The organism is Massilia sp. UYP32 (assembly GCF_050434365.1).
Taxonomy (GTDB): domain Bacteria; phylum Pseudomonadota; class Gammaproteobacteria; order Burkholderiales; family Burkholderiaceae_D; genus Telluria; species Telluria timonae.
The window spans coordinates 230,687-286,638 of the sequence record NZ_JBNDIK010000002.1 but is presented as its reverse complement, the minus strand read 5'-3'; the positions used below and the strand labels follow the sequence as shown (position 1 = coordinate 286,638).

At 68.0% G+C, this 55,952-nt stretch carries 54 protein-coding genes (2 of these 54 running past the window's edge); 33 read left to right on the top strand and 21 right to left on the bottom strand.

What is annotated here, in order from left to right; translation table 11 throughout:
* The 3 genes from ABIB42_RS02730 to ABIB42_RS02720 form a co-directional block, all read left to right on the top strand.
* Positions 1-1,410, top strand: partial view of a catecholate siderophore receptor Fiu gene (locus tag ABIB42_RS02730; RefSeq protein ID WP_429247861.1) — the 3' portion only. Its footprint begins 882 nt before the window's first position; the window shows 1,410 of its 2,292 coding nt (coding positions 883-2,292); its start codon lies beyond the left edge, outside the window; it ends in the stop codon at positions 1,408-1,410.
* A 99-nt stretch (positions 1,411-1,509) separates the two neighbouring features.
* Positions 1,510-1,824, top strand: a complete 315-nt coding sequence (locus ABIB42_RS02725; RefSeq protein ID WP_429247860.1) for a hypothetical protein — start codon at positions 1,510-1,512, stop codon at positions 1,822-1,824.
* 33 nt (positions 1,825-1,857) lie between these two features.
* Positions 1,858-2,691, top strand: a complete 834-nt coding sequence (locus ABIB42_RS02720; protein WP_429247859.1) for a metallophosphoesterase — start codon at positions 1,858-1,860, stop codon at positions 2,689-2,691.
* Here the strand turns inward: ABIB42_RS02720 and ABIB42_RS02715 are convergent, their stop codons facing one another.
* Positions 2,692-4,965: a penicillin-binding protein 1A gene (locus ABIB42_RS02715; RefSeq protein WP_429247858.1), complete on the bottom strand. Its 2,274-nt coding sequence runs from the start codon at positions 4,963-4,965 to the stop codon at positions 2,692-2,694.
* A 219-nt stretch (positions 4,966-5,184) separates the two neighbouring features.
* On the opposite strand from ABIB42_RS02715, the gene ABIB42_RS02710 reads away from it, so the two are divergent.
* The gene (locus tag ABIB42_RS02710; RefSeq protein ID WP_429247857.1) at positions 5,185-6,231 is read left to right on the top strand and encodes an SDR family oxidoreductase; all 1,047 of its coding nucleotides are present in this window, start codon (positions 5,185-5,187) and stop codon (positions 6,229-6,231) included.
* 62 nt (positions 6,232-6,293) lie between these two features.
* Entirely contained in the window at positions 6,294-7,109 is an 816-nt protein-coding gene (locus ABIB42_RS02705) for a transporter (protein ID WP_429247856.1), read from the top strand.
* A gap of 33 nt (positions 7,110-7,142) precedes the next feature.
* On the opposite strand, the gene ABIB42_RS02700 is transcribed toward ABIB42_RS02705, so the two are convergent.
* The 3 genes from ABIB42_RS02700 to fnr are packed head-to-tail and all read right to left on the bottom strand — an operon-like array spanning position 7,143 to position 9,677.
* The gene (locus tag ABIB42_RS02700) at positions 7,143-8,081 is read right to left on the bottom strand and encodes a DMT family transporter (protein WP_429247855.1); all 939 of its coding nucleotides are present in this window, start codon (positions 8,079-8,081) and stop codon (positions 7,143-7,145) included.
* Between the two features lie 58 nt (positions 8,082-8,139).
* Positions 8,140-8,910, bottom strand: coding sequence for a helix-turn-helix domain-containing protein (locus tag ABIB42_RS02695; protein ID WP_429247854.1), 771 nt, complete (start codon positions 8,908-8,910; stop codon positions 8,140-8,142).
* Between the two features lie 5 nt (positions 8,911-8,915).
* Positions 8,916-9,677, bottom strand: a complete 762-nt coding sequence (gene fnr / locus ABIB42_RS02690; protein ID WP_005667237.1) for a fumarate/nitrate reduction transcriptional regulator Fnr — start codon at positions 9,675-9,677, stop codon at positions 8,916-8,918.
* A gap of 227 nt (positions 9,678-9,904) precedes the next feature.
* On the opposite strand from fnr, the gene ABIB42_RS02685 reads away from it, so the two are divergent.
* From ABIB42_RS02685 to ABIB42_RS02595, 19 genes are all read left to right on the top strand, one after another.
* Entirely contained in the window at positions 9,905-11,401 is a 1,497-nt protein-coding gene (locus ABIB42_RS02685) for a cytochrome ubiquinol oxidase subunit I (protein ID WP_273028548.1), read from the top strand.
* A 4-nt stretch (positions 11,402-11,405) separates the two neighbouring features.
* Positions 11,406-12,413, top strand: a complete 1,008-nt coding sequence (cydB, locus tag ABIB42_RS02680; RefSeq protein WP_312487226.1) for a cytochrome d ubiquinol oxidase subunit II — start codon at positions 11,406-11,408, stop codon at positions 12,411-12,413.
* Entirely contained in the window at positions 12,413-12,541 is a 129-nt protein-coding gene (locus ABIB42_RS02675) for a DUF2474 domain-containing protein (protein WP_005667240.1), read from the top strand. The genes cydB and ABIB42_RS02675 overlap by 1 nt, the downstream gene beginning before the upstream one ends.
* Positions 12,542-12,615: 74 nt before the next feature.
* On the top strand, positions 12,616-13,299 hold the full coding sequence (locus ABIB42_RS02670) for a TorD/DmsD family molecular chaperone (RefSeq protein WP_005667242.1): 684 nt from the start codon (positions 12,616-12,618) through the stop codon (positions 13,297-13,299).
* The gene (locus tag ABIB42_RS02665; RefSeq protein ID WP_005667244.1) at positions 13,286-13,504 is read left to right on the top strand and encodes a formate dehydrogenase region TAT target; all 219 of its coding nucleotides are present in this window, start codon (positions 13,286-13,288) and stop codon (positions 13,502-13,504) included. The genes ABIB42_RS02670 and ABIB42_RS02665 overlap by 14 nt, the downstream gene beginning before the upstream one ends.
* Positions 13,505-13,521: 17 nt before the next feature.
* The gene (locus tag ABIB42_RS02660; RefSeq protein WP_005667245.1) at positions 13,522-16,341 is read left to right on the top strand and encodes a formate dehydrogenase subunit alpha; all 2,820 of its coding nucleotides are present in this window, start codon (positions 13,522-13,524) and stop codon (positions 16,339-16,341) included.
* Between the two features lie 21 nt (positions 16,342-16,362).
* A complete protein-coding gene (gene fdh3B, locus ABIB42_RS02655) occupies positions 16,363-17,046 on the top strand; it encodes a formate dehydrogenase FDH3 subunit beta (RefSeq protein WP_429247853.1) in 684 nt (227 codons plus the stop codon).
* Positions 17,043-17,261, top strand: coding sequence for a hypothetical protein (locus ABIB42_RS02650; protein ID WP_005667249.1), 219 nt, complete (start codon positions 17,043-17,045; stop codon positions 17,259-17,261). Before fdh3B ends, ABIB42_RS02650 begins: the two co-directional genes overlap by 4 nt.
* Positions 17,262-17,270: 9 nt before the next feature.
* Complete coding sequence (locus ABIB42_RS02645; RefSeq protein WP_429247852.1) at positions 17,271-18,374, top strand: formate dehydrogenase subunit gamma; 1,104 nt, start codon at positions 17,271-17,273, stop codon at positions 18,372-18,374.
* Between the two features lie 10 nt (positions 18,375-18,384).
* Complete coding sequence (locus ABIB42_RS02640) at positions 18,385-18,825, top strand: hypothetical protein (protein ID WP_184238683.1); 441 nt, start codon at positions 18,385-18,387, stop codon at positions 18,823-18,825.
* Positions 18,822-19,376, top strand: a complete 555-nt coding sequence (locus ABIB42_RS02635) for a hypothetical protein (RefSeq protein ID WP_429247851.1) — start codon at positions 18,822-18,824, stop codon at positions 19,374-19,376. The genes ABIB42_RS02640 and ABIB42_RS02635 overlap by 4 nt, the downstream gene beginning before the upstream one ends.
* The gene (locus ABIB42_RS02630) at positions 19,373-19,816 is read left to right on the top strand and encodes a DUF3305 domain-containing protein (protein WP_273028544.1); all 444 of its coding nucleotides are present in this window, start codon (positions 19,373-19,375) and stop codon (positions 19,814-19,816) included. The genes ABIB42_RS02635 and ABIB42_RS02630 overlap by 4 nt, the downstream gene beginning before the upstream one ends.
* Entirely contained in the window at positions 19,813-20,295 is a 483-nt protein-coding gene (locus ABIB42_RS02625; protein WP_177185538.1) for a DUF3306 domain-containing protein, read from the top strand. The genes ABIB42_RS02630 and ABIB42_RS02625 overlap by 4 nt, the downstream gene beginning before the upstream one ends.
* Entirely contained in the window at positions 20,292-21,992 is a 1,701-nt protein-coding gene (locus ABIB42_RS02620; protein WP_429247850.1) for a 4Fe-4S binding protein, read from the top strand. The genes ABIB42_RS02625 and ABIB42_RS02620 overlap by 4 nt, the downstream gene beginning before the upstream one ends.
* A gap of 103 nt (positions 21,993-22,095) precedes the next feature.
* Entirely contained in the window at positions 22,096-23,775 is a 1,680-nt protein-coding gene (locus ABIB42_RS02615; RefSeq protein WP_429247849.1) for an AMP-binding protein, read from the top strand.
* 29 nt (positions 23,776-23,804) lie between these two features.
* The gene (locus tag ABIB42_RS02610) at positions 23,805-24,296 is read left to right on the top strand and encodes a VOC family protein (protein WP_005667264.1); all 492 of its coding nucleotides are present in this window, start codon (positions 23,805-23,807) and stop codon (positions 24,294-24,296) included.
* 87 nt (positions 24,297-24,383) lie between these two features.
* Positions 24,384-24,902, top strand: coding sequence for an SET domain-containing protein (locus ABIB42_RS02605; RefSeq protein WP_005667266.1), 519 nt, complete (start codon positions 24,384-24,386; stop codon positions 24,900-24,902).
* Positions 24,903-24,950: 48 nt separating this feature from the next.
* Positions 24,951-26,147, top strand: coding sequence for a nicotinate phosphoribosyltransferase (pncB, locus tag ABIB42_RS02600; RefSeq protein WP_429247848.1), 1,197 nt, complete (start codon positions 24,951-24,953; stop codon positions 26,145-26,147).
* Positions 26,148-26,259: 112 nt separating this feature from the next.
* On the top strand, positions 26,260-26,682 hold the full coding sequence (locus tag ABIB42_RS02595) for a DUF4019 domain-containing protein (protein ID WP_005667268.1): 423 nt from the start codon (positions 26,260-26,262) through the stop codon (positions 26,680-26,682).
* Here the strand turns inward: ABIB42_RS02595 and ABIB42_RS02590 are convergent.
* From ABIB42_RS02590 to ABIB42_RS02565, 6 genes are all read right to left on the bottom strand, one after another.
* On the bottom strand, positions 26,663-27,718 hold the full coding sequence (locus ABIB42_RS02590; RefSeq protein ID WP_429247847.1) for an L-dopachrome tautomerase-related protein: 1,056 nt from the start codon (positions 27,716-27,718) through the stop codon (positions 26,663-26,665). The genes ABIB42_RS02595 and ABIB42_RS02590 overlap by 20 nt on opposite strands.
* A 21-nt stretch (positions 27,719-27,739) precedes the next feature.
* Entirely contained in the window at positions 27,740-28,930 is a 1,191-nt protein-coding gene (locus ABIB42_RS02585; protein WP_429247846.1) for a DNA topoisomerase IB, read from the bottom strand.
* Positions 28,931-29,056: 126 nt separating this feature from the next.
* Entirely contained in the window at positions 29,057-30,703 is a 1,647-nt protein-coding gene (locus tag ABIB42_RS02580) for a Na+/H+ antiporter (RefSeq protein WP_219864407.1), read from the bottom strand.
* Positions 30,704-30,810: 107 nt separating this feature from the next.
* Positions 30,811-32,679: a putative bifunctional diguanylate cyclase/phosphodiesterase gene (locus ABIB42_RS02575; RefSeq protein WP_429247845.1), complete on the bottom strand. Its 1,869-nt coding sequence runs from the start codon at positions 32,677-32,679 to the stop codon at positions 30,811-30,813.
* Positions 32,680-32,858: 179 nt separating this feature from the next.
* On the bottom strand, positions 32,859-35,108 hold the full coding sequence (locus ABIB42_RS02570) for a hybrid sensor histidine kinase/response regulator (protein ID WP_429247844.1): 2,250 nt from the start codon (positions 35,106-35,108) through the stop codon (positions 32,859-32,861).
* On the bottom strand, positions 35,105-36,268 hold the full coding sequence (locus ABIB42_RS02565; RefSeq protein ID WP_429247843.1) for a pyridoxal phosphate-dependent aminotransferase: 1,164 nt from the start codon (positions 36,266-36,268) through the stop codon (positions 35,105-35,107). Before ABIB42_RS02565 ends, ABIB42_RS02570 begins: the two co-directional genes overlap by 4 nt.
* Positions 36,269-36,455: 187 nt before the next feature.
* On the opposite strand from ABIB42_RS02565, the gene ABIB42_RS02560 reads away from it, so the two are divergent.
* The 5 genes from ABIB42_RS02560 to ABIB42_RS02540 all read left to right on the top strand — a co-directional run bounded on the left by ABIB42_RS02560 (position 36,456) and on the right by ABIB42_RS02540 (position 42,354).
* On the top strand, positions 36,456-38,837 hold the full coding sequence (locus tag ABIB42_RS02560; protein WP_429247842.1) for a bifunctional salicylyl-CoA 5-hydroxylase/oxidoreductase: 2,382 nt from the start codon (positions 36,456-36,458) through the stop codon (positions 38,835-38,837).
* A 24-nt stretch (positions 38,838-38,861) separates the two neighbouring features.
* Positions 38,862-39,716 (top strand): enoyl-CoA hydratase family protein, encoded by an 855-nt coding sequence (locus ABIB42_RS02555; RefSeq protein ID WP_005667276.1) that lies wholly within the window; start codon positions 38,862-38,864, stop codon positions 39,714-39,716.
* Complete coding sequence (locus ABIB42_RS02550; protein ID WP_005667277.1) at positions 39,716-40,858, top strand: acyl-CoA dehydrogenase family protein; 1,143 nt, start codon at positions 39,716-39,718, stop codon at positions 40,856-40,858. Before ABIB42_RS02555 ends, ABIB42_RS02550 begins: the two co-directional genes overlap by 1 nt.
* A gap of 19 nt (positions 40,859-40,877) precedes the next feature.
* The gene (locus ABIB42_RS02545; protein WP_429247841.1) at positions 40,878-41,270 is read left to right on the top strand and encodes a RidA family protein; all 393 of its coding nucleotides are present in this window, start codon (positions 40,878-40,880) and stop codon (positions 41,268-41,270) included.
* Positions 41,271-41,487: 217 nt separating this feature from the next.
* Complete coding sequence (locus ABIB42_RS02540) at positions 41,488-42,354, top strand: hypothetical protein (RefSeq protein ID WP_005667279.1); 867 nt, start codon at positions 41,488-41,490, stop codon at positions 42,352-42,354.
* A gap of 384 nt (positions 42,355-42,738) precedes the next feature.
* On the opposite strand, the gene ABIB42_RS02535 is transcribed toward ABIB42_RS02540, so the two are convergent.
* Both ABIB42_RS02535 and ABIB42_RS02530 read right to left on the bottom strand, forming a co-directional pair.
* Complete coding sequence (locus ABIB42_RS02535) at positions 42,739-42,888, bottom strand: hypothetical protein (protein WP_157225571.1); 150 nt, start codon at positions 42,886-42,888, stop codon at positions 42,739-42,741.
* A 117-nt stretch (positions 42,889-43,005) separates the two neighbouring features.
* A complete protein-coding gene (locus tag ABIB42_RS02530; RefSeq protein WP_005667286.1) occupies positions 43,006-43,812 on the bottom strand; it encodes an APH(3')-I family aminoglycoside O-phosphotransferase in 807 nt (268 codons plus the stop codon).
* A 93-nt stretch (positions 43,813-43,905) separates the two neighbouring features.
* Here ABIB42_RS02530 and ABIB42_RS02525 point away from each other — a divergent pair, with 93 nt between their 5' ends.
* On the top strand, positions 43,906-44,244 hold the full coding sequence (locus ABIB42_RS02525) for a hypothetical protein (protein ID WP_005667288.1): 339 nt from the start codon (positions 43,906-43,908) through the stop codon (positions 44,242-44,244).
* Between the two features lie 76 nt (positions 44,245-44,320).
* Here ABIB42_RS02525 and ABIB42_RS02520 read toward each other — a convergent pair whose 3' ends face one another.
* Positions 44,321-46,564, bottom strand: coding sequence for a molybdopterin cofactor-binding domain-containing protein (locus tag ABIB42_RS02520; protein WP_429247840.1), 2,244 nt, complete (start codon positions 46,562-46,564; stop codon positions 44,321-44,323).
* Positions 46,561-47,040, bottom strand: coding sequence for a (2Fe-2S)-binding protein (locus ABIB42_RS02515; protein ID WP_005667291.1), 480 nt, complete (start codon positions 47,038-47,040; stop codon positions 46,561-46,563). The genes ABIB42_RS02520 and ABIB42_RS02515 overlap by 4 nt, the downstream gene beginning before the upstream one ends.
* Before the next feature lie 169 nt (positions 47,041-47,209).
* Between ABIB42_RS02515 and ABIB42_RS02510 the strand changes: the two genes are divergently transcribed.
* Positions 47,210-49,198 carry a diguanylate cyclase domain-containing protein gene (locus tag ABIB42_RS02510; protein ID WP_429247839.1) on the top strand — a complete coding sequence of 663 codons (1,989 nt, stop codon included), beginning with the start codon at positions 47,210-47,212 and terminating at the stop codon, positions 49,196-49,198.
* Positions 49,199-49,207: 9 nt separating this feature from the next.
* On the opposite strand, the gene ABIB42_RS02505 is transcribed toward ABIB42_RS02510, so the two are convergent.
* The 7 genes from ABIB42_RS02505 to ABIB42_RS02475 all read right to left on the bottom strand — a co-directional run bounded on the left by ABIB42_RS02505 (position 49,208) and on the right by ABIB42_RS02475 (position 55,049).
* Positions 49,208-50,545 (bottom strand): erythromycin esterase family protein, encoded by a 1,338-nt coding sequence (locus tag ABIB42_RS02505; RefSeq protein ID WP_005667294.1) that lies wholly within the window; start codon positions 50,543-50,545, stop codon positions 49,208-49,210.
* Position 50,546: 1 nt separating this feature from the next.
* Positions 50,547-51,878 carry an SRPBCC family protein gene (locus ABIB42_RS02500; protein WP_071362380.1) on the bottom strand — a complete coding sequence of 444 codons (1,332 nt, stop codon included), beginning with the start codon at positions 51,876-51,878 and terminating at the stop codon, positions 50,547-50,549.
* On the bottom strand, positions 51,875-52,609 hold the full coding sequence (locus tag ABIB42_RS02495; RefSeq protein ID WP_370662488.1) for a phosphoribosyltransferase: 735 nt from the start codon (positions 52,607-52,609) through the stop codon (positions 51,875-51,877). The genes ABIB42_RS02500 and ABIB42_RS02495 overlap by 4 nt, the downstream gene beginning before the upstream one ends.
* A gap of 89 nt (positions 52,610-52,698) precedes the next feature.
* Positions 52,699-53,541: an S-formylglutathione hydrolase gene (fghA, locus tag ABIB42_RS02490; RefSeq protein ID WP_005667301.1), complete on the bottom strand. Its 843-nt coding sequence runs from the start codon at positions 53,539-53,541 to the stop codon at positions 52,699-52,701.
* Positions 53,542-53,603: 62 nt separating this feature from the next.
* Positions 53,604-54,194: a chromate transporter gene (locus tag ABIB42_RS02485; protein WP_005667302.1), complete on the bottom strand. Its 591-nt coding sequence runs from the start codon at positions 54,192-54,194 to the stop codon at positions 53,604-53,606.
* Entirely contained in the window at positions 54,191-54,817 is a 627-nt protein-coding gene (locus ABIB42_RS02480; RefSeq protein WP_312161434.1) for a chromate transporter, read from the bottom strand. The genes ABIB42_RS02485 and ABIB42_RS02480 overlap by 4 nt, the downstream gene beginning before the upstream one ends.
* Before the next feature lie 61 nt (positions 54,818-54,878).
* The gene (locus tag ABIB42_RS02475; RefSeq protein WP_005667305.1) at positions 54,879-55,049 is read right to left on the bottom strand and encodes a hypothetical protein; all 171 of its coding nucleotides are present in this window, start codon (positions 55,047-55,049) and stop codon (positions 54,879-54,881) included.
* 190 nt (positions 55,050-55,239) lie between these two features.
* On the opposite strand from ABIB42_RS02475, the gene ABIB42_RS02470 reads away from it, so the two are divergent.
* Both ABIB42_RS02470 and ABIB42_RS02465 read left to right on the top strand, forming a co-directional pair.
* Positions 55,240-55,458 carry a hypothetical protein gene (locus ABIB42_RS02470; RefSeq protein WP_184238722.1) on the top strand — a complete coding sequence of 73 codons (219 nt, stop codon included), beginning with the start codon at positions 55,240-55,242 and terminating at the stop codon, positions 55,456-55,458.
* A gap of 137 nt (positions 55,459-55,595) precedes the next feature.
* A protein-coding gene (locus ABIB42_RS02465; RefSeq protein WP_429247838.1) for an IS1595 family transposase crosses the window boundary here: on the top strand, positions 55,596-55,952 show its start. The gene runs 612 nt beyond the window's last position; 357 of the gene's 969 nt are visible here — the first part of the coding sequence; it begins with the start codon at positions 55,596-55,598; its stop codon lies beyond the right edge, outside the window.

The following is a 55,952-nucleotide window of genomic DNA, read 5'->3' as shown; positions in this document are numbered from 1 at the left end:
GCCAAACCCTGGGTCGCCGACGCCCCGAAGGTCGACCCCAAGAACTTCTACGGCTCGGTCGATGATTACGACGACGTGAAGGCCGACATGGCCACCGTGCGCATCGAGCACGACTTCTCGCCGACCATGAAGCTGCAGAACACGAGCCGCTACGGCAAGACCAGCCAGGACTACCTGCTCACCGCCTTCCTCACCAGCGCCGCCAACCTCGCCACGCCGGTCGAGGCCGACCCGAGTACCTGGACCCTGGCGCGCAGCATCCGCACCGGCAAGGACCAGGAAAACAAGATCCTCACCAACGTCACGACGCTGACCAGCCAGTTCGACACCGGCGCCGTGTCGCACACCCTGGTGACGGGCCTCGAAATCACCAGCGAACGCCAGACCACCTGGGGCTTGACGGGCCTGGGCACGCTGCCGCCCGCGAACATCTACCATCCCGACCCGAACCAGGCGCCGACCACGCCGGTCGACGTGCGCCGCACCGGCGCCTACAACGAGGGCGAGGTCGACACCCAGAGCGTGTACGTGTTCGACACCGTCAAGGTCGGCGAACGCTGGATCTTCAATGGCGGCGTGCGCCTCGACCACTTCCGCGGAGATTATTCGGTGGTGGCATTGACCAATAACGTGCTGACTTCGACCCGCTTCAAGGTCGGCGATAACCTGGTCAACGGCAAGCTGTCGGCGCTGTACAAGCCGACCGCCAACAGTAGCGTATATGCGATGGTGGCCAGTTCCAAGCAGCCGCCGGGCGGCAGCTTCACCGTGTCGGGCAACGCCAACAGCGCCCAGAATCCGATCTACGATCCGCAAAAGACGGTCACCACCGAAGTAGGCGGCAAGCTCGACCTGCTGAAATCCAAGCTGTCGCTGTCGGCCGCGCTGTTTCGCACCGAGGTCGAGAACGAGGTCGAGCAGGATCCGGTCGACCAGCAGTGGTACCAGACCGGCGAGAAGCGGGTGCAGGGTGTGGAGCTGGGCGCGACCGGCGAACTGGCGCCGCACTGGCTGCTCAGCGCCGGCTACCTGTACATGGACACCAGCGTGGAGCGCGGCCGCAACGTCACCGCCGCCGGCGAGAACAGCCTGACCTATACGCCGAAGCAATCGTTCACCGCCTGGACCTCGTATGACCTGCCATGGGGCCTGCGCATCGGCGGCGGCGCGCGTTTTTCCGACAAGCTGGCGCGCGGCACCGACGGCGCGATCGGCACCCCGCTGTACACCGAATCGTACTGGGTGTTCGACGCCATGGTCGGCTACAAGGTCAGCAAGCACGTCGACCTGCGCCTGAACGTGTACAACATCGGCGACGAAAAGTATGTCGCGGCCATCAACAAGAGCGGTTACCGCTATACGCCGGGGACTCCGCGCTCGGCCAGCCTGACGGCGAACGTGCGCTTCTGATCGGCTAGCGGACCATGGGGCGGGCCAGCGGTGCGGGTCAGCCGTGCGTCAGCGCCGGCCCGCTTCTGCTATGTTGAGCCCACCTTCATGGGGGACGACATGGAACGATTCCTGATCATCTATCGCGGCGCATCGGAGCCGGGCGAGCGCCAGGAAGATCGCTGGCGCGCCTGGTTCGGCGCCCTGGGCCCGGCCTTGCTCGATCCGGGCAGCCTGACGCAGGACAGCGTCGAGATCCCGAGCCGCCTGATCGGCCCCAAGCTGTCCGGCAGCTCGCTGTCGGGCTACTCGGTGATCGAGGCGGCGGATTTCAATGCCGTCGTGCGCATGGTCCAGGATTGCCCGGTCTTCGACGAGCGCGGCTCGGTCGAGATCGCGCGCCTGGGGGCGGGGTTCGGCGCAAGCCCAGGCTGAAGAAGGGCGGCGCCTGCGGTATACTCGGCGCCCATGCGCATCCAGCTTTTCTCCGACCTGCACCTCGAACGCTATCCCGGCTTCCAGCCGCTCATCCTGCCGGACACCGACGTCGTGGTGCTGGCCGGCGACATCGGCTCCTACCAGGCCGGCTCGCGCCTCGAGACCGAGGATTTCGGACTCGAGCGCTTCTCTCCCGCGTTGCCGGCGCTGGCGGGCAAGCGGGTGCTGTTCATTCCCGGCAACCACGAATTCGATTCGCTCGACCACGACGCCACCCATGCGCGGCTGCGCGCCACCTGCGAGCGGCTCGGCATCGTCTGGCTCGACCGCGAGATCGTCGTCATCGATCACGTGCGCTTCATCGGCACCACCTTGTGGAGCGACTTCGACGCCCTGGCGCTGCGCGACACCGACCTCACCAAACAGATGCAGCAGCGTAACAAGGCGTTCCGCGCGGCGAACTACTACCTGAGCAAGAACACGACCCTCAAGAATGGCGAGCAGGTGCTGGCCGAAGGCATCCGCGCCATGTCGCTCGACTGCCAGGCCTGGCTGCGCGCGGCGCTGGCCACGCCGTTCGAGGGCAAGACGGCGGTGGTCACCCATTTCGCCCCGAGCCTGATGAGCGCCGACCCGCGCTATGGCCTCACGCCCGGCACAGCGGGCTTCTGCAACGCGCTCGACGACCTGTTCAAGCACGCGCAGCTGTGGATGCACGGCCACCTGCACTGCCTGAACGACTACGTGGTCGAGGGGCGCGATGGCCCCCTGTCCTGGTCATGCCGGGTGGTGGCCAATCCGCTCGGCTACCTGAGCAAGGGCGAGCAGGAGGCTTTTCGTCCCGAGCTGCTGATCGAGATCTGATCAGCGCGGCGGCTCTTCGCCGCTGGAAGAGAGCGTGCCGATCAGCGTCTCGAAGCCGTCGGCCGCCTCCGGCACCTGTTCCTGTTCCGCATACTCGGCATACACCCAGTCGCCGCCGGCGCGCGCCACGCCTTCCGGCGGCAGCGGCTCGTGCTGCGGCGTCCTGGCCAGCGCGACGCGCATGAAGTCGACCCACATCGGCAGCGCCAGGGTCGAGCCGAACTCGCGGCCGCCGAGCGAGCGCGGTTCGTCGTAACCCATCCAGGCCACCGCCGCCACCTGGCCGCCGTAGCCGGCGAACCAGCCATCGACCGCATTGCTGGTGGTGCCGGTCTTGCCGGCCAGGTCGGCCCTTTGCAGCTGGCGCGAGGCCGCCGCCGCGGTGCCGACGCGGGTGACGTCGCGCAGCATGCTGTCGACGATGAAGGCGTTGCGCTCGTCCAGCACCCGGGCGCTTTCCTGTCTCGGCTGCGGCGCCGCATGCTCGAACACGACCCTGCCGTCGCCATCCTGGATGCGCGCGATCAGCCACGGTTCCACGCGGTAGCCGCCGTTGGCCAGCACCGCGTAGGCGCCGGCCATCTGCAGCGGCGTGACGGCGCCGGTGCCCAGGCCGAGCGTCAGGTTGCGCGGCTGGCGCGCGGGGTCGAAGCCGAAGCGCGCCAGGTGCGCGCGGGCGTAGTCGACGTCCAGCGCGCGCAGCATGCGCACGGTGGGCACATTGCGCGAGCGCGACAGCGCATGGCGCACCGTGACCGGGCCCTCGAACACATTGTCGTCGTTGCGCGGCGACCAGTTGGCATAGGCCTTCTCGGCGCTGAAGTCGAGCGGCTCGTCGAGGATCTGCGTGCCGGGGAAGAAGCCGCGTTCCAGGCCGGCGGAATAGACGAAGGGCTTGATGCTCGATCCCGGCTGGCGCCAGGCCTGGGTCACGTGGTTGAACTTGTGGATTGAGTGATCGAAGCCGCCGACCAGCGCGCGGTAGGCGCCGGTCCCGGTGTCGAGCGCGACGAAGGCGGCGGCAACCTCGGGCAGCTGGGCGATCGATGGAGAGCCGTCGGTGGCCCTGGCCAGCCGGATGACGGCGCCGGGCGCCAGTTTCATCGCGGCCTTGGCCTTGCTCGACAGGGCGCCGGCGGCGAAGGCCAGGCCCGGGCCGGTGACCTCAACAGCGTCGCCGTTGGCGAGCAGGGCGCGCACACGCCTTGGCGTTGCGGCGACGACGACCGCCGGCGCCAGGCCGGCAACAAACGGACGTTTCTGCAGGGCGGCGGCAATCGCGTCCTTTCTTTCTTCGGCGCCGGCCGGCAGCGCGATACGCGCCTCCGGGCCGCGGTAGCCGTGGCGGCGGTCGTAGGCGAGCACGTTGCGGCGCACCGATTCGTGGGCCGCATCCTGTTCGGCGGCCACGATGGTGGTGGTGACCGTGATGCCGCGTTCGTAGGCCGCCTGGCCGAAGCGGGCATGGACCGCCTGGCGCGCGATCTCGGCGACCCAGGCGGCGCGCGGATTCAGGGTGGCGCCATCGCTGCGCACCTGCAGGCGTTCGGCCAGGGCGCGCCGGTACTGGGGCTCGGTGATCAGCGCCAGTTCGCGCATGCGCTTGAGGACGACCTGCTGGCGCTTGCGGGCCGCCTGCGGATTCGACACCGGATTGCTGCTGGACGGGTTCTGCGGCAGGCCGGCCAGCATCGCGATCTCGGCCAGGGTCAGGTCCGGCAGCGGTTTGCCGAAGTACGTGCGCGCCGCGCTGGCGAAGCCGTAGGCGCGCTGGCCGAGATAGATCTGGTTCAGGTAGACCTCGAGGATCTGGTCCTTGGAGAGCGCCTTCTCGATTTTATAAGCCAGGGCAACCTCGGTCAGCTTGCGCGGCAGCGTCTTGTCGCGCGACAGGAAGAAGTTGCGCGCGACCTGCATCGTGATGGTGGACGCGCCCTGGCTGCCGAAGTCGGCGAGATTGGCCTTGGCCGCGCCGAGCGCGCGGATCCAGTCGACGCCGCCGTGCTCGTAGAAGCGGGTGTCCTCGATCGCCAGCACGGCCGATTTGAGCAGCGCCGGCATCTTGGCCACCGAGACGAACTCGCGCCGCTCGGCGCCGAATTCGCCGATCAGCACCTTGTCGGCGGTGTAGACGCGCAGCGGGATCTTCGGCCGGTAGTCGGTGACGGCCTGGATGTCGGGGACGTCCGGCAGGATCGAGGCGCCGGCCACGTGCGGGGCGGTCGCGAGCAGCAGGGCGGAAAGCAGGATGACGAGGGAGCGACGTGGTTTCATGGCGGTTTTCGTGGACGGTTGGTCGAACGCGGCCGATCTTACTGTCGCGCGGCGCCCGGGTCATGCGAAAAGGCCGAGGTAGCGCGACACGCCCCTGCGCAGGGCGGCTGGCGCTACCTTGGACATGCCTTCGGCGAGGGGCGCATTCGTGGCACGGGACGACGCTGGACGCACGGAACGGGTATCCTTGCGCCAGTCAGTTTTCATGAGGAGAGATGGATGAGCACCAGGTATAGCGCATTGGTCGTCGGCGCCAGCGGCATCATCGGCAATGCGGTCGTACGCGAGCTGCACGGACGGCCGGAATGGCAGGTGCGGGCCTTGCCCCGCACTTTCGTGGACGGCGTCGAGAGCATCAAGGTCGACCTGACCGACGCCCAGGCCACCGCTCGCGCCCTGGAAGCGGCGCGCGACACGACCCACGTGTTCTACGCCGCGCTCAAGGGCGGGACCGACCTGCTCGACGAGGAGCGGATCAACGGCGGCATGCTGCGCAACCTGCTCGACGGCCTGACGTCGGTCGGCGCCCCGCTGCAGCGCGTGGTGCATTATCAGGGCGCCAAGGTGTATGGCGTGCACCTCGGCGATGCCCAGGCGCCGTTCTACGAGGACGACCCGCGCCACATGACGCCCAACTTCTATTACGCCCAGGAAGACCTGCTGCGCGAGCGCGCCGCCGCCGGCGAGGTCGAATGGTCGATCCTGCGGCCCGACGTGGTGGTGGGCGACATCGCCGGCAATCCGATGAATATCGCGATGGTGATGGGCATGTTCGCCGCGCTCAGCAAGGACGCCGGCGCGCCGCTGCGCTTCCCGGGGACGGACAAGGTGTACTCGGGCGTGCTGGCCCAGACCACCGATGCCGACTGGATGGCGCGCGCCAGCGTATGGGCCGCGCTCGATCCGGCGGCGCGCGGCGAAGCCTTCAACCTGGTCAACGAGCCGTTCCGCTGGGAGCGCGTATGGCGCCAGGTCGCGGCGGCCTTCGACATGGAGGTGGGGCCGCCGCAGCCGTTCTCGCTGGCGAGGCAAATGCCGTTGAAGGCGGCGGCGTGGGAGCGCATCGTGCAGCGCCATGGCCTGCAGTCGATGCCTTACGAGAAGCAGGTCGGCTGGTGGTTCGGCGACTTCGTGTTCAATACCGAGTTCGACATGGTGTCGGACATGGGCAAGATCCGGCGCGCCGGTTTCACCGAAGCGGTGGAGCCCGGCGCGACGATCGTCAGCGCCATCGAGCGGCTGCGCGCCGCCCGCTGGCTGCCTTGAAGCGGCAACTGGCGCCGGCTCGACCTTCGCATAACCATGTCCAACCTCGTTTATCCGACCGCATGATGTTTCCATCAACCCTTACGCGCCCGCGCCGCCAGGCGGCGTTCCTGGTGCTGGCCTGCAGCGCCCAGTTCGCCCACGCCGACGACGGCGATGTCATCAATCCCGACCGCCCCAACGTCGCCAATTCCAGCCAGGTGGTCGGTGATGGCCGCCTGCAGCTCGAGATCGGCGTCAACTGGGATCGCCAGCGCAACGACGACCTGCACCTGCGCACCTTGAGCACGCCGGCGCTGCTGCGCATCGGCCTGGGCGACACGACGGAACTGCGCATCGAGACCGATGGCCGCAGCATCGAGCACGAGCTCGATCCGGCTAGTCGCGCGCGCACCACGACTGCGGGCTGGAACGCCGTGTCGATCGGATTCAAGTGGCATCTTGCCGACGGCGAGGGCGTACATCCGGCCCTGGGGCTGATCGGCTCAGCGGCGCTGCCAAGCGGCAGCTCGGCGCTGCGGGTCAAGGGTGTGCTGCCGCAGCTGGTGCTGGCGGCCGAGTGGGATCTGCCGAAAGGCTGGTCATTGGCCGTGACGCCGGGCGCCGGGGCCGATGTCGACGATGACGGCGCGCGCTACCACTACGGCATCCTGGCGGCGTCGCTGGGCAAGAAATTCACTGAACGCGTCCAGGGATTCCTTGAAGTGGCGGCGCCGCAGATCGCGTCCGCATCGCATGGCGGCGACCGGATGCAGGTCGACGCCGGCGTAAGCTGGCGCCTGAACAGGAACTGCCAGGTCGATGCGATGGTGGTGCATGGGTTGAATCGACAGACGCCCGACCTGAGCCTGGCGTTCGGGCTGTCGGTGCGGCGCTGAGGTCGCCGCAGTTTCAACGCTGCGCCGACAGGATCAGTGCGCGCCCCGGTGCGCCGACGCGCACGAGACCACGCCCGCGACCAGCAACGCCAGGGCGGCGGTCTCGAACCCGCTCGGCCAGCGCGCCTCCCACAAGAAGCCGTACAAGGCCGCGAAGATGGTCTCGAACACGATCATCTGGCCCATCAGGCTCAGGGGCAGCGCGCGGCTGGCATGGTTCCACAGGGCGTTGCCGACCACCGAGCACAGGATGGCGACCGTGGTGACCAGGGCGCCGAACTGCATCCAGGCCGGCAGCGTGTGCGCGCCCGGCGCCAGCACGAAGGCCGGCACCGCCAGCGCCAGGGCCATCAGCCCGGTGACCACGCCCACCAGCAGGTTCCATTCATGCGGCGAGATCCCCTCGATGCGCGCCAGCCAGCGGCTGTTGTGCACCGCGAAGAGGGTCCATGACACCAGCGCGCCGAAGGCGCATGCCAGTCCGGCGGCCGAGCCGGGGCCGGACGCCGACAGCGACTCCCAGCCGATGCAGGCCAGGCCGGCGCCGCTCAGCAGCAGCGACGGCAGCAGGCGGCGCAGCGGCACCGCTTGCCGGTCGCGCGAACCGACCAGGGTGACCGCGATCGGCAGCAGCCCGATCACGATCGAGGCCATGGCCACGCCACCCGACTGGACTGCGTTGGCGAGGAACAGGTAGTAGACGATGTTGCCGGTGAGGCTGAGCCAGATCAGGCTGCGCCAGGCCGGCCAGCCGAGATGGCGGCGCAGCCGTCCCCAGGCCGGGTAGATGAGGAGGGCGGCGACCAGGCCATAGGCCAGGTAGCGCCCGGCCGAGAGCTGGATCGGCAGGAATCCGGGCGCCAGTTCCGGCGCCAGGAAGACCAGGCCCCAGAGCGCGCCGGCGGCGATGCCCGCGCCGATGCCGAGCAGGGTGGAGCGGGACAGCCCGCCCGCGCCAGTAGCGATGTACATGATGAATCTCCTTTGAAGAGATTCTCGGATCCGGACGTGGGTCCGGTCTTGGCCGGGACTACCGCGGTGTTGGCGGTTTCTCCTGACCCGCACGCCGGCAGGCGCCGGGCGTGGTGTCGAGTACCCGACGCATCGCCCGCGTCAGGCTGGCCTGGTCCGAAAAGCCGCAGGCGAGGGCGATGTCGGCCACGCTGCGCGCGCTGTGCGTCAACAGGCTGCGGGCGCAATCCAGGCGGCAGCGCAGCAGCCAGGCATGCGGCGTGCTGTCCAGCTCTTCGCGAAACAGCGCGTGCAGGCGGCTGACGCTCAGGTTGGCGGCGCGCGCCATCGACTCGGTGCTCCAGGCCAGGCCGGGCGCGGCCTCGACGCGCGCCAGCAGGGCGGCCAGGCGCGAGGTGGCGCGCGGCGCGTCCAGGCTCAGGGTGTCGAGCAGCAGCGGCACCCAGCCCTGCACCAGCGAGCGGGGCGGGGCGCCGGGCGGCACAGAGTCACGTGCCATCAGTCCCATGAACTCGACCAGCTTGCGCGCCGCGGGGCCAAGCGTGACGAAGGGCCGTTCCAGCAGGCGCTGCCACGGGCCACTGCCGAAGGCGGCGCCGTCGACGTCGACGATCAGGGAGCCGTTGGCGCCCGGGCTCGACTGCGCATGCCAGGCGCCGGGCGCCACCAGCGCGCCATGCAGGGGATCGAGCCGGCCGCGCCGCTCTTCGATGTCGAGCACGACTTCACCGTGCACCGGGAGCACCAGCTGGGCGAAGTCATGGCGGTCGCCCCAGTGCACGCGGTCGTAGCTGCGCAGGTGCAGGTCGCACGCGGGCTGGGGCGTCATGGGCTTTACGCCATCGGGCTGCAGGCGTCGGTCCCGGCCGCCAGCGCCTTCAGCTTGACCGGATCGAGCAGGGTGACTTCGCGCTTGTCGACCTCGAGCCAGCCCTGCTTCTTGAAACGCGACAGCAGGCGGCTGATGCTTTCGATGGTCAGGCCCAGGTAGTTGCCGATGTCTTCGCGCGACATGCGCAGCTGGAAGCGGTTGGCCGCATAGCCGCGCGCGGCGTAGCGCGCCGACAGGTTGACCAGGAATACGGCGAAGCGCTGCTCGGCGCGCATATTGCCGAGCAGGAGCATGACGTTCTGCTCGCGCGTGATTTCCTGGCTCATGATGCGGTGGAAGTGGCGCAGCAGCGTCGGCACTTCGCCGAACAGGTCTTCCAGGCGCGCGAACGGGATCTCGCACACTTCCGAGTCTTCCAGCGCCACCGCATCGCAATGGTGGGTGCCGCTGATCGCGTCCATGCCCAGCAGCTCGCCGGCCATCTGGAAGCCGGTGATCTGGGCCTCGCCGGCGGCGTTCACCTGGTAGGTCTTGAAGTGGCCGAAGCGCACCGCGTACAGGTTGCGGAACGACTCGCCCACGCCGTACAGGCGCTCGTCGCGCTCCAGGCGGCGACGGCGGCCGATGATCTTGTCCAGGCGGTCGATCTCGGCGTCTTCCAGGCCCATCGGCAGACACAGCTGGTGCATGCTGCACTGGGCGCAGGACTTGAGCGCGTGGATGTTCAGGGGCGGCTCTGCTTGCCGGGACAGGGGCTGGCTCATGAGGGATGGTCGCTTTGTTCGGTACACCGCAAATTATAGACCCCTTGGCTGAGCATTCCGGCCGGCAAGCTCGAAATTTGCACCAAATTGGGAAGTTTTCATGAACTTTTGTTGCGAACCGGTCGGCATGTGTTCAAAAACCACTCAACAATGATAAAAATGATATGGCCAATCGTGCGAGGCCGATGTCGTGATCTACTTGGCGCCATCGATACGGGGGAGTTTGCATGCTTGGTCTTACAGCCCTGGAACTGGCGCGCATCCAGTTTGCCTTCACGATTTCCTTCCACATCATCTTCCCCGCGATCACAATCGGCATGGCCAGCTACCTGGCCGTGCTCGAGGCGTGCTGGCTCAAGACCGGGCGCCAGGTCTACGTCGACCTGTACCACTTCTGGCTCAAGATCTTCGCCGTCGCCTTCGGCATGGGCGTGGTGTCGGGCATCGTGATGGCCTACCAGATCGGCACCAACTGGAGCTACCTGTCCGAATTCGCCGGCAGCGTCATGGGCCCGCTGCTCACCTACGAGGTGCTGACCGCCTTCTTCCTGGAGGCCGGCTTCCTGGGCGTGATGCTGTTCGGCTGGAACCGGGTCGGGCCGCAGCTGCACTTCCTGGCCACCTGCATGGTGGCCATCGGCACCCTGATCTCGTCGACCTGGATCCTGGGCGCCAACAGCTGGATGCAGACGCCGCAGGGCTACGCCATCGAGGGCGGGCGCATGATCCCGGTCGACTGGCTGGCCATCATCTTCAATCCCTCCTTTCCCTACCGCCTGATGCACATGGTGGTGGCGGCCTACCTGGCCACGGCGCTGATCGTCGGCGCCTCGGCCGCCTGGCACCTGCTGCGCGGACGCGACAACAAGAACGTGCGCAAGATGCTGTCGATGGCGATGTGGATGATCCTGCTGGTGGCGCCGATCCAGGCGGTGATCGGCGACTTCCATGGCCTCAATACGCTCAAGCACCAGCCGGCCAAGCTGGCGGCGATGGAGGGGCACTGGGAGAACACGCCGGGCGAGGCGGTGCCGCTGATCCTGTTCGGCATCCCCGACATGGAGCGCGAAGAGACGCGTTACGCGGTCGAGATCCCCTACCTGGGCAGCATCATCCTCACCCATACGCTGAGCGGCCAGTTTCCGGGACTGAAGGAGTTCCCGCGCGAAGACCGCCCCAATTCCCTGATCGTGTTCTGGAGTTTCCGGGTCATGGTCGGCCTGGGCCTGTTGATGATCGCCCTCGGGGCCTGGAGCCTGTGGCTCAGGCGGGGAGGGCGGATCTACGGCAAGCGCCTGTTCCTGCGCTTCGCCTTGCTGATGGGGCCGGCCGGCCTGATCGCCATCCTGGCCGGCTGGATCACGACCGAGGTCGGCCGCCAGCCGTGGGTGATCTACGGCGTGCTGCGCACCGCCGATGCGGTCTCGCCGCACAGCGTCACCACGATGGGCGTGACGCTGGCGATGTTCGTCGTGGCCTACGTCTTCGTGTTCGGCGCCGGCACCGTCTACCTGCTGCGCCTGATCAACAAGGGGCCGCAGCACTTCGCCCTGAACAAGCCGCCCGAGGGCGGGCCGGGCGAAGGGCGCACGCCGATGCGGCCGCTGTCGGCGGCCAACGTCGACAACGACGACAGCATCGAAGGCAATATCGACGACAATCCCGTCCAAGGCGCTGACCGCGGCGCCGACCGCGACGGCGGCAACCCACCGGCGCGGAGCTGACACCATGGGCATCGACACATCCGTCATCTGGATCCTGATCATCTTTTTCGCCGTCTTCATGTACGTGCTGCTGGACGGCTTCGACCTGGGCATCGGCATGCTGTTCCCGTTCACGCCGAAGAAGCGCGACCGCGACACCATGATGAATTCGGTCGCGCCGGTGTGGGACGGCAACGAGACCTGGCTGGTGCTGGGCGGGGAGGGGCTGCTGGCGGCCTTCCCGGTGGCCTACGCGATCATCCTGTCCGGGCTCTACCTGCCGCTGATCTTCATGCTCATCGGCCTGGTGTTTCGCGGCGTGGCCTTCGAATTCCGCTTTAAGGCCAAGGAGCACGAGCGCCACCTGTGGGACAAGGCCTTCATCGGCGGCTCGGTGGCGGCGGCCTTCTTCCAGGGCGTGACCCTGGGCGGCTTTTTGGACGGCATCACGGTCTCGGGGCGCAGCTTCGCCGGCGGGCCGCTCGACTGGGTCGCGCCGTTCCCGCTGCTGGCCGGCATCGGCGTGATGATCGCCTACACCTTGCTGGGCGCCACCTGGCTGGTGATGAAGACCGAGGGCGAGCTGCAGGCGCGCATGATCCAGGTCGCGCGGCCCTTCGCCTGGCTGCTGCTGGGGGCCATCGTCGCGGTCAGCATCTGGACCCCGCTGCGCTTCGCGGCGGTGGCCGAGCGCTGGTTCACCTTCCCCAATATCGCCTTCCTGGCGCCGGTGCCGATCCTGGTCGTGCTGTGCATGGCGCTGCTGCTGCGCTCACTGGCCCGGCAGCCGTTCCGCCAGCCCTTCGTGCTGGCGCTGGCGCTGATCTTCCTCGGCTACAGCGGCATGGCGATCAGCATCTGGCCGCACGTGGTGCCGCCCGCGATCACGATCTGGGAAGCCGCCTCGCCGCCGCAGAGCCAGGGTTTCGCCCTGGTCGGCACGCTGTTCATCCTGCCCATCATCCTGATGTACACGGGGTGGTCGTACTGGGTATTCCGTGGCAAGGTCAAGCATGACGCGGGGTATCACTGATGGCGGCGCGCCGCGAATGGCTGCGCCGGCTGGGGTGGATGGCGCTGCTGTGGCTCGGTGGTGTCGTCACCCTGTCGCTCGTCGCATTTCTCATAAGAATCGTCATGCATGCCGCCGGAATGCGCTAGGCGCAACTGTGCGCGCTCAATGTGAATCGGCGTCTACACTGGCGATACAAATTGAACAACTGGAGTGATCGACAGTGTCATCTACAAGTGCGAGCACGTCCGTCAACACCGCCTTCGTCGCGGTCTCTGCGCCTGCCATGTCGCCCAGCGGCGAAGACCAGGCCAGGGCCGACCTCTACGCCTTGCTCTCGCGCCTGCTGCTGGCGGCGCCCGACGCGGCGCTGCTGGAAGCGCTTGCGTCCAGCGATCCTATTTTGGCCGAAGGCGGCGATCCGGCGCTGGAGCGTGCGTGGGAACACCTGACCGTGGCGTCCGGCGTGATGGACGCCCAGGTGGTGCACGATGAATTCAGCGCGCTGTTCGTCAGCATCGGCACGCCGCCGGTCGATCCGTATGGCTCGCGCTACCTGGCCGGCTACATGAACGACACGCCGCTGGCGCTGCTGCGCGACGACCTGGCGCGGCTTGGCCTGGCGCGCATGCGGGGCCGGGGCGAGTTCGAGGACCACCTGGGCGCGCTGTGCGAGACCATGCGCGTGCTGGTCGCCGGCGCCCCCGGCATCCGGCGCCAGCCGCTGGCGGTGCAGCGCCGGTTCTTCGAGGCCCACATCGGCGGCTGGTGCATGCGCGCGCTGGACGACATCGCCAATGCCGAGGACGCCAACTATTACCGCCTGGTCGCGCGCTTCGCGCAGGCCTTCCTGGCAATCGAGGCCGAAAGCTTCGCAGTAGGAGAGGAAACCGATGAGCAAGCATGATCGACAGACGCCGGGCCAGCCCGACCCGGCGCGGCGCGGCTTCCTGAAGGCCGCTCCACTGGGCGCGCTGGTGGTGGCCGCTGCCGCCGCCCCGGCGAGCGCGGCGCCTGAGGCCGCACCGGCCGCGCCGGACCCCAAGGTCAAGCGCGGCTACCACGAGACGGATCACATCCGCCGCTACTACGCCACCGCCGCCTACTGGTAGGCAAGCAGAGGAATCCCATGTCACTGGTCAAGTCTACGCGCGACAGCGCCCTGAAACGGCGCCGCTTCCTGGTCGGGGCCGGCGTTGCCGCCGGCGCCGGCGCCCTGGCGCGCCACCTGCCGCTGAACGTGATCGAGCCGGCCCAGGCCGACCCGGTGCCGAACACCCCGGTGCCCACCGAAGTAAAACGCACCGTGTGCAGTCACTGCTCGGTCGGCTGTTCGGTGGACGCGGTGGTCGCCAACGGCGTCTGGGTGCGGCAGGAGGCCGCCTTCGATTCGCCCATCAATATGGGCGCCCACTGCGCCAAGGGCGCATCGGTGCGCGAGCACGCCTTCGGCGAGCACCGCCTGCGCTATCCGATGAAGCTGGTGAACGGCAAATACCAGCGCATCTCCTGGGACCAGGCGATCGACGAGATCGGCGACAAGCTGCTGCACTTGCGCAAGGAAGCCGGCCCGGATGCGCTGATGCTGATCGGCAGCTCCAAGCACAATAACGAGCAAGCCTATTTGCTGCGCAAGTTCATGTCGTTCTGGGGCTCGAACAACTGCGACCACCAGGCCCGCATCTGTCACTCGACCACCGTCGCCGGCGTGGCCCAGACCTTCGGCTACGGGGCGATGACGAACTCGTTCAATGACCTGCACTACAGCAAGGCGGTGCTGTTCATCGGCTCCAACCCGGCCGAGGCCCACCCGATCTCGATGCTGCACTTCCTGCACGCCAAGGAGCTGGGCGCCAAGATGATCGTCATCGATCCGCGCTTCACCCGCACGGCGCGCTTTGCCGACCACTACGTGCGCGTGCGGCCGGGCACCGACATCCCGCTGGTGTGGGGCATCCTGTGGCACATCTTCAATAACGGCTGGGAAGACAAGAAATTCATCGAAGAGCGCACCTGGGGCATGGACGACGTGCGCGCCGAAGTCATGAAGTGGACGCCCGACAAGGTGTCGGACGTGACCGGCGTGCCGGAATCGGCGGTGCGCCTGGCGGCCGAGATGCTGGCGACCAACCGTCCCTCGTCCGTGGTCTGGTGCATGGGCATCACCCAGCACCACGTCGGCACCGCCAATGTGCGCGCGCTGTCGATCCTGCAGCTGGTGCTGGGAAATATCGGCATTCCCGGCGGCGGCGCCAACATCTACCGCGGCCACGATAACGTGCAGGGCGCGACCGACGTCGGCCCCAACGGCGATTCGCTGCCCGGCTACTACGGCCTGGCCGAAGGCGCCTGGAAGCACTTCGCCAACGTCTGGGGCGTCGACTACGAATGGATCAAGTCGCGCTTCGGCTCCAAGGAACTGATGGAAAAGCCCGGCATCACGGTGTCGCGCTGGTTCGATGCGGTCAACGAAGAAAACCAGTTCATCGACCAGCCGAGCAATCTGCGCGCCGTGTTCTACTGGGGCCACGCGCCGAACAGCCAGACCCGCCTGCCGGACATGAAGGCGGCGATGCAAAAGCTCGACATGATGGTGGTGATCGATCCCTATCCGAGCATGACGGCGGCGATGCATGGCCGCACCGACGGCGTCTATCTGCTGCCGGCCGCCTCGCAGTTCGAGACCCAGGGTTCGTGCACGGCCTCGAACCGCTCGATCCAGTGGCGCGAGCGGGTCATCCAGCCGCTGTTCGAATGCAAGACCGACCACGAGATCATGTACCTGTTCGCGCGAAAACTCGGCTTCGCCGAGGAACTGTGCAAGAACATCAAGGTGGTGCACAACGAGCCGGTGGTCGAGGATATCCTGCGCGAGATCAACCGCTCGTGTTGGACCATCGGCTACACGGGCTGCTCGCCCGAGCGGCTCAAGCTGCACATGGAAAACAAGCACACGTTCAACCCGACCACCCTGCGCGCCGATTCCGGCCCGTGCAAGGGCGACTACTACGGCTTGCCGTGGCCATGCTGGGGCACGCCGGAGATGAAGCATCCGGGCACGCCGATCCTGTATGACCTGAGCAAGAGCGTGGCCGAGGGCGGACTGCCGTTCCGCGCCAACTGGGGCGTCGAGCACAATGGATCGAGCCTGCTGGCGGCCGACGGCTCGACCAACAAGAACAGCGAGCTGGACTTCGGCTACCCCGAGTTCGACCACGTGTTCCTGAAAAAACTGGGCTGGTGGGCCGAGCTGACCCCGGCCGAGCAGGCCATGGCCGAGGGCAAGAACTGGAAGACCGACCTGTCGGGCGGCATCATCCGGGTCGTCATCGCCCACGGCTGCGCGCCGTACGGCAATGCGCGGGCGCGCTGCAACGTCTGGAACTTCCCCGATCCGGTGCCGGTCCACCGCGAACCGCTGGCTTCGCCACGGCGCGACCTGGTGGCCAAGTACCCAACCTACGACGACAAGGCCAATCACTGGCGCCTGCCGACGCTGTATAAATCGGTGCAGGCGGTCGACTATTCGAAAGACTTCCCGCTGATCATGACCTCGGGCCGCCTGGTCGAGTACGAGGGCGGCGGCGAGGAAACCCGGTCCAACCCGTGGCTGGCCGAGCTGCAGCAAAACATGTTCGTCGAGATCAACCCGCGCGACGCGGTCCAGATCGGCGCCAAGCTGGGCGAATACGTGTGGCTCGAGACCCCGACCGGCGCGCGCCTGAAGATGATGGCGATGGTCACCGAGCGGGTGCCGGTGGGCCTGGTGTGGGCGCCGTTCCACTTCGGCGGCTGGTGGATGGGCGAGGACCTGGAACGGCACTATCCCGAGCATGGGGCGCCGATCGTGCGCGGCGAAGCCATCAACACCGGCTGGACCTACGGCTATGACGCCGTGACCATGATGCAGGAAACCAAGGTATCGCTGTGCCGCGTGGTGCGCGCCTGACGAGCCGACAGGAGATTGACTATGCCAGCAAGAATGAAGTTTATCTGCGACACGGAGCGCTGCATCGACTGCAACGGCTGCGTGACCGCCTGCAAGAACGAGCACGAACTGGCCTGGGGCATCAACCGGCGCCGCGTGGTGACGATCAACGACGGCATCCCGGGCGAGCGCTCGGTGTCGGTCGCCTGCATGCACTGCACCGACGCGCCGTGCCTGGCCGTATGCCCGACCAACTGCATCTACCACACCGAGGACGGCATCGTCCTGCACAGCAAGGACCAGTGCATCGGCTGCGGCTACTGCTATTACGCCTGCCCGTTCGGCGCGCCGCAATTCCCCGAGACCGGCCTGTTCAACCACCGCGGCAAGATGGACAAGTGCACGTTCTGCGCCGGCGGCCCGGAACCGGACACCTCGGAAGCCGAGTTCAAGAAATACGGCCGCAACCGCATCGCCGAAGGCAAGCTGCCGGCCTGCGCCGAGCAGTGCGGCACCAAGGCGCTGCTCGGCGGCGACGCCAATATCATCGCCGACATCTATCGCCAGCGGGTCGAGACGCGCGGCTACGGCCCGCAGTTGTGGGGCTGGAAGATCGCCTACGGCAGGCCGAAACGCGGTGGCCAGTACAAGGCCGAGGGCGACTCGCCGCGCGTCAACCAGGACCTGCGCGATTCGCAGAACCACGCGGGGAGGTTCCCGACATGAAGCTCCTCAAAGCATGCGCGCTGATCCTGCCGGCCGTGCTGCTGGCCGGCTGCCTCGAAGTGGACCAGCACCCGCCATGGCTCAAGGGCGAGTACGCCGGCAAGCCGGACGACCGTCATTACCAGCGCCGCTTCCACAACGACCGGCTGGCCTGGTGGGCCACGGTCGAGAACCGCAACGGCAAGCAGAACGAATACAACCGGGCCAATCCCTGAGGAGACGACATGCGAGCGAATACCAAGGCGCCCCGCGCCGCTCCATTCCTTGCGTTGCGCGCCATGCTGCTCCTGGTGGCGACGCTGGGGCTTTCCAGCAGCTGGGCCGGCGTCAAGAACGAGCGCGCCACGCCGGCCTATGCCGAAGAACAGACCATGCTGCAGATCGAGGCCGATTCGGTGGTGCCCGACCCCGGCCTGCTGCAATCCGAATCGGGCCGCGTGCACATGGACCGCCACTACCTGGGCCAGTACGGCAGCGAGGAGGGCAACGTCATCGTCCAGCGCGGCGGCAACACCTGGCGCCACCTGCGCAACGGGCCGCTGGCGACCATCGCCGGCTTCATCCTGCTGGCGGTGCCGCTGGCGATCTTCGTGTTCTACCGGACCATCGGCCCGGCCAACCAGGTGGCCGAGGCCGGCCGCAAGATGCAGCGCTTCAACCGCTGGGAGCGCCAGGTGCACTGGGCCACGGCCTTCAGTTTCATCGCCCTCGGCATCACCGGCATCATCATCATGTACGGCAAGAAGATCATGCTGCCGTGGATGGGGCACGACCTGTTCTCCTGGGTGGCGATCATCTCGAAATACCTGCACAACTTCGTCGGGCCGCTGTTCATCCTGTGCTCGATCCTGATGTTCTTCACCTTCCTGAAGCGCAACTTCTACAACCGCGCCGACTGGCAATGGGTCAAGCAGGGCGGGGGACTGATCAGCCACAAGCACGTTCCGGCCGGCTTCTTCAATGCGGGCGAAAAGACCTGGTTCTGGGGCGGGGTGGCGTTGCTGGGCCTGGTCATGTCGGTCACCGGCCTGGTGCTCGACTTCGCCGTCGGCCAGACCCGCTACGTGATGCAGGTGGCCAACGTCCTGCATGTGGGTGCGGCGGCGATGTACATGGCGGCCGCGATGGGCCACGCCTATATCGGCACCTGGGGCACGCCCGGCGCCTATGAGGCGATGCGCTACGGCACGGTGGACGAGAACTGGGCCAAGGCCCACCACCAGCTGTGGTACGAGCAGATGAAGACGGGCGTGCCGCCCGGCATGGACAAGGACGGCAAGATGGTGCCGGGCCCGCACGGCCAGCCCCGACCCGGCCCGGCGCACTGAGGACATAGCGATGAAACGACGCACTGCATCGACGATCGGCGCCATGGCCCTGGCGACCGTCTTGCTCCCCGCCTGCGACCGCGGCCAGGCGCCCGCCGCCAATGGCGTGATCCAGACCAAATACCCCGGACAGGTGTCGTCCGGCGGCATGACCAGCGGCCAGCTCATGGCGCGCACGGCGCGGCCGGAAACCGACGCCACCTATGCCGGCGGCACGCCGGGCATCGCCGGCGGTTCGGGCGGCAATACCAGCGGCGCCGAGACCGGCGGCGAGACCCGGGAAACCGGCCAGGGACCGTCCAGCGGCGTCACCCAGCCGTCCAGCGCCGGACGTCCAGGCAGCGAGCTGCCGTCGGGCGAGAACCGCCCCGTCGCGCCGGCGCCGGGAAGCACCGAAGCCCCGGCGGCCAACAATGCGGCGCCGCAGGGACAATCAGGAGGAACGCGATGACGATCAGGCGATTGCAATGCGTGCTGGCGCTGGCGCTGGCGTCCGGCCTGGCCGGCGCATCGTGGGCGGCCCTGCCGCCGCCATCGCCGGCCCAGGCCCAGGCCGCGGCGGCGAAAAAGGCCGAGGCCGACGCCAGGGCGGCCAAGGAAAAGGAAGCGTTGGACGCGTCGATGGACCGGATCAGCGGCCAGTGGCGCCAGCGCGCCGCGCAGGAGGGCTGGACCATCAAGCCGCCGCCGCCCGTGAGCGGGCCGACGGGTGTCGCCGCCTCCGATCCGACCCCGCCGGGCGCCGGCGTGCCGTCGCCGGCCCCGGCCGGCGGCGCTCCGGGAACGGCGGGCGCGGCGCCCGCCACCGGCGCCGCGCCGCTCAGCGCGCGCGCCCTGCATGCGGCCAACGTGCCGGTCAAGAGCGAGAAGCTGGGCACGGCGCGTCCGAGCGAGGACGTCAAGCAGGGCCCGACCCGCGCCGAGCCGGCCGGCGCGGCGCCGACGGTGAACAAGAAAGGCGTCCCTGAAAACGCCCCCGAACAAATGAAGGCGGAACGATGAAAATGGGAGGCATGCCGGTCGCCATCATCATGCAGCGGCGCGCGGTGCGGCACCGCTGGGGCGATATGGACAGCTGGGCCGCAGTGGGCGTGGTGCCGGACCGCGGCGAGCTGCCGCGCCTGTCGGTGCTGAGCGAAAGCGCCGAGCGCGACTACTACCTGGTCTCCGGCCTCGAACTCGAGCTGTACACCGACGAGCACGAGGGCTATTACGAGAACGTCATGGCGCCGGAATCGAAGGTGTTCGTGCTGTGGCGCATGGAAGACGGCCGCGCGATGCCGGCGCGCGCCTCGGTCAGCTACGTCGAGGGCACGCGCATGTTCGATTCGGGCGAGTCGGCCGACGGCGTGACCATGCCGGCCGAGATCTACAGCTGGGTCGCGGGCTACCTGCGCGAGCATTTCACGCCGCGCCCGCGCAAGGGAAGGCAGCACGGATGAGCGCTGACGCCGTGGCCGAGGAAGGATTCCTGCGCCGCTGGTCGCGCCTGAAGGCGGCGCCCGAGCCGGTGCAGGAAGTCGCGCCGGCGCCGCTACCTGCCGCCGCGCCGCCGCCACCGGTGCAGGAGGATCAGCGGGCGCTGCCGACCCTGGACGACGTGGCCCGGCTGACGCCGGAATCCGATTACTCGGCCTTCGTCGCCAAGGGCGTCGACAAGGCCGTGCAGCGCATGGCGCTCAAAAAACTGTTCGCCGATCCGAACTTCGCGGTGATGGATGGCCTGGACATCTATATCGCCGACTACAACAAGGCCGCGCCGCTCACCGACGCCATGCTGGCTTCGCTCAGGCACGCTCCCGGCGTGCTGAATCGCCTGCTGGGCGAGGACGAGGACAAGCAGGGCGAGGCGCAGGCACGGCGCGACGACGACCCGGCAGCCGACGGCCAGCCGGGCACGCCAACACAAGGGACCACATGAACATCCGATTCAACGACGGGGCGGCTTCCGACCCTGTCCAGGACGGCCGCGACGCGGCCGCCCGCGTAGCCGCGCTGCAGGCCGCGCGCGACTTTCCCGACTTCGAGGCGGCCGTTACGGTCGACTACCGCTCGCACGGGCGCACGCTGGTGGTTGGCAGCGCGTGTGACGCGCTGCCGCTGGCCGACCGGCTGTCCGGCGCGCTGGCGGTCACCGTGCTGCTGCTGGACGAGCCGGACGCCTCGGACCGCCCGCAGCCGCGCTTGTATCCGGTGCACAGGGCGCAGACGGTGGCGGTAGCCGGCTGGCTGGGCGCCTTCGAGGCGCGCTGGCGCGCGGCCGGCCAGCCGGTGGGCGAGGGCCGGTTCGACCTGGTGCTCGACCTGTGCCCGGCGCGCCTGATCGCCAGCCACCAGCGCCCGCACGGCTACTACGCGCCCGGCGATGGCGAGGCGGCGCGCATGGAGGCGGTCGAGGCCCTGGAAGGCATGGTCGGCGACTTCGAGAAGCCGAAGTACTTCAGCTACAAGGAGCGCATCTGCGCCCACGGCCGCAACGGCATCCACGCCTGCAGCGCCTGCGTCGACATCTGCTCGGCGAAGGCGATCGTGAGCGACGGCGACCGGGTCAAGGTCAATCCTTACCTGTGCGCCGGCTGCGGCGCCTGCGGCACCGTGTGCCCGACCGGCGCCATGAGCTACGCCTATCCGCCGGCGCCGTCCACCGGCAAGCGCATCCAGGCCGCCTTGCGCGCCTTCCGCGAGGCGGGGGGCGCGCAGCCGGTGCTGCTGCTGCACGATGCGCAGGGGCTGGACGTCATCGAACGCCTTGGCGACAGTGTTCCGGGCCGCATCCTGCCGTTCTCGCTGCACTACGTCGCATCGACCGGCATCGACGTCTGGCTGGCGGCGCTGGCCTACGGCGCGGCCGGCGTCGCCGTGCTGACCACGGGCGAGGAAGCCCCGCAATACGTGCAGGCGCTGGGCGAGCAGATGCGCATCGCCCAGGCCGTGCTCGATGGCCTGGGGTATGCCGGGCCGCACTTCCAGCTGCTGCAACTGGCTGGCGGGCCACAAGCGTCACCGTTGGAGGCGGCCCAGGAACTGGCGCTGGCCCTGCGTCATGCGCCGCGCGGCGACACACCATCGTCGCCGGCGGTATTCCACCTGGCTGCCGACAAGCGCAACACCCTCGATTATGCGCTCGACCACCTGCACCGCCATGCCCCGCAGCAGCCGCCGCACATCGGCCTGCCCGATAAAGCGCCGTTCGGCGCGCTGCTCGTGGACCGCCAGGCCTGCAGCCTGTGCATGTCCTGCGTCGGCGTCTGCCCGGCCAATGCGCTGCAGGACGGGCAGGGCGCGCCGCAGCTGCGCTTCATCGAAAAGAACTGCGTCCAGTGCGGCCTGTGCGCCAACACCTGTCCCGAGAACGCGATCGCGCTGATGCCGCGCATCTCGTTCGCGCCCGAGCGCATGGCGGCGGTGGTGCTGAACGAATCGCAGCCCTTCCACTGCATCCGCTGCAGCAAGCCGTTCGGCACGCTGCAAATGGTCGAGAACATGCTCGGGCGCCTGGGTTCCCACCCGGCGTTCGCGGCCAACCTCGATCGCCTGCGCATGTGCGGCGACTGCCGCGTGATCGACATGATGGCGCCGGCCGACGAGATGCAGGTGACGCCGCTGCGGCGCAACTGAAGCGTCAGGCGTCACCACGGGCCGAATCGGTGGCAGAATGGTCGCAAGGCGGGAGCGTCACGCATCCCGCCATCCACATGGCATAGCGACCAGGAGACACCCCATGACGCCAACCCAGCGCTTCGTGCAGGCGCGCGACTTCCTCCAGCGGCACCGGCTCGACTACGACACCGCCTACCGTGATTTCGAGCAGCCCGAACTCGATCGCTTCAACTGGGCGCTCGACTTCTTCGACCATGAGGCGCGGGACAATCACGCTCCCGCCCTGTGGGTGGTCGAAGAAGACGGCAGCGAACGCAGGATCTCCTTCGCCGACATGGCCGCGCGCTCGAGCCAGGTGGCCGAATACCTGCGCAATCTCGGCGTGCGGCGCGGCGAGCGGGTGCTGCTGATGCTGCCGAACCGGGTCGAGCTGTGGGAAATCATGCTGGCCGGGATCAAGCTGGGCGCCGTGCTGGTGCCGACCACGATGGCGCTGGCGGGCGACGACCTGGCCGACCGCCTGGAGCGCGGACAAGTCAAACACGTGATTGCCCAGGCCAGCGAAGCCGGTAAATTCGAGGCGCTCGCCGGCAACTACACCCGGATTGCGGTCGGTGGCGGGCCGCAAGGCTGGCACGACTACGCGGACAGCGAGAACGTGGCCAGCGTGTTCGTCCCCGAAGGCGAGACGCGCGCCACCGACCCGCTGCTGCTGTACTTCACGTCCGGCACCACCGCGAAGCCGAAGCTGGTGCTGCACACCCACCGGAGCTATCCGGTCGGCCACCTGTCGACCATGTACTGGATCGGCCTGCAGCCGGGCGACGTCCACTGGAACATCAGCACGCCCGGCTGGGCCAAGCATGCCTGGAGCTGCTTCTTCGCGCCCTGGAACGCCGGCGCCACGGTGTTCGTGTTCAATTTCGAGCGCTTCAGCAGCCGCGCCGTGCTCGACACGCTGGTGCGCTGCGGCGTGACCTCGCTGTGCGCGCCGCCGACCGCCTGGCGCATGCTGATCAAGGAAGACCTGGCCGCCTGGAAGCCCACGTTGCGCGAACTGGTCGGCGCCGGCGAACCGCTCAATCCCGAAGTCATCGAGCAGGTCGAGCGCGCCTGGGGCATCCGCATCCGCGACGGCTTCGGCCAGTCCGAGTCGAGCTGCCAGATCGGGAACTCGCCGGGCCAGCCGATCAAGCCGGGCTCGATGGGCCGTCCGCTGCCGGGCTACCGCATCGCGCTGCTCGACCTCGACGACCGGCCGGCGGCGGAGGGCGAGATCTCGGTGGAACTTGCGTCGAACCCGATCGGTCTCATGGTCGGCTACGAAGGCAACGAGGAAAAGACGCGGGAGGTGATGCGGGCCGGCTACTACCATACGGGAGACACGGCGAGCGTGGACGGCGACGGCTATTATTTCTATGTCGGCCGCAACGACGACGTGTTCAAGTCGTCCGACTACCGCATCAGCCCGTTCGAGCTCGAGAGCGTGCTGATCGAGCACGAGAGCGTGCTGGAGGCGGCCATCGTGCCCAGTCCCGACCCGCTGCGGCTGGCCGTGCCGAAGGCCTTCGTGACCCTGCGCGCCGGGGTCGAGCCGAGCCGCGAGATGGCCGCCGCGCTGTTCGCCTTTAGTCGCGAACGCCTGGCGCCGTACAAGCGGATCCGGCGCATCGCCTTCCGCGAGCTGCCCAAGACCATCTCGGGCAAGATCCGGCGCGTCGAGCTGCGCCGCGAGGAAGCCGGGCGCGAGGCCGGAGGGGCGGACACGGTCGAGTACCGCGCCGAGGATTTCCCCGGCTAGCCCTGCGTAACGCCTGACAGGAGAACGACATGCAACTGCACGCGCCGATCCAGCCCTGCCTGTGGTTCGACACCCAGGCCGAGGAAGCGGTCAAGCACTATATCTCGATCTTCCCCGACTCGCGCATCACGCACGTGTCGCACTACAGCGCGGCCGGCCAGGACGTGCACCGCATGACGCCGGGCAGCGTGATGGCGGTGCAGTTCGAGGTCGACGGCCAGCCCTGCATCGCCATGAACGGCGGGCCGCTGTTCCACTTCACTGAAGCGGTCTCGTTCATGGTGATGTGCGACAGCCAGGAGCAGATCGACTATTACTGGGAACGCCTGGGAGAGGGCGGAGACGAGGCGGCGCGCCAGTGCGGCTGGCTGAAGGACAGGTTCGGGCTGTCGTGGCAGGTGACGCCGACCGAGATCATGTCCTGGATGGCCGGTCCGCAAGCCGACGCCGTCATGACGGCGCTGCTGCCGATGAAGAAGATCGACGTCGCCGCCTTGCGCGCGGCGGCCGGACTTTCCTGATGAAGCGTGCGGGCAATGCGCGGCGATTGCCGCCATAATGGATGCATTCCTTCAATCGTCCGCTTCAATCTTCCATTCGGCAACCAGATGACCAACAAGAAAAGCGCCGCCAAGGGCGGCAGCAAACCCGCCGACACCGACCCGATGGTCGAGGTGCGCCAGTCGCCCGTCCACGGCAACGGCGTCTTCGCACTGCGCCCGATCGCCGCCGGCGACCGCATCATCGAGTACAAGGGCCAGCGCATCAGCTGGGACAAGGCGACCCGGCGCGCCGAGAAGGCGGGCGGGCCGATCAACCATACCTTCTATTTCAGCCTGGCCGATGGCCGCGTGATCGACGGTGGCCGCGACGGCAACGACGCGCGCTGGATCAACCACGCCTGCACGCCCAACTGCGAAGCCTTCGAGGACGACGGCAAGGTCTATATCCACGCCATGCAGGACATCGAAGCCGGCGAAGAGCTGAACTACAATTACGCGCTGATCTACGACGAGCGCCATACGCCCAAGCTCAAGAAGCTGTTCGCCTGCCGCTGCGGCACCCCGGGTTGCACGGGCACGATGCTGGCCCCAAAGCGGGCCGCAAAGCGCCGCGCCGAGAAGTAGGCGACAATACAGCCTGCCGCGCCCGTTGCGCACATGCCTGGAGCCTTGATGAAACCCGTAGTCCGCAGCCTGCTGGAGACCGACCTTTACAAGTTCACGATGTGGCAGGCCCTGCTGCACAGCCACCCCGGCGCCACCGGGGAATACGAATTCCGCTGCCGTAACGAGCCGGCCTATCCGCTGGCCGAACTGAAGGACGACGTCGAGCGCGAGCTCGACTACCTGTGCGGCATGATGTTCACCGAGGGCGAGGTGGCCTACCTGCGCGGCCTGCGCTTCATCAAGAGCGACTTCGCCGACTTCCTCACGCTGTTCCGCTTCCAGCGCAAGTTCATCCGGGTCGACACCGACGGCCCGCACCTGACGATCCGCGCCAGCGGCCCGCTGGTGCACGTGATGGGCTTCGAGATCTTCGTGCTCTACATCGTCAACGAGCTGTACTTCCGCCGCTTCGACCAGCAGGAAGCATTGCTCGAAGCGCGGCGCCGCCTGCAGCAGAAGATCGACGAGCTGCGCGCCTTCGGCACCGAGGCGCCGCGCGCCAACCCGTTCGAGTTCTTTGATTTCGGCGTGCGCCGCCGCTATTCCGGCGAGTGGCACGACGAAGTGGTGACCACCATGGCGCGCGAGCTGCCCCAGTACTTCAAGGGCACCTCGAACGTCTACCTGGCGTACAAACTCAAGCTGACGCCGATCGGCACCATGGCCCACGAGTACCTGCAGGCCCACCAGTCCTTCGGCACCCGCCTGCGCGACTTCCAGAAGGCCGCGCTCGAGAACTGGGTGCAGGAATACCGCGGCGACCTGGGCACGGCCCTGACCGACGTGGTGGGCATGGACGCCTTTTTGGCGGACTTCGACCTGTATTTCGCCAAGCTGTTCGACGGCTTGCGCCAGGATTCGGGCGACCCGGTCGTGTGGGGCGAGAAGGCGCTGGCGCACTACGCCAAGCTGCGCATCGACGCGCGCACCAAGCGCCTGGTGTTTTCCGACGCCCTCACGGTGCCCAAGGCGCTCGAGCTGTACCGCCATTTCGCCGACCGCGTGATGACCGGCTTCGGCATCGGCACCAAGCTGACCAACGACACGCCGCACAAGCCGCTGAACATCGTCATGAAGCTGGTGCGCTGCAACGGCCAGCCGGTGGCCAAGCTGTCCGACACCAAGGGCAAGTCGCAGAGCACGGACGAGACCTTCATCGCCTATCTGCGCCAGGTGTTCAACAAGTACGATTCTGGCGACTGAGGGGGGGCTGAGGGGCGACTTAGGGGCAACTGAACCGCGAAATTGTGTGAGTATGTGCGGCGCCGGAACGCGCTATGCTGTCGGTTTTCGATCCTTCCAGACGGAGTCCGCCATGAAGCAGCTCGCACCGATCGCCCTCGCCATGATGTTCGCCATGCCCGTCGCCGCCGTGCATGCGCAGGAAACCGAGCACACCAAGGCCGGCGTGGCCGCCGCCGGGCAGTGGCTCGAGCTCGCCGATGCGGGCAAGGCCGCCGAAAGCTGGAACGCCGCCGGCACGGTATTTCGCAGCGCCGTCACCGCGGAGCAATGGAACGGCATGCTGGCGGGCGCCCGCGCGCCGCTGGGCGAACTGAAGTCGCGCACCCTGGCCAACGCGCGCCATACCCGCACGCTGCCCGGCGCACCGGAAGCCGACTATGTGGTGATCCAGTACGGCGCCGTGTACGCCAACCGTCCGGGCGTGACCGAAACCGTGGTCACCTCGCGCGAGGCGGACGGCGGCTGGAAGGTCATCACTTACCTGATTCAATAAGCTTCCACAATTCGGTCGGCAGCGCCGCCGGCGCCTCCGGCTTGAAGAAGGCCGAATCCTGGATGTGCGAGGTCGTCACGTAGACCGTGCCGTCCGGCCCCTGGCTGAAGGTGTCGGGCCAGCGCAGGCGTTCGTCCTGCACCACCACCCGTACCTCGGCCTGCGGTCCCCCGTCGAGGTCGCGCATCTTGATCGCATCGTCCTGCACCGAGGTCAGGAACATGCGCTTGCTGCCGCGGTCGAACAGCAGGCCGTCGTTGACGCCGTTGTGGCCATACTCCTCGACCGCATCGCCCACGTCCTCGCCCTGCAGGCCGCGTTCGATCAGCGCTTGCGTGGGGATGCGGTACAGGGTGTCGCCCTTGATCGCCTGCCAGTACAGCCAGGCGCCGTCGCCAGAGAGTTCGATGCCGTCGGCCGAGAACTCGACCCCGCGTCCGTCCGGCCGGCGCAGCACCTCGCCGTCGGCTTTCACGTTCAATCCCTTCTTCATCTGGGTCGACGGGTGGCCGTCGAGCAGGCGCACCGTCTTGTCCTGCCCGAGGTCGACCACCAGGATGGCGCCGACCACCCCCGAGTCGGTGATGTAGGCGTAGTTGCCGTCGTTCGAGAAACGCACGTCGTTCAGGTACGAGCCCTGCGGCGCGGCGTCTTCGTCGAAGGCGATCGTGCGCATGACCTTGTCGCTCGCCAGGTCCACCTGCACCAGCTTGGCGCCGCCGGACACCAGGTGCGCCTGGGCCGGCGCCGCCGGGTCGAGCACCCACAGGCTGCCGCGGCCGTCGGCCACCACGCTCTGCACGCACACCCAGTGGTCGTGCGGCGTCACCTCGTCCTTGCGCGCGTTGCGCCAGGCGTTCCATTCCTGGTCCGGGTAGGGGCGCAGCGAACCATCCGGTTTCAGCTCGGCCACCGAGACGGCGTTGTCCTCGGTCCAGCGCGGGAAGTTGACGAAGATGCGCTCGTCCTCGGACACCGAGACGCCGGTGACCTGGTGCTCGAAACGGGCGACGAGTTCGATCTTGTATGCGGTCATGCCAGTCCTTTCGTGATGCGCTCAAGCCGCCGCGCGGGCGGCCGGGCGCGATGGTTTGCGGGTCGCGGCCTTCGCCGGCGCAGGCTTCCTGCGTGACGCCGGGGGCTTCGGAAGGTTTTGCAACTGAGCCTGCTCGCGGCGCAGGCGCTGCTGCAGCATGGCCAGCACCGCCGCTTCTTCCGGCTGCAGGGCGTGCAGGTCTTCCTGCAGCTTTTCTTCGGTGCGTTCGCGCAGCACCTCGAGCGCGGCGCCGTCGAGATAGGCGTCCAGCACGGCAGGGTGCACGTAGCACTTGCGGCAGATCGACGGCGTATTGCCGAGCTTTTCGGCCACCGATTCGATCGCGCGCACGATGTTCTTCTTGGCCTGGGCCTCGGAATCGAATTTCTCGAACTCCTGCAGGGCCAGCGCCGCCAGCACGGTGCCCGACCAGGTGCGGAAATCCTTGGCCGTGTAGTCTTCGCCGCCGATGGCGCGCAGGTACTCGTTGACGTCGCTCGAATCGATGGCGTGGGTCTGGCCGTCCTCGTCCACGTACTGGAACAGTTCCTGGCCCGGCAGGTCGCGCGAGCGCGCGACGATGCGCGCCAGGCGCCGGTCGTGCACCTTGACCTTGTGATAGACCCCGCTCTTGCCGCGGAAGCTGAACTCGACGTCGCTGCCGTCGACCTTCGCGTGACGGTTGCGCAGCGTCGTCAGCCCGAACGACTTGTTGGTGCGCGCGTATTCCTCGTTACCGACACGCATCATGGTCGCTTCGAGCAGGTAGACGATGGTGGCCAGCACTTTTTCGCGCGGCAGGCCGGGCAGGCGCAGGGCGCGGTCGACCTCGGCGCGGATGGCCGGCAGCGCCTGGCCGAACTTGAGCATGCGCTCGTACTTGACCTCGTCGCGCGCCTCGCGCCATTTGGGATGGTAACGGTATTGCTTGCGGCCGCGGGCATCGCGCCCGGTGGCTTGCAGGTGGCCGTTGGCCTGGGGGCAGATCCAGACTTCGGTCCAGGCGGGCGGCACGACCAGGCGCTTGATGCGTGCCAGCGTCGCCTCGTCCGTCACCGGCTCGCCGCGGGCGTCGAGATAGCGAAAACCGTCCTTGACGGTTTCGCGCCGGATGCCGGGCCGGTCGTCATGGACGTAACGCAGGCCGGCCGCGCGCGCGGCGGCGGGTGGATCGCTGGGGACGGCATCGGCGTCGGTTTTTTCGCTGGGCATGGCAGGGTCGCTGGAAGGTGGATCTTCCAGCCGATCCTACCCTTGGCTTCCCCTGCGCACTGTACGCGAAGTAACGTAGGCGCAGTCCGAAGCACGTAGGCGCAATCTGACTCCGACTGCACCTGCTCAGCGGTAACGCGCCTCGACCAGGTCGATCTCGCGCAGCAACTTGCGCGCGATCTCGTCCGACAGCTGGTTGTGGCGCGCCATGCGCAGCAGCACCGCGCGTTCCTGCTCGAGCGCGGCCAGGCGGTAGTGGCGCTCGGCGCTCTCGGCGGCGCGTGCGCGGTCCGGGTCGACGCCCGCGCCCGTGCCGCCGTCGAGCCGGTACTGGTACAGGCTGCGCACCTGGTCGGCCGCGCTGGCGTGCATCTCGGCCGCGCCCTCGGCATCGCAGCCCGAGGTCGGCGGCGGCGGAGGGGCCGTGGCGATCGCTTCCAGCGCCGCCAGCGCGGCGGCGTGGCGCGCCTGGTCTTCCTCGCTTTCGTGGGCCGCTTCGGCCGGCAGTTCCAGGCCGCGCAGCACGCGCGGCAGGCCGACGCTGGCCAGCACCAGCGACACCACGATCACCGCGCTGGCCAGGAAGATCACCAGGTCGCGGCCCGGGAACGGCGTCCCGTTCGGCATCGCCAGCGGCAGGGTCAGCACGCCGGCCAGGGTGATCGCGCCGCGCACGCCGGCCAGCGAGGTGGCCAGGATCAGGCGCGGATTCGGACGGTAGACGGCCTGCTCCTGGCGCCGCGCGGCCAGCAAGGTCAGGCGCAGCGAGACCCAGACCCAGATGAAGCGCAGCAGGATCAGGCCGACGCTGATGGCCAGCGCATTGCCCAGCAGCCACCAGACATCATGGGCCGCCGGCAGTTCGGGCGCGACCAGGGCGGCGCTGACGATGGACGGCAACTGCTCGCCCAGCAGCACGAACATGATGCCGTTCAGCGCGAACTGGACGGTATCCCAGACCACGGCGCGGCGTACGCGGGTGGTGGCCAGCGCGCGGCCGCTCAGCTCGACGTAGCTCATCGTGACGCCGGCCGCCACCGCCGCCAGGATGCCCGAGGCTTGCAGGTGCTCGGCCGCCAGGTAGGCGCCGAAGGGCAGCAGCAGGTTGACCAGGATCGGGGAGCCGCTTTCCTCGCCGATGCGCGCCGCCAGCATGCGCTGGGCCCAGCTGACGGCGATCGTCAGGCCGACGCCGATCGCGATTCCCGCGAGCGCCACCCACAGGAAGGTGAGGGTGGCGTCGCCCAGCGAGAAGGTGCCGGTGAGCGCGGCCGCCACCGCGAACCGGAAGCACACCAGGCCGCTGGCGTCGTTGAGCAGCGACTCGCCCTCGAGGATGTGCATCAGGCGCGGCGGAATCGGCACGCGCGCCGCGATCGACGACACCGCGACCGGATCGGTGGGCGCCAGGATCGCGGCCAGCGCGAACGACACGGCCAGCGGCAGCGACGGGATCAGCCAGTGGATCAGGAAGCCGGCGCCGATCACGGTGAACAGCACCAGGCCGAGCGCCAGCTCGAGGATGGTCGAGCGGTCGCGGAACAGGCCCACCTTGGGAATGCGCCAGCCGTCGAGGAACAGCAGTGGCGGCAGGAACACGAGGAAAAAGATGTGCGGCTCGAGGCGCACGCCATGGCTGGTGGTGCTGGAGATGGCGGCGCCGAGCGCGATCTGGACCAGCGGCAGGGGGACGGCGAACGGCAGTATCCGCACCAGGTAGCCGCTCGCCACCACCGCCAGCAGCATTGCCAGTACGATTCCTACCTCATCCATCGATATCCCTCCCGTCCAAACATGGCATGACAAAATGAAATGATACGGGATCGCGGCGATTTACGTCGGAGGCGCTCGTGCAGCGCAGGCCAGCGAACCGTGCGAACTCAGGACGACCGGCGCAGATGCTCGAGCAGCGCTTCCAGCGGCATCGGCCGGTTGAACAGGAAGCCCTGCATGCTGGCATTGCCGTGGCGCGCGAGATACCCGGCCTGGACCTCGGTCTCGACGCCTTCGGCGACCACGCGCAGGCCCAGGTGGCCGGCCATCGACAGGATCGACTGCACGATCGCGGTGCCGTCCTTGTCGTGGGGCGTGTCGCGGATGAAGCTCTTGTCGATCTTGAGTTCGTACAAGGGCATGCGGGTCAGGTAGGCCAGGCTCGAGTAACCGGTGCCGAAATCGTCGACCGAGATCCGCACGCCCAGCGCCGCCAGCTCGTGCATGCGGCCGATGGTCTGGTCGAGGCGGTCGACCAGCAGGCCTTCGGTGACCTCGAACACCAGCTGGCCGGGCGGCACCCCGGTGTCCTTCAGGATGCTTTCCACCCGCGCCACGAAGTCGGGCTGGCGGAACTGCATCGGGCTGACGTTGACCGACAGCGGCAGCGGATGGCCGGCGCGCGCCAGCGCATGCCAGGCCAGGCAGGTTTCGCGCAGCGCCCACTCGCCCAGCGGCACGATCAGGCCGCTCGACTCGGCGACCGGGATGAACTGGTCGGGCGGCACGCTGCTGCCGTCCTTGCGGCGCCAGCGCATCAGGAGTTCGGCCCCGCTCGGGCGCCGCGCGCCGTCGACCTGCAGTTGCAGGTGCAGCGACAGCTCGCCGTGCTCCAGCGCCAGGCCCAGGTCGCGCTCGAGGGTGAGGCGGCGTTCGGCGTCGCGCAGCATGCCGGCCTCGAACAGGGCGACGCCGTTGCGGCCGCGCGCCTTGGCGTGGTACATGGCGGTATCTGCCTCGCGCAGCAGGTCGTGCACCGCGAGCGGCGCGCCCGCCGCCGCGGTCAGCGCAACGCCGATGCTGGTGGTGGCGTAGTAGCGCTGGCCCTCGATGATCATCTTTTCGCACAGCGCGCCGCGGATCTCTTCGGCCAGCGCGAGCGCGCGCGTGGTGGCGGCGCCGGCCTGCGCGCCCAGGTCGTCCAGCAGCACCACGAATTCGTCGCCGCCCAGGCGCGCCACGCAGGCCCGCGCTCCGGCCACCGCCGCCAGGCGTTCGGCGGCCTGGCGCAGCAGCTGGTCGCCGACGGCATGGCCGCGCGCATCGTTGACGCTCTTGAAATTGTCGAGGTCGACGTACAGGAGCGCGCCCAGGACGCCGTTGCGGCGCGCCCCCTCGGCCAGTTCGGCCAGGCGGTCCATCAGCAGGCGCCGGTTCGGCAGGCCGGTCAGCACGTCGTAGAAGGCCAGGCGGTTGACGGCGTCGGCGGCGGTGCGCGCTTCCTGCGCCGAGCGCGCCAGGCCCTTGAAGAGGGTGCCGGCGGCAAAGGTGACGAGGCCGCCGACGCAACTGAAGTTGATCGCCACCACCACCGAGGACAGCAGCGGATCGGTCTCCAGCCCCGGCACGTACAGCCGCGCATAACCGTTCACGCCGAACGCCACGATGCACACCGCGCCCAAGGCGAGCGTGAGGATGCCGGGCCGGTTGCCGAGCAGGATCACGGCCATGATCGGCGGCGCCATCAGGTAGTTCAGGCTCACCGGCCCCACCGCCAGCAGCAGCCCGATGGCGACCATGAACAGCACGGCCAGGAAGTTCAGCACGCGGAAAGTGTGGGGCAGGCGGTCGAGGCGCCAGATGGCGAAGATCCAGGCCAGGGCCACCGCATCCATCAGCGCGATCTGCCACAGGCCCTGGCGCAGCGCCAGGGCGATGCTCGGCAAGGCGGCGCTGGTGCCCAGCACCAGCACGATCGGCAGCAAGGTGGAGAAAACACGCACGCGCCATCGCGCGATATCGTCAGTGGGAAGCATCAGGCAGCATCCAGGTCAGCATGCCCACAGAATTTCTCCAGAGTGCATAAAATTGCTCCTAGGCAAATTTTATGTAGGCGGCATGGCGATTGTCACGCGATATTTACACGGATGTTGCTCTGAAACGACCAAAGGTGAAATGACAACAGGCCCGCGTCGACACGATGCGGACCTGCTCTTCAGCGCGCGGCCGCCGTGGCCAGCAGCTCGCCCAGCTGCAGCGTGTTGACCGGCTTGACCAGGTAATGGTCGAAGCCGGCCTGGCTGGCCGCCTCGCGGTCTTGCTGGCGTCCGTAGCCGGTGGCGGCGACCAGGGTCGCGCCGCTGGTCTGCGGCAGGCGGCGCAGGCGGCGCGCCAGTTCGTTGCCGTCCATGTCGGGCAGGCCGATGTCGAGGATGCAGACCTGCGGCGCGAACACCTTGGCGATCTCGAGCGCGTCGACGCCGCAATAGGCGATCTCGACCTCGTTCCCGGTGGCGCGCAGGAACAGGTTGAGCGTGTGCGCGGCGTCGAGGTTGTCGTCCACCACCAGGATGCGCAGCGCGTTCGGCGCGGCCGCATCGGGGCTCGGGCTGCCCGCGGACGGATGACCGAGCAAATGCGCCGGCAGGGGCGCGCTTTCCTGCCGGTGGCGCGGCAGGCGCACGGTGAAGGTGCTGCCGCGGCCCAGGCCGGGGCTGCGCGCGCTGACGCTGCCGCCATGCAGCTCGACCAGGCTCTTGGCCAGCGCCAGGCCCAGCCCCAGGCCGCCCTGCGAGCGGTCCGGGGTGCGCTCGGCCTGGGTGAACAGGTCGAACACGCGCTCGACCAGGGGCGCCTCCATGCCGATGCCGTCGTCGCTCACGCTCAGCTCCCAGTCGCCGCCGGCTTCCAGCAACTGGAGCTGGATGTGGCCGCCTTCGGGGGTGTACTTGGTGGCGTTGCCCAGCAGGTTGGCCACCACCTGCACCAGGCGCTTGTGGTCGCCCTTGACCTGGGCCGGGCCGCTCGGCAGGTCGAGCACCACCTTGTGGCGCCGCGCGCCGATCAGGGGGCGGATCTGCTCGGCGGCGTCGTCGATCACGTTGCGCAGGTCCAGCACCTGGGTCGACAGCGACACCAGGCCGCGCGTCACGCGCGACACGTCCAGCAGGTCGTCCACCAGGCTGGTCATGTGCTCGACCTGGCGCGCGATGATGGCGCAGGTCTGGGTGATCTGGGCGTTATCCGAGTGCAGCAGCTTGAGCAGGTGGGCGCCGGTGCTGATCGGCGCCAGCGGATTTCTCAGCTCGTGCGCCAGCATCGCCAGGAACTCGTCCTTGCGCTGGTCGGCGGCGCGCAGTTCGCGCTCGGCCTGGCCGCGCGCGGTTTCCTTCTTCTGCAGGTTCTCGGCCATCTCGTCGAGCGCCGCCGCCAGCCGCCCGATCTCCTCGTTGCCGTACTCGATCCGGGTGCGCGCGTCGAGTTCGCCGGCGGCGATGCGGCGCGCGACCGTGGTCAGGCCGCGCACCCGCTGCACGATCAGCTTTTCGCCGGCCAGCCAGGCCGCCAGCAGCGCCAGCAGGGTGGTGGCGCCAAGGCCGAGCAGGGACATGAACTGGGCGTCGCGGGCGACCTGGGTGATCAGGTCGGTCGGCATCCCGATGGTGATGGTGTAGTCGGTGAGGGTCGGCGAGCCGACGCGGGCGAAGGCGTGCAGGCGTTCGATCCCGTCCTCGCCGCGCACCACCAGCGCGCGCTCGTGCGGCCCGCGCATGGCGTCCAGCAGCTCGCCGGTGACGCGCTTGCCGAACCAGCGTTCCGGGTCGGGGCGGCGCGAGATCAGGTTGCCCGAAGCGTCGGCCGTCTCCAGGATCGAACCGGGCGGCATGCTGATGTCGTTGACGAAGGTGTCCAGGCCGGCCAGGTCCATGGCCGCGAACACCACCGCCACCACGTCGCCCGAGCGGTCGATGACGGGATAGGTGAGGTTGATCGTGTGCTTGCGGATCACGCGCCCGAACACGTAGTCGCTGGCGATGAAGCGGCGTTCGGCGATCGCGCGCTTGAAATGGCTGCGGTCGCCCAGGTTCACCGGGTGCAGCATCGGCACCGCGCTGCAGGTGACCTCGCCGTCCAGCTGGATCAGGCCGAAATTGACGTAGCCCTCGTTGCGGTCGAGGACATTGGCCAGCAGGGCATTGCAGCCGGCGGTGTCGCCCATCAGGTCGGGCACACTGACCAGGTCGACCAGGATCTGGCGCGCGCGGTCGATCGATTGCGCCTCGTTGGCGGCCGCCAGCGCGGTGAGGCGCTTGAGGTTTTCTTCCGAGGCGCGGATCGCCGCCTCGCGTTCGCGCAGGCCGCCCAACACGGTGACGACGGCGATCGGTGTGATCGCCAGCAGCACCAGCAGCATCAGGCGGCTGCGCAGGCTGTTCAGGCGAAAACGTCCCAGCAAATTGCTCATCGAGGCTCCGCCGACTGCGCCAGGTGCGTGCCGAACGCGATGATGCGGCGCACGCCTTCCAGCAGGGTGTCTTCGTCGTCCGAGATGTAGCCGATGCGGATGAAGCCGGGCGCGCCGAGCGCGTCGCCCGGCATCAGGGCGACCCCTTCCTCGTCCAGCAGGCGCTCGGCGAAGCCGACCGTGTCCATGGTGAGCCCGCGCACGTCGCCCCACAGATAGGGGCCGGAAGCCGGCGCATGCATGCTGATCCAGGGCGCGTCGGCGAACCGGCGCACCACCAGGTCGCGCCGCGCGCGGTAGTCGCGCAGCAGTTCGTGCGGGGCGCCGGTGGCGAAGGCGGCCACCGCCGCCACCTGCGACAGGTGCGGCGCGGCGGCCGTGATCGGCCCCTGCAGGGTCTGCATCGCATTCACCAGCGCGGCGGGGGCGAGCGCGAAACCGACCCGCCAGCCCATCATGGCATAGCTCTGCGAGGCCGAGAACAGGGTGACCACGCCCACGGCGCGCCAGTCGCACAGCGCCGCCAGCGTGACGTGCTCGCCGTCAAAGATCAGGTGTTCGTAGCTCTCGTCGACGATCACGTGCACGCCGCCGGCCGTCGCCCAGTCGCGCACCAGTTCCAGCTCGCGCCGGGTGTACACCTTGCCGGTCGGGTTGTGCGGGTTGTTCAGGACCAGCACCTTGACCTTGCCGAGGGCCGAAAGGCAGGCCTCGGTCAGCGTCTCCGGCAGGTCGGCCAGCACCACCTCGAGTCCCAGCAGTTCGGCGGTGGCGAGATAGGCCGGCCAGTGCGGACGGAACACGGCGATGCGGTCGCCCGGATCGGTCATCGCGTACAGCGCCTGGTAATACGCCTGTTTGCAGCCGTTGGTCACGATGATCTCGTCCGCCCGCGCCTCGATCCGGTTCTCGCCGGCGAGCTTGGCGCGTAGCGCCTCGCGCACCTTCAGCGCGCCGCCCACCTCGGTGTACGGCAGCGTGCGTTCGCGCTCGATGGCGCCGGAGACGGCGTCCAGCACGCTGGCCGGGGCCGGAAAGTGCGAAATCGCGATCGAGAAATCGATTACGCGCTCGCCCGCATTGCGCAGCGCTTCGGCGCGGCCATGCATGGCGGTGGTGGCAAGGGGGCGGGAGTGCGCGATTCGGTTTGAAATGTTCATCGTGTCTGGCGAATTATCCAAGTTGGGTGGCCGGCTGCGCATGGTCCGGAATCTCGGTTCTGCTCTTTCTGGATTGTACTAAAAATTGGCATTTTTCAGAGGGCCATTCTTTCGTGCGCAACAAGTGGTTGACACCTCAAGCATTGGGGCAGGTAAACTAGGCGCCATACCAGCACCCGGAGGGATCATGAACATCGTTTGCGTCGGCGGCGGCCCGGCCGGCCTCTACTTCGGCCTGCTCATGAAACTGCGCCACCCGACGCATGCGGTGACTGTCGTCGAGCGCAACCGGCCCGGCGATACCTTCGGTTGGGGCGTGGTGTTCTCGGACCAGACCCTCGGCCACCTGGCTCGGGCCGACGAACCGAGCGCGCGCGCCATCCTGCAAGCGTTCAATCACTGGGACGCGATCGACGTCCACTTCAAGGGCGCCACCATCACCTCGCACGGCCACGGCTTTTGCGGCATCGGGCGCAAGCGCCTGCTCGACATCCTCGCGGCGCGCTGCCGCGCGCTGGGAGTGGAGCTGGTATTCGAGACCCGGGTCGACGACGTGGCCGAACTGGCGCGCCGCCACCGCGCCGACCTGGTGGTGGCCGCCGACGGCGTCAACAGCGCGATCCGCCAGCACTACCGCGACGCGTTCCAGCCCGAGGTCGAGGAGCGCCTGTGCCGCTTCGTGTGGCTGGGCACGCGCAAGCGCTTCGACGCCTTCACCTTCGCCTTCGAGGAGACCGAACACGGCTGGTTCCAGGCGCACGCCTACCAGTACGACGACGAGACCTCGACCTTCATCATCGAGACGCTCGACACGACCTGGCGCGCGTGCGGCCTGGCCGACATGGACCAGTCGGACGGGCTGGCCTTCTGCGAGCGCCTGTTCGCGCGCCACCTGGACGGCCAGCCGCTGATGGCGAACGCCGCCCACCTGCGCGGATCCGGCATGTGGATCCGCTTCCCGCGCCTGGCCTGCCGCAACTGGGTCCATATGCTCGAGGTCGACGGGCGGCAGGCGCCGCTGGTGCTGATGGGCGACGCCGCCCACACGGCCCATTTCTCGATCGGCTCCGGCACCAAGCTGGCGCTGGAGGATGCGATCGGCCTCGCCGATGCGCTTGATGAAGAGGTCGATGTGGCGGCGGCGCTGGCGCGCTACCAGGAGGCGCGCCTGGTCGAAGTGCTGAAACTGCAAAGCGCGGCGCGCAATTCGATGGAGTGGTTCGAGAACGTGGCGCGCTACACGGCCATGGAGGCCGAGCAGTTCGCCTATTCGCTGCTCACGCGCAGCCAGCGGCTGTCGCACGAAAACCTGCGCCTGCGCGACGCCGCCTATGTCCACGGCTTCGAGCGCCGCTTCGCCATCGCGGCGGCGCGCCAAGCCGGCGTGGCGCCGCCCGCGGTGGCGGCGCCGCCGATGTTCACGCCCTACAAGGTGCGCGATGTGCTGTTGAAGAACCGGGTGGTGGTGTCGCCGATGGCGCAATACTCCGCCGTGGATGGCGTGGTCGGCGACTTCCACCTCGCCCACCTCGGCGCCCGGGCGCTGGGCGGGGCGGCGCTGGTGATGGCCGAGATGACCTGCGTCTCGGCCGACGCCCGCATCACGCCCGGCTGCCCGGGCCTGTACACGCGGGAGCAGATGCTGGCCTGGAAACGCATCGTCGACTTCGTGCACACGGCCAGCGACGCGAAGATCGGCGTCCAGATCGGCCATGCGGGCGCCAAGGGCTCGACCCGGCCGATGTGGGATGGCATCGACCTGCCTTTGGCGAGCGGCAACTGGCCGCTGCTGTCGGCCTCCAGCCAGCAGTACATCGATGGGGTCTCGCAGATCGCGCGTGAAGCGACGCAGGGCGACCTGGAACGCATCAGGGACGACTTCGTGCGCGCCACCCGGGCTGCCTTCGACGCCGGCTTCGATTGGCTCGAGCTGCATTGCGCGCACGGCTACCTGCTGTCGAGTTTTATTTCTCCGCTGACCAACCGGCGCCAGGACGCCTACGGCGGCAGTCTCGAAAACCGCTGCCGCTACCCGCTCGCGGTGTTCGCGGCGGTGCGCGCGGCCTGGCCGGGCCACCTGCCGATCAGCGTGCGCATCTCGAGCCACGATTGGGTCGAGGGCGGCATCACGCCGCAGGACGCGGTGCAGATCGCGCGACTGTTCCGCGCCGCGGGCGCCGACATGATCGATTGTTCGTCGGGCCAGGTCAGCAAACTGGAGAAGCCCGTGTTCGGACGCATGTTCCAGGCTCCGTTCGCGGACCGGATCCGCAACGAGGCCGGCATCCCGACCATCGCCGTCGGCGGTATTCATGAGGCCGACCACGTGAACGGCATCATCGCCGCCGGCCGCGCCGACCTGTGCGCGGTGGCGCGCCCGCACCTGGCCAACCCGGCCTGGACGCTGATGGAAGCGGCGCGCATCGGCTACACTGGCGCTGCCTGGCCACGCCAGTACGGGGCCGGCAAACAGCAGCTGGAGCGCAACCTCGAGCGCGAACGCCAGCTGCAGGCGGCGTCCAGCGGCCTGTCGCCACAGCAGGTGGCCGCGCGCCTGCTCGAAGGCTGACTTTTCAAACATCAGGAGTCACACATGCATTATCTACCGGGGCAGTCGCACCGCCTGCCGGGCGGGCGCAGCAGCCTTGCGGGCCATGCGGCGCAGCACTTTGGCTTCGCGCTCGATGCCGGCGTCGCCACCATCACCCTGGACCGGCCCGAGCGCAAGAATCCGCTGACCTTCGATTCCTACGCCGAGCTGCGCGACCTGTTCCGCGCGCTGGCGTATGCCGACGACGTGAAGGCGGTCGTGATCACGGGCGCCGGCGAGAACTTCTGTTCCGGCGGCGACGTGCACGAGATTATCGGCCCGCTGACGAAGCTGGACATGCCCGGCCTGCTGGCCTTCACCCGCATGACGGGCGACCTGGTCAAGGCGATGCGCGCCTGTCCGCAGCCGGTGGTGGCGGCGGTCGACGGCGTGTGCGCCGGCGCCGGCGCGATCCTGGCGCTGGCTTCCGACCTCCGCTACGGCACGGCGCGCAGCCGCACCGCGTTTTTGTTCACCCGGGTCGGCCTGGCCGGCTGCGACATGGGCGCCTGCGCGCTGCTGCCGCGCGTGATCGGCCAGGGCCGGGCCGCCGAGCTGCTGTACACGGGCCGCTCGATGGATGGCGAGGAGGGCGAGCGCTGGGGCTTCTTCAACCGCCTGTGCGCGCCCGAACAGCTGCTCGGCGAGGCCAGCGCCTTGGCCGGCACGCTGGCGGGCGGCCCGACCTTCGCCCACGGCATGACCAAGAAGATGCTGCAGCAGGAGTGGAATATGGGCGTGGACGAGGCGATCGAAGCCGAGGCCCAGGCCCAGGCGATCTGCATGGCGACCAATGATTTTCATCGCGCCTACCACGCCTTCGTGGCCAAGGAACGGCCGCGCTTCGAGGGGGATTGATGGACTACCTGGACTGGCCGTTTTTTGAAGAGCGACACGGCGCGCTGGCGCGCGAACTCGACGCCTGGGCGGCGGATAACCTGATTGATGCGCATGGCGCTGACGTCGATGCGATCTGCCGCGCGCTGGTCGCGCGCCTGGGCCGCGACGGCTGGCTGCGCCATGCCGTCGGCAGCGGAAATGGGGCCATCGACACCCGCGCCATCTGCCTGATCCGCGAAACCCTGGCGCGCCATGCCGGCCTGGCCGACTTTGCGTTTGCGATGCAGGGCCTGGGCAGCGGGGCGATTTCGCTGTTCGGCACCGGCGAACAAAAGCAGCGCTGGCTGCCGCGCGTGGCGGGCGGCGCGGCGATCGCCGCCTTTGCCTTGTCGGAGCCGGAAGCCGGTTCCGACGTCGCCGCCATGCGCTGCGCTGCGCGGCGCGATGGCAGTGAATGGGTGCTCGATGGCGAGAAGACCTGGATCTCGAATGGCGGCATCGCCGATTTCTACGTCGTTTTCGCCCGCAGCGGGGAAGCCGGGCGCGGCGCGAAAGGAATCTCGGCCTTCATCGTCGACGCCGCCACCCCTGGACTGGAGATCGCCGAGCGCATCGACGTGATCGCGCCGCATCCGCTGGCGCGCCTGCGCTTCACCGGATGCCGGGTGCCGGCCGCCTGCCTGGTGGGGGAAGAAGGCCAGGGCTTCAAGGTGGCGATGGCGACCCTGGATGTGTTCCGCACCTCGGTCGCCGCCGCCGCGCTGGGCTTCGCGCGGCGGGCGCTGGAACAGGCACTGGCGCGCGCCCAGGCGCGGCCGATGTTCGGCAAGACCCTGGCCGACTTCCAGCTCACCCAGGCCAGGCTGGCCCAGATGGCGCTGGAGATCGACGCCGCCGCGCTGCTGACCTACCGCGCCGCCTGGCTGCGCGACAGTGGCAAGCGGGTGACGAAGGAAGCGGCAATGGCCAAGCTGGCTGCCACCGAATCGGCGCAGCGCGTCATCGACGGCGCGGTGCAGCTGTTCGGCGGCCAGGGCGTGCAGAGCGGGCAGGTGGTGGAGAGCCTGTACCGTGAAATCCGCGCGCTGCGCATCTACGAGGGAGCAAGCGAAGTGCAGCTCCTGATCATCGCGCGCGAGCTGCTCGCGCCGAAGGTTTAACCCAGGGTCTGGAGCAGGGATGGACATTCTTCAACCGCCGGGCTGGCCGCGCCCCAAGGGCTATTCCAATGGCGTGGCCTGCCGCGGACGCCAGATCTTTGTCAGCGGCATGATCGGCTGGGATGCCGAAGGGCGCTTTCACACCGACGACTTCGTCGGCCAGGCGCGCCAGGCGCTGGAAAACATCGTCGCCGTGCTGCGCGAAGCGGGCGCGGGGCCCGAACACATCGTGCGCATGACCTGGTATGTGGTCGACAAGCGCGAATATCTCGACGCCGGGCGCGAACTGGGCGCCGCTTACCGCGAGGTGCTGGGGCGGCACTATCCGGCCATGAGCGCGGTGCAGGTGGCGGGGTTGATGGAAGACCGGGCGCGGGTGGAGATCGAGGTGACTGCGGTAATACCTGATTAGGATAAGGCATTGCACAGACATTCAATTTCAAGTAATTAATGCTGCGCGTGTCAGACATTTTAGAGAGGTGCCTAGCCTTTAGTAGCTGCTAATTTAATGGGCGCGCTGATTCCCGGTGCGGGATATTTTTGAATGTTAGGCGACGAAGCTGTCGGGCACTTATGCAGCTATACCGTTGTAGAATAGTTTCCCGCAGAATTTATAGGATCCTTGAAAAATGCATTCGATACCTCTTCCTAGTCACCGCTGGATTTACGAAGCCTGGAGTCGCAAAACATCAGTACTTGGAGGAATTCTGGCAGTCGTATCGCTTTCCCTCGCGCATTACGCTGGCTTTTTGATGCAAGTTCCCCTGCAGATTGTGGCGGTTGCTGGTATGCCGCTGGCCCAAGGCGTAACTGCAACCTTTCTCTTTTATGTATTTTTTTGCGCAGTTGTTGCGCGAGTGTTTACGTCAATTCTTCAGCTTATCGGTCTCCCATTCCTCGCAATCAGCGATCGACTTGATCCCGGGTTGCGTCGAAAAATGGACTGGAAGCATCAGCGCCGCTTCGTTCGAACGCATAGCCAGACTATAAAGTGGGAGGGATTCGCTTGGATTATATTCCAAGCAGTTATGTTCCTATTCATGATGTTGGCGACATATGTGAAATTCGCTGTCACATGGGCTTCTGGAATTGGGCTTATCATATCTGTATTGCTTATCGTTCTATCTGGTCTTGTCCGCGCTGGGTTCTTTCTTCAGCCAAGGCCCCGGATTTTTATTCGTAAGATGAGAATGCGGCCTGCGCGTTCTGCGCGCGCTGCAGCTGCTGCATTTGTGACCATCACTGCCGCCTTAATTGTTGTGGCGTTTTTCATGGGAAGCATGCGCGCGAGTTTATTGCGAGATCAGGCTGCGCATGCGGTCGTAACAAAAGAGTTCAGCGGTGACGCCACTGTGATTGCAAGCTCTGAAGGGGCGCTTTTGTTATTTCAGAAGAAGGATGATGAACGCCGTTATATCTATTCTTCACCTGAATTTACTGCGTCGATGGAGAGTAAGAACGTATTCACGCCAATCGGAGTCAGGAAGGAGCGCTAGCAAGGCCCAGCAGTCTCTCGGCAAGAATATATGAACTCTATTTGCAATTGCGATCAAGTGTTAACACTGGCTACTAAGCGGTAGCGTCCAGGGGTACCCGCCAATGTGGTCGACAAGCGCGAGTATCTCGACGCAGGGGCGCGAACTCGGCGATGTCGACCGCGAGGTGCAGACCCGCCACTATCCGGCCATGAGGCAGTCCAAGTGGCGAGGCTGATGGAGGATCGGGCACGGGTCGAGATCGAGGTGATCGCGGTCATTCCCGATTGATAAGCGAGAATCGATGCAAAGACGTAATCACTTGACCGTCTGGAGTACCGACGAGACTGACGACAGTCTGCCGCGCCGTGATCGTGGCTGCTCGAAATGATCGAGCACTGAGCATCAAGACTGGCGCAACGCGGATTTGTCCTGTTTGTCGAGCTTGTTCTGCTTGTAGAACAGGAAGGCCATCGTGGTCGTGGCGATTAATAACACCACGCTGGCCGCATCGACCGTCACATTGACGCGCACGTCTACTTTCACGTCTTTCATGGCTTTGTCCAGATGCATGATGAATGTTGGCGCTGAACGCATGGGAGTGTGTTGTCTCGAGCATAACATGGTGCGTTGCCAACCCGCGCTCGCCAGCCACCCCAGCGGAGACGGCGTTCAGAACAGCTCGTCCAGCATCAGGTGGAACTGCAGCTTGCGTCGATCAGGCGCGGCGATGCCGTACTGCCGCAGGAAGCGCTCCTGCAGCGATCCGCCGAACTCACCGAGGCAGTTCCAGGCGATGGCGAGATCCTGGTAGCGGTCCGCGATGCCGACCCGTCCGGCGTCGATGCAGCCCGCCACCTGGCCATCGACGATGAGGAGGTTGTCGAGCGAATAGTCGCCGTGCGTGACCACCGGATCGGGCGCGAGCGGCAGCAGGGCCTGCATCGCGTCCCAGACTTGCCGCGCGGTCCAGCCAGCGCGTTCCTCGTCGAAATCGTCCTCGTCCACCAGGCCCGCCTCGATGCGCGAGCGCGCCAGGCCCAGGCGGTAGTCGTGGTCACTATTGAACGGGCAGGCGGATGTCGGGATCGCGTGCAGGCGCTGCAGGAACCTGGCCAGGGCATCCACAACTATGTCATGCTGGGCGGGATCGGCTTGCAGCAGCTGGTAAGCGGTCCTGCCCGGCACGGCAGTCATCAGCAGCCAGGCCTCGTCGGCGCTACGGTCGAAATGCACGACGGCGGGCACGGGCATGCGTCCCGCCAGCCAGCGCAGCCGCGTCATCTCATCGCCGATGGCATCGGCAACCGCATGCCTGCCATGCTTCAGGTACAGGTCAGGCGCCCCCGGCTTGCCGTGCAGCCGGTAGACGGCGCCGCCCGATTCGCCGACCCTGTCACGCGCCCAGGCATAGCCAGCCAGGGCGGCCGACATGCTCTCCGGAACGGTCACGACTCGACAGGCTTCCTCCCGGTTCATATCGCTCCTGGTCTGCACGTCGTCGTCTCGACCGAGCGCCACCGCCCCGGCCATTCTGGTAAGTTGGTTCAATAGTGAACCGAGGAGCAACACATGAGCAACCCCATCGTCCACGTTATCCAGGATTTCTCCATCGCCGAGCAGTTGCGGGCCGACCTGCTGGCCGCCGGCCTGTCCCAGGACAGCGTCGCCCTGTCGCCGATCGGCGACGAGGCGGGCCCGGGCCAATCCAACTTCACGGTCGGCGATTCGCCGTCGGCCAAGGGCGGCACCGACTACAACGACGTCTATCGCCCCGAAGGCGATATGCACGGCGCCTGCATCCTCAGGGTCCTGGCGCAGAATCCGCGCGAGGAAGAGCTGGCCCGGGCCATCGTCGAACGCCATCGCACGGCGAACCCGCACGCGCTGAGCGAGCAGCGCGTGCCGTGAACGTCATTGCTGCCACTGGCAGAAATGACTCCCCGCCCTCGCCGGGCGCCTTGGCGGGGACCAAAGTGTTACTTCCTCAACTCCAGCTCAGATCGGCCTTGCTGAGCGGGAGTTCACGCACCCGCTTGCCGGTGGCGGCGAAGATCGCATTGCACACCGCCGGCGCCAGCGGCGGCAGGGGCGGCTCGCCCAGGCCCGTCACCGGCTGGTCCGACTTCACGAAGTGCATCTCGATCTTTGCCGGCGCGTCGCCGATGCGCAGCAGCTGGTAATCGTGGAAGTTGCTCTGCACGATGCGGCCGTTCTCGAGGTTCAGCTCGGGGAACATCAGGGTCGACAGGCCGTCGATCACCGAGCCCTCGACCTGGTTCTCGGCGCCCGACAGGTTGATGATGGTTGGCCCCACGTCGGAGGCCGCCACCACGCGGTCGACCTTCACCTTGCCATCCTGCGAGACGGTGACCTCGGCCACTTGCGCCACGTAGCCGCGGTGGCTGAAGTGGAAGGCGATGCCTTGCCCCTGGCCACGCGCGAACTTCTTCTTGCCCCAGCCGGCCTTGTCGGCCGCGGTCTGCAGCACCGCGCGCATGCGCGCCACGTTGTAGGGCTGGCCGCGCTCGACGCTCGGCGCCATGATGTCCTTGTCGCCCAGCAGTTCGAGGCGGAAGGCCAGCGGATCGCGCCCGCCCGCATGCGCCAGCTCGTCGATGAAGCTGTGGAAGGCCCAGGCGAACACGCAGCTACCCGGCGCGCGCCACGGTCCCATCGGCACGCTGCATTCCAGCGCGGTCTGCTCCAGCTGGCAGTTGGCCAGCCAGCGGCCCGGGAACTCGTCGGGCGACAGGCTGCCGCCGCTGCCGGGGCGCAAAGCGCTCTTGCCATCCTGCTCCACCCGGTTGGCGAAGGTGACGAAGTGGTTGTGCCAGCCCACGACCTTGCCGGCCTTGTCGACGCCGCCGCGCAGGAAGTGGAAGCCGCCCGGACGGAAGTGGTCGTGCTGCAGGTCGTCCTCGCGGGTCCAGGTCAGCTTGACCGGCGCCTTGTCCTTCATGCGCTGGGCGATCGCGGTGGCTTCGACGATGAAGTCCGAGCTCAGGCGCCGGCCGAAGCCGCCGCCGCTGCGGATGATGTGCATCGTGATCTTTTCTTTGGGGATGCCGCAGGTGCCCGATACCAGCGCCTGGCCCGCGTTCGGATTCTGGGTCGGGGCCCACAGTTCGAGCGCGCCGTCGGGCTTGATCCAGGCGGTGCAGTTCTGCGGCTCCATGCTGGCATGCGAGATGAAGGGGTAGCTGTAGGCCGCTTCGACCGTCCTGGCCGCGCCCTTCAGGGCGGCGGCGACGTCGCCATCCTTGCGCAGGACGGTGGCGCCGGGCCGGCTGGCGGCCGCCTTGGCCTGGGCCGTGAAGTCGGCCCAGCTGTGCTTCGCGGCGCCGCCTTCGTCCCACGTCACTTCGAGCGCGCGGCGGGCGCGGATCGCGGCCCAGGTCGAGGTGGCGACGATCGCCACGCCGGGACGCAGGCCGTTCAGGTTGCTGGTGCCTTCGATGATGAAGGCGTCCTTGACGCCGGGCAGGGCGCGCACCGCGTCCAGGTTGGCGCGCAGCGGCTTGCCGCCGAAGACCGGGCACTTGACGTATTGGGCGTGCAGCATGCCCGGCAGCTGGACGTCGATGCCGAACAGCGGCTTGCCGCTGACGATGGCGGGGTTGTCGACGCCGCCAATGCGCTTGCCCAGCAGCTTGAAGGTGGCCGGATCCTTGACCGCCACGCTCGCCGCGTCCGGCAGCGGCAGCCTGGCCGCCGCTTCGACCAGGTCGCCGTAAGCCAGGCGCCGTTTGCTCGCCGCGTGCAGGACATGGCCGCCGTCGGTCGTGCATTCGCCGGCCGGCGCTTTCCAGGCCTGGGCCGCGGCCTGCACCAGCACGGCGCGCGCGGTGGCGCCCAGGCGGCGGAAGTTCTCGTAGTTGTTCGGGGTCGAGTTCGAGCCGCCCGCGCCCTGGCTGCCATAGGCTTCCAGGTTCAGGTCGCCCTGGATCACGCGCACGCTGTCCCAGGCGACGTCGAGTTCCTCGGCGATCACCATCGGCAGCGAGGTCTTGATGCCCTGGCCGATCTCGGGCTGCTTGGAGATCAGGATCACGCTGCCGTCGCGCGCGATGCGGATGAAGGCGTTCGGCACGAAGTCCGGGCTGGCGGCGCCGGCCTTCGTATCGCTCACGGCGGCCAGCACGCCTTGCGCCGACATGCCGATCAGGAAGGCGCCGCCGGCGGCGCCGGCGCGCAGGAAACCGCGGCGCGAGGTGGAGGCGAGCGTCATGCTTGTTTCCCTTCGGTCGATGCGATCTCGGCGGCGCGGTGGATGCCCTTGCGGATCCGCATATAGGTGGCGCAGCGGCACAGGTTGCCGGCCATGGCCTCGTCGATCTGGGCGTCGGTCGGCTTCGGATGCTGCTTGAGCAGGGCGCAGGCGCTCATGATCTGCCCCGACTGGCAGTAACCGCATTGCGGCACGTCGAGCTCTTGCCACGCCACCTGCAGCGGATGGCGGGCATTGGCGTCCAGGCCCTCGATGGTGGTGATCCTGGCGTCGCCGATGCTCGAGACCGGCAGCACGCAGGCGCGCGTCGCCACGCCGTCGAGGTGGACCGTGCAGGCGCCGCACTGGCCCAGGCCGCAGCCATACTTGGTGCCGACCAGGCCCAGGGTATCGCGCAGCGCCCACAGCAGCGGGGTATCGGCTTCGACGTCGACGGCCTGCGCCTTGCCGTTGACATTCAGGGTGTATGTACTCATGACGCTCCTTCAAGGCAGTCCGAACAGGCTGACAATCCTAGCTGAAATTTCACTACTTCAACAGTATTGCAGTGCCTGTTTTAATGCCGGCCAGACTGTAAACATGCCGCCTTGGACGCTACGGATTAATATGTAATACTTTGTTGCATTAAGGTCGACACTATTTTCTATGCTTAAACGCGGTCTGCGCCTGCTGCCGGCGAACCTGAAGCTGCGCATGGCCTGCGTCGCGGCCGTCCTGGTATTCGTGGCGACACTGCTGGTCACCCTGTCGACCCTGGCGGTGGCCGAGCGCGGCATGAAGTCGGTGATCGGCGACCAGCAGTATGCGATGCTGGCCAGCGCCGCTTCCTTCATGGACGACCGCATCGCGGCGCGCGTGGCGCAGGTGGAGTCGCTGGCGGCCTGCCTGCCGGCGGCGGCGCTGCGCGATCCGGAAGACGCACGCCGCTTCCTCCAGGCCCAGGCGCCGCTCTGGGAACACGAGTACATGAACCTGATCCTGCTCGATGTCCGCGGCCAGCAGCTGGTGTCGCTGCGCACGTTCGGCAACGAGCGGCGGCTCGCCGCCGCCGGGCGCGACTACTTCGAGCGCCCGCTGGCGACCCGGCGCGGCTTCATGGCGCAGCCGATCGTCAGCCGGATCTCGGGGCGCCAGGTGGTCGTGATCGGCGCGCCCGTGCTCGACCGGGGCGGCAAGGTGAGCGGCGTGCTGACGGCCAGCATGGATTTGCAGGCCACTGGCTTCCTGCGCCAGATCGGCGCCATCAGGCCGGGCGCTTCGGGCTACCTGTTCCTGATGACGCCCGACGGGGCCATGATCGACCATCCCGACCCGCGCCGCCTGCTGCGCCAGGCCGGGGCGCGCGGATCGGGCGCGGAGCGCGCCCTCGAGGGATTCGAGGGGTGGATGGAGGCGGCCGGCCGCGATGGGCGCGAATCGATCTACGCCTATCAGCGCCTGCGCACCACCGGCTGGATACTGGGCGCCCGCTATCCCACCGAGGAAGCGTTCGCGCCGCTGGCGCAGATGCGCCGGAACGCCATCTTCGGCGCGACCGCCCTGGCGCTGGCCGCGGGCGTGCTGGCCTGGGCGCTGGTGTTCCGGCTGCTGGCGCCGCTGCAGCGGCTGCGCGACCGCATTCGCGCGATCCGCCACGACGGCGCCGACATCGGGGTGCTGCACGACACCCGGCGCGACGAGATCGGGGAACTGGGCAATGCCTTCTACCAGCTGATGGCCGAGCGCCAGAACGCCGAAGGCCTGCGCGCGGCCAGCGAGAAGCGCCTGCGCCTGATCACCGACAACCTGCCGGTGCTGATCGCCTACGTCGACCGCGACCGGCGCTTCCGGTTCGGGAACGCGACCTTCGAGCGCTGGTTCGGGGTCGCGCCCGAGCGGCTGGTCGGCATGTCGATCGCCCAGTTGATGGGCGAGGAGGCCGCTCGCCAGGGCGCGGAAAGTCTGGAGCGCGCGTTCGCCGGCCACGCCGCCACCTGCCAGATGCGGCTGCCGATCAAGGGCGCGCCGCGGGTGCTGGAGGGCGTCTACATCCCCGACCTGCAGGCGGACGGCAGCGTGGCCGGTGTGTACGCGCTCAAGCACGACATGACGCACGTGAAAGAGGTCGAGGAGCAGCTGACCCGCCTCGCGCGCATCGACACCCTGACCGGCCTGGCCAACCGGCGCAGCTTCAACGAGACCCTGCAGCAGGCGCTGGCGCGCGCCTCGCGCCACGGCCGGGCGCTGGCGCTGGCCTACCTGGACGTCGACCACTTCAAGCGCATCAACGACAGCCACGGCCACGGCGTGGGCGACGAAGTGCTGAAGGAGTTCGGCGAACGCCTGCGCGCCTGCGTGCGCGCCAGCGACCTGCCTGCGCGGCTGTCGGGCGACGAGTTCGTGGTGATCCTCGAAGAGATAGGGAACGGCGGCGAGGCCGAACATACCGTGGCCAACATCGCCGCCAAGATCGTGGCGGCGATGCGCGCGCCGTTCGCCACGGGGGCCGGGATGCTGGCGGTGTCGGCCAGCGTCGGTGTCGCATTGTGGCGGCCGGGGCAGGGTGAAGACGCGCTGCTGGCGGAGGCGGATGGGGCCTTGTATGTGGCGAAGGCGAACGGGCGCGATGGGTATGCGGTGGGAGCGGCGGCGTAGCTGCCGACCCTACAGCCCGCCCGGATATGTCTCCGGCGGCTCGCCCGAATGCCAGCCGCTGGTCGCATCGAGCGGCTCCACCGCCGTGGTGCGGTCGATGTGGATCACGGCGTCGAACTGGCGCGGCAGCTGGGCCATGAAGTAATGGCTCTGGCGCTCGCTGCGCGGCAGGTACAGCACGCCGATGGCGCGTTCCAGACGCTCTTCCATCAGCGCGTCGCGCGCCGGCGAAGGCTCGCGCAGCGGCAGGAAGAAGCGTTCGATGCCGGTGCTGTGCAGTAGGTGCTCGTAGCTGTTCTGCAGGGCCGGCCGCACGTGCTTGTGCCGGCCCTCGCCATCCCATTCCGAGGCCGCCGTGACCCGGCCTTCGTAGGTGGTGAAGCCGATCAGGACCGTGTCGGCGCCATGGGCCTTGCGCGCCAGCTCGCCCAGCGTCCATTCGCCCTGGCGCCCGATCTCGGTCGCGCGCGCGTCGCCGATGTGCGAGTTGTGTTCCCAGACCACGATGCGCGCCGGCTTGCCGCCCTGCGACAGGTGGCGCGCCACCGCGTCCAGGGTCTCGGCCATGTGGCTGTCGCGCAGGTTCCAGGACGAGACGCGGCCCTTGAACATGGTGCGGTAATACTCTTCGGCGTTCTTGACCAGGCGCGCGTTCTGCTGGGCGTAAAAGAACGCGTCGTCGCCGCCGCCGGCCTGCACGTAGTCGAAACCGCGCTGCTGCAAGGTGCGCAGGGTGGCGATCACGCCTTCCTGGCACGACGGCGACATGCCGAAGCTGGCCTCGTAGCCGTATTGCTGGCTGTCGCGGTCGTAGTGGTCGAAGCAGGCGTAGACCTTGCGCGCCTCGCGCGCGGCGTTCGGGTCGACCTGTTCCAGGTAGTGCAGCACCTCGTGGATCGAGGTGTACATGCTGTACAGGTCCAGGCCGTAGAAGCCGGTCTTGGCGGCGCCGGCGCCCGGGCCGTCGTTGTGCGCGCGCAGCCACTCGACGAAGTCGAGCACCGCCGTGTTGCGCCACATCCAGGCCGGGAAGCGTTCGAAGCCCGAGAGGGCGGCGCGGCCGTCCGCGTCCGCGCCCTCGCCACGCACGTAGCGGTTGACACGCCAGGCATCGGGCCAGTCGGCTTCGACCGCCACCGCGGTGAAGCCTTTTTCCTCGATCAGGCGCCGGGTGATGCGCGCCCGTTCCGCGTAGAACTCGTGGCTGCCGTGGGTGGCCTCCCCGAGCAGCACGAAGCGGGCGTTGCCGACCATGTCGAGCAGGGCGTCGTAGTCGTCCGCGCCCCCGGTGAGGGGGCGGGCCGACGCGCGCACCGCGTCGAGGGTGGCGTTGGTGAGGATGGCCACGTCAGTGCAGGAAGCTGTGGCTCGGCGCCGCCTGGTGGCCGGCGTAGTGGGCGCCGCCGCGCTCGATGAACTCTTTCATGCGCGCCAGGTCGTCGTCCATCTGGCGCTGCGGGTCGGCGCCCAGCATGCGCGCGATGCCGTGGCCCAGCGCGCCGGCCGGCGGCGAGTAGGTCATGCGCACCGTGACGCGGGTGCCGTTGCCGGACGGCTCGAAGGTCACCGAGCCTTCCTGCTCGATCTCCGAACCCGGTTCGCTGCGCCACGACAGGCGCTCGGGACGCGACTGCTCGGTCATGACGGCGTTCCATGCGTATTCCATGCCGCCGGGGCCGCGCACCACCCAGTGCGAGCGGCGGTGGCCGAGGTCGCGCACTTCGGTCACGTGCGACATGAAGCGCGGGAAGTTCTCGACTTCGGACCAGGCGTCGAACACTTCCTTCGGCGCGGCGTCGATGTGAATCGAGTTCTCCACCCCGACCTGGCTGGCGGCGCCGCGGTGGCGCAGCGAATCGACCAGGTGGCGGCCGCGGTCGCTGCGCAGCAGCACCGCCAGCGCGCCCAGGCCGAGCAGGGCGGCCACCGGCGAGCGGCGCACCAGGCCGACCACGCTCAGGGCGCCGGTGCCCAGCAGGGCGGAATTGGTGAGCGTCGGGCTGCGCGCGCCGAACACCTGGCTCAGGTGGTCGGTCCAGGCGCGCACCTGGTCGCCGGCGGCGTGGGCGCGCGAGCGGGCGTCGGCTTTCACGCTGTGGGCGGTCTGTTCCAGGCGTTCGCGCGCCAGGTCGGCGCGTTCGCGGGCACGTTCGGCGGCGCGGTCGGCGCTGTACTCGGCGCGGTCGCGCGCCTTGTCGGCGGCATACTCGGCCTTCTCGCGCGCTTCGTATGCCGCATGGCTGGCGCGGTCGCGCGCCTCGTAGGCGGCGTGTTTCACGCGATCGCGGGCCTCGTGGGCGGCGTGGCTGGCGCGGTCCTTCGCCTCGTACGAGGCGTCGGCCAGGCGCTCGCGCGCATGTTCGAGCCGGTCGCGCGTGCGGTGCGAAACCTCGGCCAGGCGGTCGCCCGCCGCATGGGCGGCGCCGGCCAGGCGTTCGCCGGCGCGGGCCGCGGCGCCGGTGGCGCGCAGGCGCGCCGAGTCGAGGCGGTCGCCGGCGTTGTGCCAGGCGTGTTCGAGGCGGTCGCCGGTGCGGTCGCGCGCGTCGCGCAGTGCGCCGCGGGCGTTGGCGCGGCGCTTGGCGCCGCGGTCCGGGTCGAATGCGTACATCAGCAATGCGCCTGCGACTGCTGCGCCGATCCATTTACCTGCGTTCATCGCTTTTTCGTTCGTATCGTTCATGTCGGCTCCTTTCGGTGGGGTTGGCTGGCGGCGTCGCGCGTCAAGGCCCACGCCTGCGCCAGCAGGGTCTGCACTTCTTCATCGCCGGTCTGCCCGAAGTGGCGATACCACTGCCCGACGGAGCGAAAGCGGGGCGGGGCGACGAGGCATACCACGTCGTCGACCACGCCGCGCAAGGCGTCCAGCGCCTCCCGGGCCGCCGCCGGCGTCGCGACCACCAGCCGCGACGGCCGCTGGCGGCGCGCCGCTTCGACCGCCGCCAGCATCGTCGATCCGGTGGCGATGCCGTCGTCGACCAGGATCACGCAGCGTCCCGCCACCCGGCATGGGGGGCGCTCGCCGCGATAACGCCGTTCGCGCCGCGCCAGTTCGGCCTGTTCCGCCGCGATCACCGCATCGACTTCGGCCCGGGTCACGCCCATCAGGCCCGGCACGCCGGGCTGGAGCACCTGGACACCGCCGCTGGCAATGGCGCCCATGGCGAACTCGGGCTGGTTGGGCAAGCCGAGCTTGCGCACCAGCATCAGGTCGAGTTCGGCCCCCAGCGCCTGCGCGATCGGAAACGCGACCGGCACGCCGCCGCGCGGCAGGGCCAGCACGAGTACGTCTTGAATGCCGGCATGGTGTGCCAACGCCTGTGCCAGCGCAGTTGCCAATTTCGTGCCCGCGTCGGCGCGGTCGATGAATGGTTCGAGCTCTTGCATGATGAAGAAGTTGTTAACTTCCAGCATACACAGGGACGAGCGTGGCCGTCGTTCGTTTGCCGCGCGGAATGATGTCGATGAGAATGGCGGCCCCGGACGGGGCCGCGCGCGGTGGATCAGCCGAGCTGGCGGCTGTGGAAACGCAGATGGTCTTCGACGAAGGTCGAGATGAAGTAATAGCCGTGGTCGTAGCCGGCATGGCGGCGCAGGGTGAGCGGCTGCCCGGCCTTGGCGCAGGCTTGCTCGAAGACCTCGGGCAACAACTGTTCGACCAGGAATTTGTCGCCCAGGCCCTGGTCGATCAGGATGCCGCCAGGGAACGGCGCGCTGGTGTGCGATGCCATCAGGGCGCTGGCGTCATATTGTTGCCAGGCGTTTTCGTCGGCGCCGAGGTAGCCGCCGAAGGCCTTCTTGCCCCACGGGCAACGGCTCGGCGCGGCGATCGGCGCGAAGGCCGACACCGAGCGGAACAGGTTGGGGTGCTTGAGCGCCATGGTCAGCGCGCCATGGCCGCCCATCGAGTGGCCAAAGATGCCCACCCGGCCCGGGTCGGCCTGGAAAGTGGCCAGCACCAGCGCATGCAGTTCCAGCAGATAGCTGTGCATGCGGTAGTGGCGCGCCCACGGCTCCTGGGTGGCGTCGAGGTAGAAGCCGGCGCCGGCGCCGAAGTCCCAGCTGTCGCTTTCTCCCGGCACGTTGGCGCCGCGCGGGCTGGTGTCGGGCGCGACCAGGATGACGCCCAGTTCGCTGGCCAGGCGCTGGGCGCCGGCCTTGATCATGAAGGTTTCTTCGGTGCAGGTCAGGCCGGCCAGGTAGAACAGGACCGGCAGCTTCTTCTCGCCCGCCGCCGGCGGCAGGTAGACCGAGAATTTCATCGGCAGTCCGATGGCGGCCGAGTCGTGCTGGTAGAAGCGCTGCACGCCGCCGAAGCAGGCGTGTTCATTCAGGAGTTGGGGCATCTTGGGGTCGATTGCAGTTGATGGATGCCGCCAGTATGCCGCTTCCCGCCCCGGCTTGCCAACTAGACCACGCCCAGGGCTCCCAGCAGCGCGCCGAGCGCCAGCATCCACAGCAGGTGCAGCCGGGTGCGCCAGATGACGATGGCGGTGGCCGCCGTCAGCAGCCACAGGGGCCAGTTGTCCATGTGTTCGCCGCCCTTGCCGCCGCCGGTGGCCAGCAGCCAGGCGGTCGACAGCAGCATGGCGATCACCAGCGGCGCCATGCCCTGCTTGAAGGCGCGCACGGCGCGCAGCTCGCGGTTGCGCTGGGCCCACTGCGCCACCTGGTAGGTGAACACGGTGGAGGGCAGCATGATGCCGATCATCGAGATCGCGACGCCGTAGAGCGCGGCCGTCACGCTGCCGGAATTGAGGCCCACGTTCCAGCCCAGCAGGGCCACGAACAGGACGTTGGGCCCGGGCGACGATTGGGCCAGGGCCACCGAGTCGGCGAACTGCGTCTGGCTGAGCCAGCCCTGGCGCTCGACCAGGTAGCGCTGCATCTCGGAGGTGGTCGAGATCGCGCCGCCGAGCGACATCATGGACAGCATCAGGAAATGGACGAACAGGTTCAGCCAGTCATGCCAGCCGAACACCAGGCTGGGCGCGCTCATGGCTTGAGCCCGCGCCAGGCCAGCACGCAGCCGAGGCCGCCGAGCAGGCCGATCACGGCCGCCAGCGGCATGCGGATCCAGGCTAGCAGCACGAAGCCGGCGGCGGCGATCGCGATGCAGGCCGCGAGCGGAATCACGTTCTTGGTCAGCGCGACCGACATGCGCAGGCCGGTGGCGGCGATCAGGCCGGCGGCGACGGCGGCCATGCCGCGCAGGGCGCCTTGGACCTGGGGCTGGGCGGCGAACTGCGCGTAGACCAGGGCCAGGCACAGCACCAGGATCAGCGGCACGGTGAGGATGCCGGCCAGGGCGCTCATGGCGCCGGCCAGGCCGAAGTGGCGGCTGCCGATCATCATGGCCAGGTTGCAGACGTTCGGGCCCGGCATGATCTGGGCCACCGACCATTCTTCGATGAATTCCTCGTTGCTCATCCAGCGCTTGCGCTCGACGACTTGCTGCTGGATCACGGCCAGCACCCCGCCGAAGCCCTGCAGGGCGATCAGCGTGAACGACACGAACAGGTCGGTCAGCGAAGTCGGACGGGGACGATCGGGTTCGGCCGGCGGCGCAGTACGTGGGGACTGGGGGGCGGAAGGCGGTATCGGCAAGGGTGAGGCGCTCATCCGGCGATTATCGCCGCAGGGCCCGTGCCGTGTCCACGCACTACCCGCCGTGGGTAGTGGCTCAGCCGCCGCCGATGCCTTCCATCACGCGGCCGGTGCCGCCGCATTGCGGGCATGGCTTGCCATCGGCCAGCGTGCCGCGGCCGGCGCAGGCGTCGCAGATGTCCTCGCCGGCGCCAGGCGTGCCGGGAGCGGCGTCGTCGCCGGGATTCAGGTCGGGTTGGATGCTCATGGAAATCCTCATGGTTGGTGTGTTGCGGCCGATTGTAGGCAGGATGACGGGCGGGCGGCGCAGCGCTGGTCGAGGCCACAGGCATCCAGCCAGGGTTTTCGCGGTTCGATACAGGTTTGACATTGACTTCATTCCAGCATCGTCAATACTCGTGGTGCGTCAGCGACATAACCCACCGGAGACCCGCGCCATGAGCCCATACCGTGCCCAGGATATCGACCAACGCCTCTCCGGATCTTCCGAGCTCAGGCGCAACGTACGCGAGCGTGACATCGTGGCGCGCGGCATCGCCACGCTGGGCGAGTGCGGCACCATGCCGGCGCTCGAGTACCTCAAGGCGCATGGCGTGCGCTCGCAGGTGATCGAACGCGTGCTGCTCGAACCGGAACGGCGCCGGGCGCTCGCCTGATCGGGAGTGGCGCCCGGTTGACCATGACGTTGTCGCCACATTTATTTAGGCGCTGTACTCGTTAGATATGGATGAGCATTGAACTGCTGAGTTGACTCGCGGTCCAATCCCGGTCGCCATCGATCGGGGAGCGCGCCATGCAAGCGCCGAAGTTTGCGAAGCTGTTTGCCCAGCTTGCGCTGCTGAACCAGCCGCAACGCCAGCAGGTGCTGGCGGCACTGCATCCTGCAGCCGGGCTCGACAGGGTGATCGCCCTCATCGGTGAGATCCGATCAAAGGGGCGACGCTGCCCCGACTGCGCCTGCGATCGATGCCACCGGCATGGCCAGGCCAACGATTTGCAGCGCTTTCGCTGTTGTGCATGCGGCCGCACCTTCAACGACCTGACCGGCACGCCGCTGGCGCGGCTCGGGCACAAGAGCAGGTGGCTCGATTATCTGGAAACGGTGCTCGACTCCCGCACAGTCCGCGCTGCGGCCAAGCGTGTCGGCGTG

Coding starts and splice junctions, on each gene's coding strand:
- ABIB42_RS02510 (WP_429247839.1), top strand. CDS start 47,210: ATGCTTAAACGCGGTCTGCGCCTGCTGCCGGCGAACCTGAAGCTGCGC.
- ABIB42_RS02480 (WP_312161434.1), bottom strand. CDS start 54,817: ATGAGCGCCTCACCCTTGCCGATACCGCCTTCCGCCCCCCAGTCCCCA.
- ABIB42_RS02550 (WP_005667277.1), top strand. CDS start 39,716: ATGGACTACCTGGACTGGCCGTTTTTTGAAGAGCGACACGGCGCGCTG.
- fdh3B (WP_429247853.1), top strand. CDS start 16,363: ATGCCAGCAAGAATGAAGTTTATCTGCGACACGGAGCGCTGCATCGAC.
- ABIB42_RS02710 (WP_429247857.1), top strand. CDS start 5,185: ATGAGCACCAGGTATAGCGCATTGGTCGTCGGCGCCAGCGGCATCATC.
- ABIB42_RS02535 (WP_157225571.1), bottom strand. CDS start 42,888: ATGAAAGACGTGAAAGTAGACGTGCGCGTCAATGTGACGGTCGATGCG.
- ABIB42_RS02560 (WP_429247842.1), top strand. CDS start 36,456: ATGAACATCGTTTGCGTCGGCGGCGGCCCGGCCGGCCTCTACTTCGGC.
- ABIB42_RS02520 (WP_429247840.1), bottom strand. CDS start 46,564: ATGACGCTCGCCTCCACCTCGCGCCGCGGTTTCCTGCGCGCCGGCGCC.
- fghA (WP_005667301.1), bottom strand. CDS start 53,541: ATGCCCCAACTCCTGAATGAACACGCCTGCTTCGGCGGCGTGCAGCGC.
- ABIB42_RS02610 (WP_005667264.1), top strand. CDS start 23,805: ATGCAACTGCACGCGCCGATCCAGCCCTGCCTGTGGTTCGACACCCAG.
- ABIB42_RS02675 (WP_005667240.1), top strand. CDS start 12,413: ATGGCGGCGCGCCGCGAATGGCTGCGCCGGCTGGGGTGGATGGCGCTG.
- ABIB42_RS02575 (WP_429247845.1), bottom strand. CDS start 32,679: ATGCTTCCCACTGACGATATCGCGCGATGGCGCGTGCGTGTTTTCTCC.
- ABIB42_RS02590 (WP_429247847.1), bottom strand. CDS start 27,718: ATGACCGCATACAAGATCGAACTCGTCGCCCGTTTCGAGCACCAGGTC.
- ABIB42_RS02475 (WP_005667305.1), bottom strand. CDS start 55,049: ATGAGCATCCAACCCGACCTGAATCCCGGCGACGACGCCGCTCCCGGC.
- ABIB42_RS02555 (WP_005667276.1), top strand. CDS start 38,862: ATGCATTATCTACCGGGGCAGTCGCACCGCCTGCCGGGCGGGCGCAGC.
- ABIB42_RS02570 (WP_429247844.1), bottom strand. CDS start 35,108: ATGAGCAATTTGCTGGGACGTTTTCGCCTGAACAGCCTGCGCAGCCGC.
- ABIB42_RS02540 (WP_005667279.1), top strand. CDS start 41,488: ATGCATTCGATACCTCTTCCTAGTCACCGCTGGATTTACGAAGCCTGG.
- ABIB42_RS02620 (WP_429247850.1), top strand. CDS start 20,292: ATGAACATCCGATTCAACGACGGGGCGGCTTCCGACCCTGTCCAGGAC.
- ABIB42_RS02630 (WP_273028544.1), top strand. CDS start 19,373: ATGAAAATGGGAGGCATGCCGGTCGCCATCATCATGCAGCGGCGCGCG.
- ABIB42_RS02470 (WP_184238722.1), top strand. CDS start 55,240: ATGAGCCCATACCGTGCCCAGGATATCGACCAACGCCTCTCCGGATCT.
- fnr (WP_005667237.1), bottom strand. CDS start 9,677: ATGAGCCAGCCCCTGTCCCGGCAAGCAGAGCCGCCCCTGAACATCCAC.
- ABIB42_RS02515 (WP_005667291.1), bottom strand. CDS start 47,040: ATGAGTACATACACCCTGAATGTCAACGGCAAGGCGCAGGCCGTCGAC.
- ABIB42_RS02485 (WP_005667302.1), bottom strand. CDS start 54,194: ATGAGCGCGCCCAGCCTGGTGTTCGGCTGGCATGACTGGCTGAACCTG.
- ABIB42_RS02495 (WP_370662488.1), bottom strand. CDS start 52,609: ATGCTGGAAGTTAACAACTTCTTCATCATGCAAGAGCTCGAACCATTC.
- ABIB42_RS02695 (WP_429247854.1), bottom strand. CDS start 8,910: ATGACGCCCCAGCCCGCGTGCGACCTGCACCTGCGCAGCTACGACCGC.
- ABIB42_RS02640 (WP_184238683.1), top strand. CDS start 18,385: ATGAAACGACGCACTGCATCGACGATCGGCGCCATGGCCCTGGCGACC.
- ABIB42_RS02715 (WP_429247858.1), bottom strand. CDS start 4,965: ATGAAACCACGTCGCTCCCTCGTCATCCTGCTTTCCGCCCTGCTGCTC.
- ABIB42_RS02725 (WP_429247860.1), top strand. CDS start 1,510: ATGGAACGATTCCTGATCATCTATCGCGGCGCATCGGAGCCGGGCGAG.
- ABIB42_RS02615 (WP_429247849.1), top strand. CDS start 22,096: ATGACGCCAACCCAGCGCTTCGTGCAGGCGCGCGACTTCCTCCAGCGG.
- ABIB42_RS02705 (WP_429247856.1), top strand. CDS start 6,294: ATGATGTTTCCATCAACCCTTACGCGCCCGCGCCGCCAGGCGGCGTTC.
- pncB (WP_429247848.1), top strand. CDS start 24,951: ATGAAACCCGTAGTCCGCAGCCTGCTGGAGACCGACCTTTACAAGTTC.
- ABIB42_RS02545 (WP_429247841.1), top strand. CDS start 40,878: ATGGACATTCTTCAACCGCCGGGCTGGCCGCGCCCCAAGGGCTATTCC.
- ABIB42_RS02645 (WP_429247852.1), top strand. CDS start 17,271: ATGCGAGCGAATACCAAGGCGCCCCGCGCCGCTCCATTCCTTGCGTTG.
- ABIB42_RS02525 (WP_005667288.1), top strand. CDS start 43,906: ATGAGCAACCCCATCGTCCACGTTATCCAGGATTTCTCCATCGCCGAG.
- cydB (WP_312487226.1), top strand. CDS start 11,406: ATGGGCATCGACACATCCGTCATCTGGATCCTGATCATCTTTTTCGCC.
- ABIB42_RS02605 (WP_005667266.1), top strand. CDS start 24,384: ATGACCAACAAGAAAAGCGCCGCCAAGGGCGGCAGCAAACCCGCCGAC.
- ABIB42_RS02665 (WP_005667244.1), top strand. CDS start 13,286: ATGAGCAAGCATGATCGACAGACGCCGGGCCAGCCCGACCCGGCGCGG.
- ABIB42_RS02650 (WP_005667249.1), top strand. CDS start 17,043: ATGAAGCTCCTCAAAGCATGCGCGCTGATCCTGCCGGCCGTGCTGCTG.
- ABIB42_RS02685 (WP_273028548.1), top strand. CDS start 9,905: ATGCTTGGTCTTACAGCCCTGGAACTGGCGCGCATCCAGTTTGCCTTC.
- ABIB42_RS02635 (WP_429247851.1), top strand. CDS start 18,822: ATGACGATCAGGCGATTGCAATGCGTGCTGGCGCTGGCGCTGGCGTCC.
- ABIB42_RS02700 (WP_429247855.1), bottom strand. CDS start 8,081: ATGTACATCGCTACTGGCGCGGGCGGGCTGTCCCGCTCCACCCTGCTC.
- ABIB42_RS02625 (WP_177185538.1), top strand. CDS start 19,813: ATGAGCGCTGACGCCGTGGCCGAGGAAGGATTCCTGCGCCGCTGGTCG.
- ABIB42_RS02565 (WP_429247843.1), bottom strand. CDS start 36,268: ATGAACATTTCAAACCGAATCGCGCACTCCCGCCCCCTTGCCACCACC.
- ABIB42_RS02585 (WP_429247846.1), bottom strand. CDS start 28,930: ATGCCCAGCGAAAAAACCGACGCCGATGCCGTCCCCAGCGATCCACCC.
- ABIB42_RS02595 (WP_005667268.1), top strand. CDS start 26,260: ATGAAGCAGCTCGCACCGATCGCCCTCGCCATGATGTTCGCCATGCCC.
- ABIB42_RS02500 (WP_071362380.1), bottom strand. CDS start 51,878: ATGAACGATACGAACGAAAAAGCGATGAACGCAGGTAAATGGATCGGC.
- ABIB42_RS02720 (WP_429247859.1), top strand. CDS start 1,858: ATGCGCATCCAGCTTTTCTCCGACCTGCACCTCGAACGCTATCCCGGC.
- ABIB42_RS02660 (WP_005667245.1), top strand. CDS start 13,522: ATGTCACTGGTCAAGTCTACGCGCGACAGCGCCCTGAAACGGCGCCGC.
- ABIB42_RS02530 (WP_005667286.1), bottom strand. CDS start 43,812: ATGAACCGGGAGGAAGCCTGTCGAGTCGTGACCGTTCCGGAGAGCATG.
- ABIB42_RS02580 (WP_219864407.1), bottom strand. CDS start 30,703: ATGGATGAGGTAGGAATCGTACTGGCAATGCTGCTGGCGGTGGTGGCG.